This is a genomic window from Pseudomonas sp. H3(2019) (genome assembly GCF_007713465.1).
In the GTDB taxonomy this organism is placed as follows: Bacteria; Pseudomonadota; Gammaproteobacteria; order Pseudomonadales; family Pseudomonadaceae; genus Aquipseudomonas.
The window spans coordinates 1-57671 of sequence record NZ_VMSG01000022.1; the positions used below are offsets into that span (position 1 = coordinate 1).

Consider the following 57671-nt stretch of genomic DNA (forward strand, 5'->3'; position numbering starts at 1 on the left):
GAAGTATCCGATCAAAAATAAAAATGCCAGTCAGCTTAACTGACTGGCATTAGCCTAATCAGGCTGCTTTTTTTGTTTGGGGAAGAGGTATCGCTGATAAACCAGCTCCCCATGTCGGTGCTTGTTCAACGCCTTTTTATCGCAGTTCATGAAGTTCCAAAGAACGTGCCCATGCTCAACATGGATCACCACCAGCATCTGGTACTTTGTGTCGTAAGCGCCAATGAATGCGAGACGATAAGACCCGTCGCTGTAGGAAACTCGCCAAATTTCCAATGGACTTCGCACCGTATCCACAGCAAATCCGGTGAAACGTTCTCGAGCGTTTGGGCGTTTTTCTACAATGTGTGAAAGATACTGACGCCGAACCGTCACCGGAACATACGGCGTTTCGATCAACACAGCGTCAACCCCTTCCTGCAATCCAAAACTCAACGCTACCTGCTCCAGAGCGGTATCGAAATCGATAGCGCCAGGTAGTTCCTGCACTGAGCGAACCGCAAGGGCCACCGTAATATCTCGAATATCAGGTAAGCCAAGGTCCTTCCAGTTTTCCTGGTCTGGAGTTTCCTTCACTCCCTGCACATTCATTCGACCATCTCTCTAGGCATCAATCGATATTTCAGCCAGTTGAGTAGTCGATGGAAATCAGCCGGATCTCCATTTCCTTGGAGAGACGTCCGACATTCGTGAAGGGCGCTGCTGATCAAATATCATTTTTTTTCATGGGGCGAAAAAAAGCCCCGAATCATTCGGGGCTTTCTCATTTCGGCCTTGTATCAGGCCTCAACCACGCAGCCGATCATCAGAAAATATTGATCGGGTAATCCACAAACACACGGACTTCGTTGCCGCTGACGTTGTAGTCGCTGGATTTTTGCGACACACGCAGGACCGAACTGCGCACTTTCACACTCAGGTCTTTGGCCGGGCCGCTTTGGACCACGTACTTGAACTGGTTGAAAATTTCGCGCTCGGTGCCGCCGGTGCTGGTGGCAGTGGTGATGTTGTCGCCACGCACGTACGCCACGTTGTAGGTCAGGCCTGGAACGCCGAAAGCGCCGAAGTCGAGGCCGTAGCCCAGCTGCCAGCTGCGTTCGTCTTCAGCGTTGAAGTCGGACCAGTAGGAGTTGGCGAGGTAGATGGTGTTGCCACCGTCACCGACACGACTGTGATCGTTCTGGTAGCCACCGTACGGGTAGCCGAGGTTGCTGTCACCGGTGCTGCGCTGGTGCGCAAGGGTGAACGAGTGCGGGCCGGTGACGAAGGTCGCCGCCAGGCTCCAGATTTTGTTGTCCTGGCCTTCGGTGTCATGTTCCAGAGCGTAAGACTTGTCCAGCTTGGTCTGGTAGCCGTTGAAGTCCAGGGTCAGGGACTGATCGGTGGCCAGCGGGAACACGTAGTTCAGGTTCACGTACTGTTTCTTCAGGACGTCTTCGACATTGGACGCGTAGAACGCACCTTTGAACTGTTCGGTGAACTGGTAGCGACCGCCCAAGACGTTGATCGATTTCAGGCCACCGCTGTCACGACCTTCGGCGCTCTTGCGCGACTCGGCGGTGAAACGGCCAGCGTTCAGCTCCAGGCCTTTGATCTCCTTGGAGGTGATCAAGGTGCCGGTGTAGCTTTCAGGTAGCAGACGGGCGTTGTCGTAGTTCAGCACCGGCAGCTCCGGCATCTGGTCGCCGTAGGTCAACACGGTGTTGGACAGACGGAATTTTACCGCCGCGCCAGCCTTGGCCAGATCATCGGCTGCTTCGCCGCTGTCGCCTTGCTTGAAGAAGTCGATACCACCGGCGCCGCTACGACCCTTGCCGCCATCGAGGCGCAGAGCGTACAGACCAAAAGCATCAACGCCGACACCCACGGTCCCTTGAGTGAAACCCGAGGAGAAGGTGCCGATGGCAGCCTGGCCCCATTCGGCCTTGTCTGGGTTACCGTCCTTGTAATCGCGATTGATGTAGGCGTTGCGCAACAGCACTTTCAGGCTGCTGTCTTCAACAAAACCTTTGGACTCAGCTTGGTCATTTGCCATGGCTTGAGTCGCGCTAAAAATCCCCAGAGCGATCAGACCGATCCGCATGTTCAACATGTTATTTTCCTTATTACGGGTTGATACGCGCTGTGACCGGTGGCTGAAATGGCTGCTATGGCGCTCTTTTTTCATTCCAAAACAAAAGGCCCGCCCACGCAAAAGCGAGGCAGGCCCTTATTATTTTTTGGAGTCGTGGCGGTTGGCCACAGGCGTGGGGGCAAATCCTAGCCGCGCCCCTCAGCATGTGTCAATTTCGTTAATCATCTGTGATTAGGCGAAAATCGTCTAAGAACTTACTGGTCAGCGATCGCCAATTGCACGGTGTGGCTGTCTACAAACTGCTCAAAATGGGTGACTTTACCGTTCGCCAGAGTCCACAAATGCGCGACTCGAGCGTTCATCGGACGGCCCGTGGCCTTGTAGATTCCACTGTAGTTTCCGTAGGCAAACACCTTGTCATCCTGCGCGACATAGCTCTCGACCTTGAACTTAAAATTTTCCCATTCAGTGCCCAGACGTTTGAAGACATTCTCGACGATGGCGTCGAAACCGACGTAGGTTCCAGCGTAGGGAAACCCTGCAGCTTCGGTCCATTGCGCATCGGCAGCCAACGCGGCGGCGGTGTTGCGTGCGTTTTCCTGGGAGTTGGCACCTTCGTAGGTGCTTTTGATCAAGCTCAGGTTATCCATGGGTCGCTCCGCGTAGTCGATGAGATTAGTGAGCACAACCGTCCAGGCCACAGGCCTGAACCGGGGAAACGGTTTCGCTTACTTGGGTGGCTACCGATTGGCTCAACCAGGCAGCAAAAGCTTCAGGCTTACCAAGCCATGGGCTGATGTCGACCACGGTGAATTGACCGTCCTGCTCCAGCACCAATGTCGGGAAGCCCTGGCCGCCAACCTGCGCCAATAGTGCACGGCTTTTTTTGATGTGGTCCTGGGTTTCGTTCGCCAATGCGTCCTTGAACTCGCGCTTGAAGGACTCAACTTCCAGGCCAATCGACACGGCAAGTTCCAGCAACACTGCCTCATCGGCAATCCGCCGACCTTCCACATAGTGCGCGCTCTGCAAACGCCCCAGCAGTTCCAGCCCACGTCTGGCGAGTTGCTCAGCCGTCAGTACGGCAGCAATCGGTGGCGCGGAATCAAACACGGCGGTGTGATCGCGCAACAGGCCTTCGAAATACGCTTCACCAAACGGCTGCCCGGTGTACTCGGCGATGCGTCGGTCGTGAGGCATCACGTAATCACGCAGTTGAGGCGAAACCGTTTGCCGGTTGGCGCCAGTCATCATGCCGCCGCCATGGGCGATCACCGGCAAAACTACTTGCGCCGCTTGCACCAATGGCTTGGCACCGTAGCACCAGCCGCACAGTGGGTCGTAGATGTAATGAAGGGTCGCGGTAGACATGGAAAGCTCCAGCAAAGTCGTAGGAATTCGATGCCGGCAGACTATTCCTCTGTCGATGAACGAAAAACGCCGGATTAGCTTTTAGTCTGTTTCGCAGATCGGTCAAATGTTCAGTTTGGGCCACTGAAGGCTGGAGCAATCTGGACCCCGCTGTTTTCAAGGGCAAAAAAAAGCGCTGCCATCCGGACAGCGCTTTACCAATCCTTTGCTTTCTATCCTTCTATCACATCCCACAAGGCTTCAAGTTCTGCCTCACTGAATAAACCAGCGGGATAACGCTCGATCATCATCCTGCGCGGGTCAGGTTCTCTGACCTGTCGCGTTCCGTTGGATTTCAACCATTGCGCCAGCACCTGAAGCGATTCGCCATTCATTGCCAAGGGATGCGATGTCCGCTCGCTGACCATATTCATTTCCGGCGCTCTCTCCTGGTTTGTGAGCGGCTAACTTATCCAAGGTTTATGACAGAACAACGCGGTTCTACATTCCCGAGAATTGCTCTCAAACAGATACAAGAGCTATGCCAAAGTGACTGCCAGGTCGGCATGTGGACGTAAAAAAACCCGCAACCCATAGGAGCTGCGGGCTAGATAGGGGGGGGCACTCACATGAACCGGATATAACACGAAGCAATCCAGTGCCACCGATTGTTACAACTTCACTCAACCTTTGTGCGGTGCCGGCTGTTGTTGGGTAAGGCAATGAATATTGCCGCCACCCAGTAACAGTTCACGCCCCGGCACCATCACCACTTCGTGCTGCGGGAACAGGTTCTGGAGGATTTCCTTGGCTTGCGCGTCCAGCGGATCGTCAAAGCTCGGCGCAATGATGCCGCCGTTGACGATCAGGAAGTTCACGTAGGAACCGGCCAGGCGCACTGAAGGGTTACGTTCCTGGGTACCGTCCACCGGGTCGACACCGGCGCACTCTTCCTCGGTCGCATAAAGCGGCCCCGGAATCGGCATTTTGTGCACCGTAAATGGGCGGCCCTTGGCGTCTTTGCTGCTTTGCAGCACCTTCATTGCAGCCTGGCAACGCGGGTAGTTCGGATCCTGCGGATCGTCGGTCCAGGCCAGCAGCACTTCACCGGGACGCACGTAGCAGCAGAAGTTATCCACATGACCGTCGGTTTCGTCGTTGAACAAACCGTCCGGCAGCCAGATGATTTTATCCACAGCCAGCTGTGCGCTGAGTACCGCTTCGATGTCGGCACGGCTCAGGTGCGGATTGCGATTGCGGTTCAACAGGCACTCTTCGGTAGTGATCAGCGTGCCTTCGCCATCGACGTGGATCGAACCGCCTTCGAGCACGAAACCCTCGGTGCGGTAACGCGGGCTGCGCTCGATCTCGAGGATCTTGCCGGCCACTTGCGAGTCACGATTCCACGGCGAATACAGACCGCCATCAAAGCCGCCCCAGGCGTTGAAGTCCCAGTCGACACCACGGACTTCGCCGCTGTTATTGATGACGAAGGTCGGGCCGGTATCACGGACCCAAGCGTCGTCGCTGGACATCTCGACGAGGCGGATATTCGGCACGTCCAGGCGCGCCCGGGCGTTTTCGTACTGGGCCGCCGATACGGCAACGGTCACCGGTTCAAAACGCGCGATGGCCTTGGCCACCGCAACGTGAGCGGCTTGCGCCGGCTTGCCACCCAGGCGCCAGTTGTCCGGGCGCTCCGGCCAGACCATCCAGGTCTGGGTTTGGGTCGCCCACTCGGCAGGCATGTAAAAACCGTCAGCGCGGGGTGTGCTGTACAAAGTAGTCATAGCGATCAGGACTCCAGGGAACCGTCGAGGGTTTTGATTGCGCCGTACAGGTTCGGGCGACGATCACGGAACGAACCCCAAGCGCTGCGGATGTGCTCCAGCTCGTCGAGGTCGAAGCTCTGAACCAGTACGCCTTCTTCGGTTTCGTTGAGCTCCTGGACTTTCTCGCCGAATTGGTTGGCGATGAACGACGAGCCGTAGAAGGTGATGTCGTAGCCGTCCTGCTCTTCATTGCCGATGCGGTTGCTGGCAATCAGCGGCATCAGGTTGGCACCGGCATGGCCTTGTTGGACGCGCTGCCAGTGATCGCGGGACGAAATGGTCTTGTCGTGCGGTTCGCTGCCGATGGCGGTTGGGTAGAACAGGATTTCCGCGCCTTGCAACGCCATGCTGCGGGCGCATTCCGGGAACCACTGATCCCAGCATATGCCCACGCCGATTTTCGCGTAACGGGTGTTCCAGACTTTGAAGCCGGTATCGCCCGGGTTGAAGTAGTACTTTTCATGGTAGCCAGGACCGTCCGGGATGTGGCTTTTACGATAAATCCCGAGGTTGCTGCCATCGGCATCGATGATCGCGATGCTGTTGAAGCGTGCGCGGCCTGCCAGTTCGAAGAAGCTGATCGGCAGCACGACGTGCAGTTCTTTGGCGACTTTCTGGAAGTGCTTGATGGCCACGTTGTCTTCAACCGAAGTGGCCAGTTGCAGGTAGTCCGGATTCGGCTTCTGGCAGAAGTACGGGGTCTCGAACAATTCCTGGATCAGGATGATCTGTGCGCCTTTGGCTGCGGCCTCACGGACCAGCTTCTCAGCGGTCTCGATGTTGGCTTCAAGGTCCCAGGAACAAGCCATCTGGGTAGCGGCGACGGTAACGATACGGCTCATGAATCATCTCCCGGGCGGGTTCAGGGGGTCGATTGTGGCATTGACCAATGACAGAAATGGGAACGGCCAGGCGCGGTGATGCACGCCGTGACGTTAGGCGACTTTATAACCGATAAAAATCGGCCTTAAAAGCAAAAATCATTCACCACATCGAAAATACTTTATAAAAACCCGATAACAATCGAACTTAATGCAATCCCTGTGGGAGCGAGCTTGCTCGCGCCCACCGGAGGAGTGTGTTCAGAGGCCTTCGTCCAGCACCTTCGACAAGGTATCGACAAAGAAATCCACGCTGTGTCGCGTGGTCACCATCGGTGGTTTGATCTTGAGGATGTTCAGGTAATCGCCGGTCGGCTGCATGAAAATGCCCAATTCGCGCAGGCGGTCGCACAACACGGTGGTTTCTTCCGTGGCCGGTTCCAGGGTTTCGCGGTTGCGAATCAGCTCCACACCCAGATAGAAGCCAGAGCCATGCACCGCGCCCACCAACGGATGGCGGTCGATCAACGCCTCAAGCCGCTCCTTGAAATACCCGCCAACGATCCGGGCGTTTTCCCAGAGTTTCTCTTCCTTCATCACATCCAGCACCGCCATGCCGATGCGGCAACTGACCGGGCTGCCGCCAGCCGATGAGAAGAAATAGCCTTCGGCCTCCAGCGCTTCGGCGATTTCTCGTCGGGTGATGACCGCGCCCAATGGCTGGCCGTTACCCATGCCCTTGGCCATGGTGATGATGTCCGGCACCACGCCTTGCTCTTCGAAACCCCAGAAGAACTTGCCCATACGGCCGTAACCGACCTGCACTTCGTCGGCGATGCACACGCCCCCCTGGGCGCGAACCAGCGCATACACCTGTTTCAGGTAACCCGGTGGCAGTGAGATCCCACCGGCGTTGCCGTACACCGGCTCACAGATAAAGCCCGCCAATTGCCGCTTCTGCTCGGCAATCTTCGCGAGGTTGTGTTCGACGCTGCGCACGTAATCCGGTGTGCTGTCGAGGCCACGGAACTCGCCACGATAGGTATTCGGCGCCGTCACCGGGTGCACCCAGTCCGGACGACTGCTGAGGGCCTTGGGGTTATCGGCGATCGACGTCGACACTGCGTCGGCGGCCACCGACCAGCCGTGATAGGCCTCCAGCACGCTGAGCATGTCTCGACCGCCGCTGTAGGCCCACGCCAAACGAATCGCCAGGTCATTGGCCTCGGTGCCGCTGTTGACCAGAAACACCCGATCCATCGAGTCCGGTGCCAGCGCCAGCAAGCGCTCGGAGAACTCGGCGATGGCCGCATAGTGGAAACGCGAGTTGGTGTTGAGCAACGACCACTGACGGCTGGCTTCGGCCGCCATGCGTGGATGACCGTGACCGAGCACGGCAACGTTGTTGAGCATGTCCAGATAGGAGCGGCCCTGCATGTCAATCAGGTGATTGCGCCAGCCACGCTCGATGCGCGGCGGATCGACATAATAGTGTTTTTGCGAACGGGCAAAACTTGCGTCGCGACGCGCCAGCAAAGTGTGCGGATCGAGTTCGGCCTCAGCGTCGCAGGCCAGTCCCAACAATGCCGCGGGTGATGGACACAACGCCTGCCAGGCAGGTGCGCGGGACGGTGAGCAAAACAGCGGCGGATTCAGCTCGGCGCCACGGCTGAGCTGAACCCTCAACGCACCGCAGACTTCACCCAGCACTTGCCCTTTGAGCACGGCCGCACCGGTGTGCAGTGAGGGTTTGACACCCCACAGGCGCACGCTCAATTGTGCGCTGTCCAGTTGCACGCGGCCGTCGGCGCTCAGATGCACGACGCCGGCAAAGGGCGCTTCAACCGTTGTGCCCTGTGGCACCTGCAAGTCAACGTGCAGCGGGCAAGTGTCCGGCTCGACGGCGCTGTCCGGACGCGTCTGCGATAACCGGTATTGCCCGTAACGACTGGCCGCCAAACCATGGGCTGCCGCCGCTTCGACCAGTAGACGTTGATCGATGTCGTCCTGCTCCCAATTGCCCGCTTCGAAATGCGGGCTCAGGACACCGAGGTCGATCAAGGCAAACTCACGGCCCACCAGGCTTGGCAGCAATGGCGCAAAACCCTGACTGGCAATCGCCGGCAGCGACTGGCCGACCGCTGTCAGAATCGCCGCGTCCATCAGTTCAAACGGCACTGAAGTCGCGACGCGGAAGATCTCCCACTCATGGTTCAGATTGTCGCGGCTGTACTGATTCTGCGGATCGATGCTGACCTGTTGCTCACCGCTGAGCACCAGCACCGCCGCCCGCGCGACGATCAGCGGCCACAGCGCCAGCAACTCTTCGTGCTTCAGCGGATTGACCGCGTGGTAAGCCTGCACCGCCGGCAAAATACACAGTGGATCGCCGTCGGCATGGTGCAGCAGCGCGGCGCAGGTCACCGACAGATCGGTAATACGCCAGGTACGAATCAGATCGCCAAAATCGATGACGCCCTGCAACTGCCAGTGACGTTGCCGATCCCGTTGCCAAACCACGTTGTCATCGGTGATGTCCATGTGAATCGCCTGCACTGGCAACTTCGCCATCAGCGGCTGCAAACGCCGCTCGGCCTGTTGCGCAGCCTCGGCGATCAATGCTCGCTGTCGCTCATCGCTGATCACTGGCAGCAGATGATTGATCAGCGCATTGGCGTATCGGGCGTCCCACTGCAAGGTACGCTCAAGCCCGGGATGCTCGAACCCGGCCAGCGCCAGGTCCATTTCGCCACAGAGTTGGCCGAGGCCGGCAACCAGTTCATGACCAAGGTGTTTGAGGTGGGTCAGCGACTGACCGTCGATGTAGTCGAGCAAGCGCACATGCAGTGCTTGCCCGGCGAACTCCAGGGTCAGCAGGTCCTCGCCGTTTTTCGCCGGAATCACCCGGGGCACATGCAAACCCGGCTGCGAGCCCAGGTGTTTGAGTGCCGCGTGCTGGGCGTGCAGCTCCAGCGCCGCGTAGTCACCCCGACAGATTTTCAAGACGAAACGGCCCTGGTCGCTGTCGAGCCGGTAGTTGAGATCCTGCTGGCTGCCCAGCGACCGCAACGTCCCGCACAGGCCGTAGTGCTCGCGCAGCAGCTCCAGCGCTTGCTGCGCGGTGACTTGCGGGCTGGGCAGACTGGCGCGGTGAATCAACGTGGCGAGCAACATACAACGACCCCTGGAATTTTTATAAGGCGTCTATATCGCCACTGCTGACCGCGATACGCAACCCCTTATACCGGTCCATGAGCGATAACGGCGGGGGCTTTCAAGCCACGCCACACCGCGGTGAACTTTCCCACGCAGTGTGTCAACGGCAGGAATGTGAAGTGCTTTTCCGCTCCTTCAGGCTGCCTTGGGACAGGGAAGACATCCATATAGAGTCATTCGATTACATCACTGGCGAGCAGCTTGAGCCGGCAAAAAACCCATAAAAACCAAAATCCGACCAACCCCCCTCTTGTGCGCGTCCCCTCCTGCCGACAAGCTATGGTCCATCGCTTAATCGTTCGACGGAAAAGGCAACTCCTCATGCGCATTCTCATCACCGGCGGTGCCGGCTTTATTGGCTCGGCGCTGGTTCGCCACCTGATTCGCCACACTGAACATGAAGTGCTCAACCTGGACAAGCTGACCTACGCCGGCAACCTCGAGTCGTTGAGCAGCATTGCCACCAACACCCGTTATGAGTTCGTGCAGGCTGATATCGTTGATCAGGCCACCGTCAGCGCGGTATTGGCGCGGTTCCAGCCACACGCGATCATGCACCTGGCGGCCGAGTCCCATGTCGACCGCTCCATCGACGGCCCATCGGACTTCATCCAGACCAACATTGTCGGTACCTACAGCCTGCTGGAAGCCACTCGCGCTTACTGGAACAGCCTGGCAGAGCCTGAGAAAAGCAGCTTTCGCTTTCACCACATTTCGACCGACGAGGTGTATGGCGACCTGCATGGCGTCGACGACCTGTTCACCGAAACTACACCCTATGCGCCGAGCTCGCCCTACTCCGCCAGCAAGGCGGCGTCCGACCACCTGGTCCGCGCCTGGCAGCGTACCTACGGTTTGCCGGTGCTGCTGACCAACTGCTCGAACAATTACGGTCCGTTCCACTTCCCCGAGAAACTCATTCCACTGGTGATCCTCAACGCCCTCGCCGGGAAGCCTCTGCCGGTGTACGGCAATGGCCTGCAAGTGCGTGACTGGCTGTTCGTCGAGGATCATGCCCGTGGGCTGCTCACCGTGGTGACCAACGGTGTAGTCGGTGAGACCTACAACATCGGCGGCCACAACGAACAGAAGAACATCGACGTGGTCCGCAGTATTTGCGATTTGCTGGAAGAGTTGGCACCGCAAAAACCTGAAGGCGTCGCGCACTTCGCCGACCTGATCACGTTCGTCAAAGACCGTCCCGGCCACGACCAGCGCTATGCCATCGATGCCGGCAAAATCCAACGCGAGCTGGGTTGGGTGCCCGAAGAAACGTTTGCCAGTGGCCTGCGTAAAACCGTGCAGTGGTACCTGGATAATCTCGAATGGTGCCGACGGGTTCAAGACGGTAGTTATCAAGGTGAACGTCTGGGCAACAGCGACTTCAAAGACCTGATCGCCTGAACACGGCATCTCTCGCTCCGACCGCTACTGCGAGTAAGAATGTCGTCCATCAACACAAACTCACGATTGCTGGAGAAACCCCATGAATGTAGTCACCACCGACCTGCCCGGTGTTCTGATCATCGAGCCGAAGGTATTTGGTGACGAACGCGGTTTCTTTTACGAAAGCTTCAACGCCAAGGCTTTCGAGGCCGCGACTGGTCTGAAAACAACATTCGTACAGGACAACCATTCCCGCTCGCAAAAGGGCGTGTTGCGTGGCTTGCACTACCAACTGGAAAATACCCAGGGAAAACTGGTGCGTGTCATCGCCGGTGAAGTGCTCGACGTGGCAGTGGACATCCGCCGCAGCTCACCTCACTTTGGAAAATCGGTCGCCGTACGCCTGTCGGCTGAAAACAACCGCCAACTCTGGGTGCCGGAAGGTTTCGCCCACGGTTTTGTAGTGCTGAGTGACTACGCCGAGTTCCTCTACAAAACCACTGACTACTACACCCCATCGGCCGAGCGCTGCATTCGCTGGGATGATCCGGCGCTGGGCATCGACTGGCAACTTAGCGAAGCGCCGCAGCTGTCGGCCAAGGACCAGGCAGGCAAACTGCTCAGAGACGCCGACGTTTTCGCCTGAGCCAATCAGCGGCTGATGCCTCGTGTTGCGCGAGTGTCTTGCCGAACAAGCCTAGGCATAATGCGCCTGTACCTTCAGGCGCCCGATGCTTATGACTCCACCACTCCCCCGCAGACCCCGCTGGCGTAGCCTGGCGCTGCTCGCTCTGTGCCTGGCGCCGTTGTTGTGGCCACTGCAGCACCTGGCCGAGCGTTATTACCGCAGCGAGCTGGTTGGACAAAACCGCCAGACGCTGGACCTCTACGTCGCCAACCTGCTGGGGACGCTGCACCGTTATGAAGTCTTGCCGCAGATCCTCGGCGATCTGCCAGCCCTGCGTGCTGTTCTTGCTGCACCACAGCAGCCGTTGGCCACCGACAACGCCAATCGCCTGCTCAAGGACATCCGCGCCCAGACTGGCGCCGAAGTCATGTACCTGATGGACACTCACGGCAAGACCCTGGCGGCCTCCAACTGGGACAAGCACGACAGTTTTGTCGGGCGTAACTTTGCCTTCCGACCGTATTTCAGCGAAGCCATGCAAGGCCGCCTCGGGCGCTTTTTCGGCCTGGGCACGACATCGGCCAAACGCGGTTATTTCTTTGCCGGAGCCGTGCGCGATGGCGAGCAGATCATCGGCGTTCTGGTGGTCAAGGTCGACCTCGACCACACCGAAAGCCTCTGGGGCAAAACCCCGGAACAACTGCTGCTAACCGATCACAATGGGGTGGTCATCATCACCTCACGCCCGGAGTGGCGCTTCAGGGCAACCCGACCGCTGACTGATGAAGAACGCCAGGCGATCTCTGCCGTCCAGCCCTACCCGACCCGTGATCCGCAACCGCTGCACCTTAACCCGGACGCTTGGCTGATCCAGACCCAGCAGATCAAAGAGACCGGCTGGAGCGTCAGCATCCTCGCGCCCAGGACCTTGATCGACCGCCCGGTGCGCACGGTGGTGGCCATCGGCGGAGCGACGCTGCTGGTGTTGATGTTGCTGCTGGGGCTGATGATGCAACGCCGTCGCCACTACTTGCAGCGCATCGCGTTCGAGGCCAAGACCCGTCGCGAACTGGAAGCCCGCGTCGCCGAAAGAACCAGCGACCTCGAAGGGCTCAACCGCCGTCTCAAACAGGAAGTGCTGGAGCGCGAACAGGCGCAACAGGAACTGGTGCGCGCCCAGGACGATCTGGTCCAGGCCGGCAAACTTTCGGCGCTCGGCACCATGTCGGCAAGCATCAGCCATGAGCTCAATCAACCGCTGGCCGCCATTCGCAGCTACGCGGAAAACGCCGAAGTGCTCCTCGACCACCAGCGCACCGACGATGCCCGCGGCAACCTGAAACTGATCAGCGAACTGACCGGGCGCATGGCTTCGATCATCGCCCACCTGCGCGCCTTCGCCCGTCGCGACCGTCACGCCCCGGAAAGCGTTGCGCTACAGCCGGCGCTGGACGATGCACTGGCGTTGCTGGCCAAGCGGCGGCGAAGCATGGAAGTCGAACTGATCCGTGACCTGCCGGCAGCCACGCTGTGGGTCGAGGCCGGCGAAACCCGTCTGCGCCAGGTGCTCGGTAACCTGCTGGCCAACGCCCTCGACGCCCTGACCGAAAAAGGCCCGCCCCGGAAACTCTGGTTGAGTGCCGAATCCACCGCCGACGGCGTCAACCTGTACATTCGCGATAACGGCCCGGGGTTCTGCATGGAGGCCCTCGGTCGCGCCGGAGAACCATTCTACACCACCAAGACCCGCACTCAGGGCCTTGGGCTGGGATTGGCTATTTGCGACACGTTGATGCGTGCCTTCGGCGGTGAGCTGTCGTTCGCCAACCACAAGGAAGGCGGCGCCCTGATCACCCTGCGGCTGCGCGCGGGCGCACCCGGTGTAAGTCTGCAACCGTCCGAGGACCGCAGTGAATGAGCAATGTCGACAATCGGATTCAAGTGGTGCTGATCGACGACGATCCGCATCTGCGTCAGGCCCTGAGCCAGACGCTGGACCTCGCCGGCCTGAAAATCCTCCCATTGGCCGAAGCCAAGGGCCTTGCCTCACGCCTTGAGCGCGATTGGCCGGGCGTGGTGGTCAGTGACATTCGCATGCCGGGCATGGACGGTCTCGAACTGTTGAATGAACTGCACGCCCAGGACCCGGAGCTGCCGGTGTTGCTGATCACCGGCCACGGCGATGTACCGCTGGCGGTGCAGGCGATGCGTGCCGGCGCTTATGACTTCCTCGAAAAACCGTTCGCCAGTGACGCACTGCTCGACAGCGTGCGCCGCGCCCTGGCCCTGCGCCAACTGGTGCTGGATAACCGCAGCCTGCGGCTGGCCTTGAGCGATCGCAATGAGCTGAGCACGCGACTGGTCGGACAATCGGCGCCGATGCTACGCCTGCGCGAACAGATCGGCGCATTGGCACCGACCAAGGCCGACGTGCTGATCCTCGGTGAAACCGGTGCCGGCAAGGAAGTGGTGGCCCGCGCCCTGCACGACCTGTCGAACCGCCGCAATGGCCCGTTCGTAGCAATCAATGCCGGGGCACTGGCCGAATCGGTGGTCGAAAGCGAGCTGTTCGGCCACGAACCCGGTGCCTTTACCGGCGCGCAAAAGCGCCGGATCGGCAAATTCGAATTCGCCAACGGCGGCACGCTGTTCCTCGATGAAATCGAAAGCATGAGCCTGGATGTACAGGTAAAACTGCTGCGCCTGCTGCAAGAGCGGGTGGTCGAGCGTTTGGGGGGCAATCAGCTGATCCCGCTGGACATCCGGATCATCGCCGCAACCAAGGAAGACCTGCGCCAATCGGCGGATCAAGGGCGTTTTCGTGCGGACTTGTACTACCGCTTGAACGTCGCACCACTGCGCATTCCACCACTACGCGAACGGGGCGAAGACGCGCTGATGCTGTTCCAGCATTTCGCCAACGAAGCCAGTGAGCGTCATGGCTTGCCGCCCCACGAACTGCAACCCGGACAACGGGCCCTGCTGTTGCGCCATTCCTGGCCCGGCAATGTCCGTGAACTGCAAAACGCCGCAGAGCGTTTCGCCCTGGGTCTGGAACTGGCGCTGGATAACGGTGCTCCGGACGGCAATCTTGCGCCGCACAGCGCTGTGCTCAGCGGCAATCTGAGCGAGCAGGTGGAAAGCTTCGAAAAGAACCTGATCGCCGCCGAACTGGCGCGCTCTCACAGCTCATTGCGCAGTGTCGCCGAAGCGCTGGGTATTCCACGCAAAACCCTGCATGACAAACTGCGCAAACACGGCTTGAACTTCGCCGATGGTGCTGGCGCCAACAGCAATGCCGACGAGCTCGATTGAGCCATGCCGACTAACCTTCACATTAGCGTTCCAAATCCCGAGGCCCGTGCATGAACAGCGACAGTCGTCACCTGGAATCCGTCCTCCATCGCGACATCCCGCTCACGCGGGATATGGGCCTCAAGGTGCTCGACTGGCAATCACAACAACTGCGCTTGCAGTTACCGCTGGCGGCCAATTTCAATCACAAAAGCACCATGTTCGGCGGCAGCCTGTATTGCGGAGCGGTATTGGCCGGTTGGGGCTGGCTGCATTTGCGCCTGCGTGAAGAAGGCGTCGAGGGCGGGCACATTGTGATTCAGGAAGGTCGGATCAACTATCCGCTACCGGTCACCCGCGACGGTATCGCAATCTGCGCTGCGCCAAGTGCGGCGGTGTGGAAAAAGTTTTTGACCATGTACCAGCGCTATGGTCGGGCACGGTTGACGTTGCATACGCGGGTCGTCAACGTCGATAGCGATGAGGATGCGGTGACGTTTACCGGGCAATATGTGTTGCACCGTTAGATCGTTCTCACGCCCTCCACGCACCGATCGTTCCCACGCTCTGCGTGGGAACGATCATTGGCTCTCAGGAACGAGCGAGTTCCAGCAACTTTTCGCGCCACGCGGCTTTGGCCGGTAGCGCCAAAAAGAACGAATTCAATAATGACTCTCGCGCCGGATAACTGAACGGCTCTCCGCTCAATTCCAGCACCTCGCCACCCGCACCTTCGAGCACGCCTTGTGCGGCAGCGGTGTCCCACTGAGAGGTCGGTGCCAAGCGTGGGTAACAATCCGCCGCGCCTTCCGCCAGCAGGCAAAACTTCAGCGAACTGCCGATATTGGCCAGTTGCAGCTCACCCAGGCTGGCACTCAAGCCTGCGAGCAAGCGCTCCTGCTCAGGGCTTGAATGTCGACGACTGGCGACCACAGTGAACGCCTCGCCAGCGGGTGGTACGTCACGGACCTGAATCGGCAGCGGCGCAGCTCCCTTGTCAGCACGCCAGGCCCCAAGTCTGGCGCCACCGAAGTAGCAGCGGCCATTGGTCGGCATCGACACGACACCAAACACCACACGCCCCTGTTCGATCAGCGCGATGTTGACGGTGAATTCTTCGCTGCCGGAAATGAACTCCTTGGTGCCATCCAGCGGGTCGACCAGCCACCAGCGCTGCCAACCGGCGCGCACCGATTGCGCAATGTCGGCGTCTTCTTCCGAGAGCACCGGGATGCTCGGATCAAGCGCTGTCAGCCCGGCCAGAATCAGATGATGAGCGGCAAGATCGGCGGCGGTGACTGGCGAATCGTCGGCCTTGGCAGTCACCGCCGTACCGGTGCGCCAGAACGGCAGAATGACCTCGCCGGCCTTCAGCGCCAACTCGACCACGGGGGCCAGCAAAGGATGCACCTGGGGGAAATCACTCACGGTTGAAACACTCCACGCTGGGTCAATAGATCACGGGCCAGGTACAACGCCGCCAAGGCGCGGCCTTCGGTGAACTGCGGATTCTGCGCCAGCGCCGCGAGTTCTCGCAGATTGGCCCGATCCACACGCATCGGCTCCGGCTCGTCGCCTTCAAGGCTTTCTTCATACAAATCAGTTGCCAACACCACCTGAATCTTCTGGCTCATGTAACCGGGCGACAGCGACAGCTCGGTCAGATGCTCCAGTTGCCGTGCGCCAAAACCGGCCTCCTCCTTGAGCTCACGCTCGGCCGCTGCCAACACATCCTCGCCAGGCTCGATCAAGCCCTTGGGCAGCGACAGTTCATAGGCATCGGTTCCGCCGCAGTATTCTTCAACCAGCACCGCATGGTCGGAATCGAGCATCGCCACGATCATCACCGCGCCATACCCGGCGCCCTTGCCGACCAATCGCTCATAGGTGCGCTCGACGCCATTGGAAAAGCGCAGCTGCACCTCTTCAACGCAGAACAAGCGGCTGGTGGCGACGATCTCGCGGGCTAATACTTCGGGTTTCTGGCGCATGACGGCTCCTTGGCGTGAACGCGGTACTATAACGCGGCTTTCTTGATTGTTTATGTCGGATATCTTTTTACCGCTGGAGAAGTTTTCAATGCCATCACTGCCCTGGCGCGACATTGATACCGTTCTGCTGGACATGGACGGCACGCTGCTGGACCTGCACTACGACAACCATTTCTGGATGGAACACCTGCCCAAGCGTTATGCCGAGCTGCATGGCGTCAGTCGGGCCATGGCCGAGCTGGAATTGCAGCCGTTGTTCGAGCGTAACGCCGGTCAGTTGCAGTGGTATTGCCTGGACTTCTGGAGCGCCGAGCTGAAGCTGCCGGTACGCGAGTTGAAACTCGAGACTGCCCATCTGATCGCATTGCGGCCAGACGCCGATACCTTTCTGGCAGCGATCAAGCAGGCCGGAAAGCGCGTGATCCTGATCACCAACGCCCATCGCGACTCCTTGTCGCTGAAGCTGGAAAGAGTCGAACTGGCGCCCTACTTCGAGCGGTTGATCAGCTCCCACGATTACGGTTTCGCCAAGGAAAACCCGCAATTCTGGGACGCCTTGCGTGCAGATATCGACTTCGACCCACGCCGCAGCCTGTTTATCGACGACACGTTACCGATCCTGCGCAGCGCACGGGATTTTGGCGTGGCGCATCTGTTGGCCGTAAGCCAGCCGGACAGCCGTAAAGCCCCCAAAAACACGGCCGAGTTTGCGGCGGTGGGGAATTATCGCGAGTTGATCGAAGGGCTGACGGGGTAAATATGGACATCAAACAGCTGAAATTCCTCATCGCCCTCGACGAAACCCGGCACTTCGGCCAGGCCGCTACGCGCTGCCATATCACTCAACCGACGCTGTCGATGCGCTTGCGCAGCCTTGAAGAAGAACTCGACCTGCCGCTGGTCAATCGTGGCCAGCGCTTCGAAGGTTTCACAGCGCCGGGCGAACGGGTGCTGGCCTGGGCGCGCACCGTGCTGGCCGCCTGCGACGGTTTGCAGGCCGAGGCCGCAGCCTGTCGCGGCAACCTGGTCGGCACCTTGCGCCTGGGCGTGGTGCCGCTGTCGAGTTTTGATCCGCTGCCACTGATGCAGCAACTGCACGCCGAACACCCGAACCTGCGCTTTGAACTGTCGGCCTTGAGCTCCGAGCAGATCCTCGAACAACTGGCGAACAATCGCCTGGATCTCGGCGTCTCCTATCTTGAGCGCCTCGACAGCGAGCGCTTCGACTCGCTGGTCTTCAGCGAAACCCGCATGGGCTTGCTCTACGACCAGCGCTTCTTCAGCTTCGGCGAAAAACCCTTGAGCTGGAAAGCACTGATCGAGCTGCCCCTTGGCATGCTCACCAGCGGCATGCACTTTCGCCAGTCCATCGATCACAACTTCCACAGCCGTGGCCTCAGCCCGCAGCCGTTGTTGCAGACCGACGCGGTGCACCAATTGTTACAAGCCGTGCATGGCGGCCTGTGTTGCGCGGTGATGCCACTGGAAGGCGGACTCGAAACACTGACCGAGCATTTGCGCCTGCAACCGATTGAAAACGCGCAAACCCTTGGCCGACTGGGGCTGATCATGCGTCGCAGTGCACCGCGCTCGGCACTGGCTGAAGCGTGCTTCGCGCACTATCAGAGATCACTGACGAACTCTTGATCGACGCCATCTATCGGCAGATCAGTAATAGCGATTAGACGTGACACATTGACGCGCCTAGGCTTAAGGCTGGATAAACCGCCGGTATTGCCCCATGAAAGCCAAGCGTCCGGTCTGCGGGGCGCCCGCCCTCGAAATGCCCACGCCCGCCGCCAGTCAGAACTATCAGTATTGCAACCTCGACCACAGCGAATCAGCCAGCACCGCGCTCGCCGAGGAAGTGGCGTTGGCGATCGCCTACAACGGCATCAGCCAGGCGGTAATGCTGGTCACCCCGACCGATCTGGAAGACTTCATCGTCGGCTTCAGCCTGGGCAGCGGGATCATCAGTGACGTGTCCGACCTCTATGACCTGCAACTCAGCGGGTCCGGTTCAGCGCAGTACGCGCAGGTTAGCATTTCCAGCCGCGCGTTCTGGAACCTCAAGCAGCAACGTCGGCAACTGGCCGGTACCAGCGGTTGTGGACTCTGTGGCGTCGAAGCGGTGGAGCAAGCCTTGCCGCAACTCAACGTATTGCCCGGCGCACCATTACCGCCCGCACAATGGCTTGAAGGCCTGCGCCAACGCATCGGTGAATTCCAGCCATTGGGCCAATACAGCGGCGCAGTGCATGCCGCGGTGTTCATGAACGACCAGGGCGAGTTGCTGCTGGGCCGTGAAGACATCGGCCGGCACAACGCGCTCGACAAACTGATTGGCGCGCTGATCCGCCAGAACATCCCGACGGCGGGCGGACTGGTCATTGTCACCAGCCGTTGCAGCCTCGAACTGATCCAGAAAGTGTTGCGCGCCGGCATCCAGACCCTGGTCAGCCTGTCGTCACCCACCGGCCTGGCCGTGCAATGGGCGCGCCGGCACAACCTCAATCTCATCCACCTGCCGCAAAAAAGTGCGCCGCGGGTCTATAGCCCTGCGACGGAGAACCAAGCGTGAGTCAACATCGTCAAGCCGACCAGAAACCCGTCCCCCGCTACAAACCCTACAAAGGCCCAGCCGGTGGCTGGGGCGCGCTGATCAGCGTCGCCCAGGCCTGGTTGACCAGCGATAACGCGCTGAAAAACCTCCGCATAATGCTCAAGACCAACCAGAACGGCGGCTTCGACTGCCCCGGTTGCGCCTGGGGCGACTCTCCGGAAAAGGGCATGGTGATGTTCTGCGAGAACGGCGCCAAGGCGGTCAACTGGGAAGCCACCAAGCGCCGCGTCGATGCCGCGTTCTTTGCCAAACACAGCGTCAGCTCACTGCTGGAACAAAGCGACTACTGGCTCGAGTACCAAGGCCGGCTGACCGAGCCGATGAGCTACGACGCCGAGACCGACCGTTACACCCCCATCAGCTGGGAAGCGGCCTTCGCGCTGATCGGTAAACACCTGAAAAACCTGTCGAGTCCGGATCAGGCCGAGTTCTACACCTCGGGCCGCGCCAGCAACGAAGCGGCTTATCTCTATCAGCTGTTCGTCCGCGCGTTCGGCACCAACAACTTTCCCGACTGTTCGAACATGTGCCACGAGGCCAGCGGTGTTGCACTTGCACAAAGTGTCGGTGTCGGCAAAGGCACCGTGACCTTCGACGACTTCGAACACGCCGACGCGATTTTCGTCTGGGGCCAGAACCCCGGCACCAACCATCCACGGATGCTCGAACCCCTGCGCGAAGCGGTGAAACGCGGCGCTCAGGTGGTGTGCATCAACCCGCTCAAAGAACGTGGCCTGGAACGCTTCCAGCACCCGCAGCACCCGATCGAAATGCTCACCAACGGTGACAAACCGACCAACACCGCGTACTTCCGTCCAGCGTTGGGCGGCGACATGGCGCTGCTGCGCGGCATGGCCAAGTTCCTGCTGCAATGGGAACGTGAGGCGCAACAGGCCAGCGCGCCATCGGTGTTCGACCATGATTTCCTCAATGAGCACACCGCCGGCGTGCTCGACTACCTGGGTGAGATCGACGACACCTCATGGGAGCAGATCGTCGAGCAGTCCGGGCTGACTCTGGAAGAAATCGAGCAAGCCGCGCGCATGTACGCCAAAGGCAAGAACGTGATCATGTGCTGGGCGATGGGCATTACCCAGCACCGGCACTCGGTGCCGACCATCCAGGAAATCGCCAACCTGATGCTGCTGCGCGGCAACATCGGCCGGCCGGGCGCGGGCCTGTGCCCGGTGCGCGGGCACAGCAACGTGCAAGGCGACCGGACCATGGGCATCAACGAACGCCCACCGGCGTTCTTCCTCGATGCATTGGAACGCCGCTTCCAGTTCAAGGTGCCGCGAGCGAATGGTCACAACGTGGTCGAGGCCATCCACGCGATGCTCGACGGTCGCTCGAAAGTCTTCATCGGTCTGGGCGGTAACTTTGCCCAAGCCACGCCGGATAGCCCACGGACCTTCCAGGCCCTGAGCAATTGCGACCTCACCGTACAAATCAGCACCAAGCTCAACCGTAGCCATCTGGCGCACGGCAAAGAAGCGCTGATCCTGCCGTGCCTGGGCCGCACCGACATCGACCTGCAAACCGAAGGGCCGCAAGCGGTGACCGTGGAGGACTCGTTCAGCATGGTTCACGCCTCCAACGGCCAACTGCAGCCGTTGTCGAAACAGATGCGCTCGGAGCCGTCGATCATCGCCGGCATCGCTGCCGCAACCTTGGGCACCACGCCCGTCGACTGGAATTGGCTGGTGGCCGATTACCGCCGTATCCGCGAACTGATTGCCGATACTATTCCGGGCTTCAAGGACTTCAACCAGAAAATCGAGAACCCGGGCGGCTTTTATCTGGGCAACAGCGCACGTACCCGGCGCTGGCACACCCCGTCGGGCCGCGCCAATTTCCGCCCGAACATCCTGCCAGCCGATCTGGTGCACGAGCGCACCCGCGCCACCGGGCAACTACCAGACCTGATCATGCAATCGATGCGCTCCCACGATCAGTACAACACCACCATTTATGGTCTCGACGACCGCTATCGTGGGGTCAAGGGCCAGCGTGACGTGCTGTTCGTCAACGAAGCCGACATCATTCGCCTGGGCTTCAAACCGGGGCAGAAAGCCGACATCGTGTCGCTCTGGGATGATGGCCGTGAGCGCCGCGTCAAAGGCTTCACCTTGCTGGCATTCGATATTCCCTCCGGACAAGCCGCCGCTTACTATCCGGAAGTGAACCCGCTGGTCCCACTGGAAAGCACCGGGGATGGCAGCCACACGCCGACTTCGAAGTTCGTTGCGATCCGTTTGGAAGCGGCGAGCGAGACCGGGTTGATCATGGCCAGGTCGGCTTAAGACGGTGTCTGGTCTGGCCTCATCGCGAGCAGGCTCGCTCCCACATTTGATCTTCAGTGAACACAGACTTTGTGTTCGACAATGCCCCCCTGTGGGAGCGAGCCTGCTCGCGATGGCGTTCGACCACGCAATACCGGGACCGGCACTGTTAGAACACTTTCCAAACGCCCACAAAAAAGGCCGCTTTTGCATAAAAGCGGCCTGTCCGAAGTAGCTAAAGACCATCGAAAATCCATTAAGTTCCGTCTATAAAACAATAACTTAGCGAATTGTGCACAAGTCGTGTTACTCGTCGGATTTCTATTGTAACCATCGCGACACAGCCTCAGGATCGCGCCGTCATCCCTTTGAGGCTCCGCTAAATGAAGTTCTCCTCGATTCTCCTGTTGTCCCTTGGCCTGATCAGTGGCGCCGCATCTGCCGGTGGCACCGCCGAAGCGGGTGTGGGCGGCGCATTGGGCGGGGTACTTGGCTCGGTGGTTGGTCAATCGCTGGGCGGCAACACCGGTTCGACCATTGGTGCGGCCCTGGGCGGCGCCGGTGGTAGTGCGGTAGGTGCCAACAAACACAGCCGTGGCGAAGCCGCCATCGGTGGTGCGCTCGGCGCAGCCGGCGGTAACGTGGTCGGCCGCAGCATGGGCGGCACGTCGGGCAGCCTGATCGGCGCAGCAGCCGGCGGTGGTGCTGGTGGTGCACTGGGTAACTACATGGGCAACCAGAGCAACGACGAAGGTGGTCGCCGTGGCTATCGCGATCATGATCGTCGCTACTACGATGATGACCACCGCGGTCGTGGCCACGCTTACGGCCATCGCAAGCATCACCGCTACTATCGTGATCGCGACTGATCCCTGGCGTCACGAAAGAGATTCCACAAAAAATCGCAGCCCTCGGGCTGCGATTTTTCGTTTCCCTGGAATTGAACAGCCCGCCTAAGGCGAAAACCGCATTAGCGTTCTTCGCGAGCATCGGAACGCCGTCCGGCCCACTCGCGCACCTCGGCATACGGATAATCCTCCAGCGCCGCAAACCCCGGAATCGTTCGCGCCTTGAGCTTGGTAAACAGCGGCACACTGATCCCGCACAAGAACCGGGTCAGCCGTTCCGCACCGGGTACATGGCCGTTGTACGCCTCATGCCTGTGGATAAAGTCGCCGCACAGCGCCTCGAAATTTTTATCCACAAGCGCTGGCAGTTCAGGCGGATCCGGCAGACGGGCAACCTGCCCATGACACACCGAACAATGCCCGCACTGCTGCGGCGCATTTTCGTCGCCGAAGTACTGCGCCAATCGATAACCCAGGCAATGCTCGGTGGCGAACAGATCGAGCATCGCGTGGATGCGCGCGATTTCGGTGCGTTCATGGTGTGTGAAGTAACCATGCAATTGGGTGCTCAACGCCTGGGCATCGAAGTCCGTCATCAACAAGCTGTAGACCTCAGTCATCTGCTTGCTTTCAAGCTCGACCCAGCCCTTCTCCTGGAAGTAATCCAGCGCTTTGACCACCCGGTTGCGCTCGGCCTGATGCTGTTGATACAGCGCCTCGAAATTCACCGTGGCCCAGGTTCGTGCAAGGCTGGAGGTCTGGATGATCGCCGCGACAAAGTCCCGACGCTCGCCTTCAAAGCGTGCCAGCAAGGCTTCAGGCTCCAGCAGGAACTTGAAACGGTACTCGGCAAAGTAGGCGTAACGCGGTGCGATCAAACCTTTGAGTTCAAGTTGCACCAGCAAGGTCTTGAGCGGCAGTTGGCGGATATTGCTCTGGTCGGCCAACGGTCCCAGCAAAAACTCCCATTGCCCATCCGGTGCGGCCGCTTGCAGTTCGTCGAGCACACAGCGGATGCCGTCCAGCTCCGGCGTGTCGCCATACACGAAGTTTTCCAACACATTGAGGCTGTCGCGGTTGGCCAGCACCAGGCAGTCGGAAGGCTGCCCGTCACGCCCGGCGCGGCCGATTTCCTGACTGTAGTTTTCGATGGATTTCGGCAGGTCGAAATGCACCACGTTGCGGATGTCGCTTTTGTCGATGCCCATGCCGAACGCGATGGTGGCGACGATGCAATTGGACTGCCCGCCCATGAACCGACGTTGAATGGCTTCCCGCTGTTCATGGGGCAAACCGGCGTGATAGGCCTCGGCCTGAAGACCGTTTTGGCTCAGGTGCTGGGCAATCTGCTCGGCGGTTTTCTGCAAGGTCACGTAGACGATGCTCGGCTGCCCGGCACGCTGGCCCATCCACTCCACCAGACGCCGACGCTTGTCCTGGCCACGCACCGGTTCAACCAGCAAATTCAGGTTGGGCCGGTAGAAACCGGTGGTCACCACATCGTCCGCCGCGATGGCGAATTTCGCCTGCATATCGGCGATCACCTTGGGCGTGGCAGTGGCCGTCAGCAGCAAGGTTTGCGGGATGTTGAACTGGCGCTGGTAGTCCGGCAGCTTCAGGTAGTCCGGGCGAAAGTTGTGGCCCCATTCGGAAATACAGTGCGCCTCGTCCACCACCAGCAACGAGATCGGCACTTGCTGCAAAAAGTTGCGAAAGCGCTCGTTCTTCAAGCGTTCCACGGAAATCATCAGGATCTTCAACTCGCCAGACCTGGCTCGCGCCATCACCGCATTGGCGTCGTCACGGCTCTGGGCCGAATCGATACTTGCGGCCGCAATCCCGTGGCGCTGCAAGAACGCCAATTGGTCCTGCATCAGCGCCAGCAACGGCGACACCACCAGCGTCAGGTGCGGCAGCAACAAGGCCGGCAACTGATAGCACAAGGACTTGCCAGACCCGGTCGGGAAAATCGCCGCCGCCGAGCGCCCGGCCAACACCGCACTGACCGCCGCCTCCTGGCCGGGCCGGAACTGTGGATAACCAAAGACCTGTTCGAGGGTGTTGTGCATAAGCTGTCACTCCGTTGACTGCTGCCATGCCGAAAGCCTAGTCGGCGAATGCAGCGAGTCGAGAAAAGGTCGGGCGCAAAAGGAATACGGAATGATACAGGGAGGGGAATGTTGCGGGCGCACTGATCGTTCCCGCGCAGGGCGTAGAACGATCGTAAACGAAAGCGTCGGGCCTACATCTGGGCCCGACAGTCGACCCACTGCACGCCGTTGCGCTGATTCGCCGCAATCAACGCGGGGACCGCTTTCGGTGCCTTGTCGTGAATGTCATGGAACAGGATGATCCCGCGGCGCCACAGCAGCATCAGGGTCTGCACACGCTGGGTCGCGGCGTCTGCGTTGATCTGTTTGCTCCAGTCCTGGGAGTCGATGCCCCAAAGCATCACTTTCAGCCCCTGAGCCTTGAAGAACCCGGCGCTATCGCTGCGACGCTGGCCATACGGCGGGCGAAACAACGACTGATAGTCATCCGGAACCGTACCGCGCACCAGCGTCACCGAGCGGTTGATCGACGACTGCCACTCGCTCCAGGCGCTGTGGGATTTGTGCTCCCAGCCATGCAGGGCGACGCACTGGCCTTGGTACAACTCGCGCATTTTGTCTGGCGAAGACTTACGCAAGCGTGCCTGAAAGGGCTCGCCAAGCACAAAGAATACGCCGTGCAAATCGTTCGCCCGCAACACTTTGGCCACGGTATCGGTTTGCTTGTCGATGCCGCTCGGGCCATCGTCGAACGTCAGCAGAAACTGCCGGTCGGCCAGCTCATCGCCCGTCAGTTCGGCGCTGTCGAAGCGCTCGATCTCGCTGCTGATCGTCGGGAACAATGCAGCCAGGCGCAGTTGCTCGTTCAAATACTGCTCGTGAAACACCCGACTGCCCGCAGCCCATGCAACATAGGCCGGGCTGACCTCGCCGGTGAATCCGGCCGCCTGCTGACGCAAATCGTCGAGGCCACGCACCGGTGGACAAAACAGCTCGGCCTCGCAGTTCTGGCTGGCGCTGCGGTAGTTGCTCAATAGCCGGCCCCAGAAACGCTGGCGCACTTGCTCCACGGATTTGAACTCGACTTGCTTGACACCCAAACGCTGCTTGAGGGCGTTTTCGTCCAGTGCTTCGCTGGCCAGCAACGCCTTGCCGAACATCAGCATCTCGGCGCGCGAGGCCGTATCGAAACCCGCCTCAGTGGCCAGCGAACCCGGCCAGCCGCCGCGGTCAATGGTCGCGAACACCGCCGCACCCACCGCATGTGCGGTGTTTGCCCACAGGCAACCGAGCAGTAAAAAAGTAAAAGCCCGCAACCGCATACCCAGCTCCTTAAATGCACAACGCGCCGATAGCGGCGCGTTGTGGGGTCAACTCAACGCAAACCGATCAGCGGTTTTGCACGCGTTCGATCGCCTTGTCATACACCGGGTTGGCTTTTTGCTGCTTGGCCAACTGGTAATGACGCAATGCGTCGGGGAACTGATTCGCCGCTTCATAGATACGGGCGATGTTGTAGTAGGAACTGGCGCGAACAGTGGCAGCCGAATTGCCGCTGGCCAGTGCGATAGCCTTGCGGTTGGCCCAGATCGACTCGGCGGTGTTGCCGGCCTTCTGATACGCCAGACCCAGGTTGCTGTAGGCCTGACCGAAGCCGTTGTTCAAGTCGATAGCCTGACGATAGAAGTCGATCGCCTGTGGCAGGTCGCCAGCGTGGTAGGCCACTTCACCTTTCTGGTTCAGGTTTTTCGCATCCGACAGTGCCGAAGCACTGACCGCCACGGCAGTGACGGCCACGCTGTCATCGAGCAAAGGCGAGACTTCGTTCAACACGTTCCTGGCATCGACCTGCGAGCCCGTGAAGCTGTTGATGTCCTGGAAGTCGCCGCTGCCGGTCATGCGGAATACGGTCCACAGGTTGCCACTGCGGTTTTGCGGCACGTAATAAGTGCGCACCAGCGACTGCCCCATGTACACGAACACTTTGGCCTGGCTGTCGGAGAGTGCACGCGAGTTCGGATTGCCGCTGTTACTGAAGTCATGCACGGCGTAGACGTAGCTCTCGCCGTAGTGCTTTTTCTCCAGGGTGATGGTTTCCGGGCCATAGCTGGTGGTGTCATCGACATCCAGATGAGCGTCGGTGCCCTGCTTGCTGCCGAAGTAGATGTTGTTGCCGGGGAAGATCATGTGTGAGTCGAGGTCCCGCGGGGTTGCGCCCCAGGTCAGCACCACACGCAGGCCGTCGAGGTTGGTCATCACCGGGCTGACGGCATAGGTCATGCCCTTGCACGGGCACTTGACCACCAGGTTGGAATAACCCGGCTTCTTGATGATCAGCAGGTTGCTGGCGTCATCGGCAAAATCGGCGGTCAGGCTGACCTGGCCCTGAGCATTGGTACGCCCCACAACGTTCTGCGCGCCGTTGCGTTGCAACAGCACTTCAGCGTCGGCGATCTTCTGATCCTTGACCACCGCACTCAACACCTCAATCGGCAGTTGTTCAGCCTGCGCCGAGCCAAACGCGGCCCACAGCGAGAAAATCGAAGCCATACGAAGCAGTCGCATACCTAATTCCCTTTAAAGTGTTTAAACAGACGTCTAGAAACGTCCCACGGATTCTGGCGCGCACCATACAGAGATTTGCCGCGTTTCGCCTGACAATCGCGTAGGAAAATTGACCTCTAGGGGAATCGCTGAAAAAACTTCGGGTAGCACGTAGTCCTAAGCCTTGCGAACAAGTAAACCCCCTACACAACCTGTCCATTTGGGCTGTCTTGCGAGGTTTTGGGGTGGGGTTCTATAGTTTGCGGCGCGGCTGAACACCGTGTGTCGGCTAGCCGGAGCGACTTCCTAAAGGATCCCTCAATGAACCCGCCCGATCCATCAAACAACCGCTATCGCCCACTCAAAACCAGCTACAGCGAAACCCCGGTTCTGGTCATCGACACCGAGGCCCATCCCCACGCAATCCTGGACGCTGCCCGACAACGAATCCGCGCCTCCAGCGACCTGCTCGAAACCCTGTATTGCCTGTGCTTCAAACAAGCGGATGTGAAAGACATTCCGAATATCGTCAATGCGCTTTATCTGCTGACTCAGGATGGTAGCGAGTTGCTTGAGGTGGCTCGGCAGCGGATGACGAGGTGAAAACGTAGCCAACTGCTCGTTCCCACGCTCAGCGTGGGAACGATCAAAAAACGAGATGTCCTACGTCGGCGGACAGACCGATAGACACGGCCTTACCAATCTTCGTCCCCGTCCTACAACCTCGTGCTCCTTGTCGGCTATCGCCAGCCTGCGCAGCACATCTATAGTCGTGACCGTCGCTGCCAAATCAGCGGCTCGGGCTTGGTCACCCGAGTTAGATCTACGCATTCACTCGTTGTATGCTGCTGGCGCTTTTGTGTCAGTACGCTTTATGGCGGCTGTGTTTGGGACGTCTTCGGGCGTGCCGGGTAAGCGTGTGATCTCACCGGTTGACCAACCCGAACACAGTCCGTCTCCCATCGCTTGGTCACGATGGCGGCGCTTCCTTCTGATGCATTCGAGATTACACATTATGAATAATCCGTTCACAACTGATCGCTACCGCCCACTCCAATCCAACCTCACCGATTCCCCGGTTCTGATCATCGACACAGAGGCCAACCCGCAGGACATCCTCGAAGCAGCCCTGCAACGCATCCACGCCTCCAGCGACCTGCTCGAAACCTTGCACTGCCAATGCTTCAAACACGGCGATGTAAAAGACATTCCCCACATCACCCACGCCCTCTACCTGCTGACTCAGGACGGCCGCGACTTACTCCAGATCGCCCAGCAACGCATGCTGAACTGGAAAGCGCCTACCTGACACACCGCACGCGCAGGCACGCCACGTTCCTGTAGGAGCCTGGCTTGCCAGCGGTGAGCGCACCGTGTGTTTTCAGACATAAATGAAAGAAACAGCAGCCCGAGACTGCCGTCATGAGCCAATTAACCTTCAAACAAAAACAAGCGCACTACGAAAAGGTTCGCCGCTCAAACTACTTGGCCAGCCTACGCCTCGCCGGATTCGCCACCTCACCGGCGGACCTCAACAAACCACTTCCTACACGAGAAGAAGTGCTCACAAAGTACCGACAAGACGAGCCTCCAACTTCTGATTCCGCCCTTCCCCCCAAGCCTGACGGCCAATAAGATCCGCCTAAGCCCAACCGGATGCCCCGCAATGAACCTCGCCCCCAACTTCCCCGACGACAACGCCATGCAGTTACTCATGCAACTGCTGCACGAAGAACTCGACCTGCCCGAACGCAAAACCATCAGCCTCAACACCTCGATCAATTTCGACCTCGACTGCGATGGCTCAGACGCCCGGCATCTGATGGAAGCCCTGGAAGAACAGTTCACCATCGACTTCGTCGACTACGACGCCTATCGCTACTTCCAGCCCGAAGGCTTTGACGTGTTCCTCAAGCGCAGGGCCAAGGGTCGTGGCGAAAAAGTCCCGTTGACCATTGGCATGCTCTACCAAGCCATCAAGGCGCAACGCTGGGATACGCAGGAACTGGAAAACCAATAGCGCAGATGCCACACCTGAAAGCGTCCGCACAACTGCAATTATTCTGGCGCTAGCACCGCAGAAGTGAAGGAATATTAGCTTCATGGCTAGAAAAACGGCCTCACTGCTCCCGTCCATTGCACGGCTACTTACCGGCCTCGGCGAACGCCTCAAACTGGCTCGTTTGCGTAGAAAGCTGACCGCTAAACAAGTGGCTGAGCGTGCCGGCATGTCAGTCATGACATTGCGCTCTCTGGAGTCTGGTGGAGCGGGGGTGACGATTGGTGCCTATCTGTCAGTGATGCACGTATTGGGTTTGGAGCAAGACTTGAACACGATTGGCGCCGCGGATGAAGTGGGGCGTCATCTGCAGGACGCTCGATTGAGTCGTGCAGCGGGTCCTAGGGCTAAAAAGCTCGGACGTGAACATAGCGTGATCAAAACTAATACTCGGATACCGAGCTGCTTGCAGGAAGCAGGAGTCACTGAGAAATCGAACCTCAACGCGGGCGAATCCCTTCCCTTTCCGATCAACACCCACTCGTTGTCCGCATTGCTGATCAGGAAAAAGAAGCTTGGGCCCAAAAATAATGAATGAGGCGGCGTGCGCATAGTGCAGACGCTGGAAGAGTAATTCGCCAGCCGGCCCATCCCCTATGCCCTCCTCGCCGCTGGGTTCTACGGCACCAGCTTCTGGCTGCACGGCCAAACCATCCTGCCAGTTCTCGACCTGATCACCATGCTCTGGCTCGCTTACCTCGTCGGCTTCCGCATACTGGTGTTGATGCACCTCATGATCAAAGACGGTCTGAAAATCCCACCACTGCAAAACTGTATGACCCTCACGGACGTCAGCCTGATGAACCTCGACGGATTCTCGTCGTTCGCCTGGGGTGCGGCGGAGAGTTCGGTTTCTGTGGTGACTGCGATCAGCACGTTGTCCGGCGGGATTGCGGTGATTTTGGGATATGTGTTTTTCAAGGAGCGGTTGGAGAAGGGGCGAGTGGTGGGGCGTTTGTTTTGCATTTGAAGGGGTGACGTTTAAATCTCCGGATATTTCTTACATTTTGCTGGTCACCGTCCGGAAATAGCCTACGTTTATTAAGGATTGCTTCCGGTGCTCCCAAATTAATTTTCACCCAAGATCCGTGTACCTAGATTAGCCCCATACCGAAGATCTCAAGATATCGCCACGGAGTGATAGCCAAATGAAGGCACTTCGGTTTAGTCTCAAGGCGCAAGAGGATGACGACAGGGCCCAAGGAAGAAGAGAAAAACTAATGTCGTGTACAGCCAGAAACAACCAGATCTTCCACGACTGCATTGAATCCATCAACGCAACGCTCCTAATTCCCCCTAAGAAAATCAGACTTAACTCAGAAATGGGTGTAGCCGCTTTAGGCATAAATAATCTGGATTACATATGAGCGATCTAAAAATAAAATTCGCCGTAATACATGAGCTTGTAAAAGTCCAGCACAAATCGATTCAGCCGTCGATTATCAGAGCAGCACCGTTAGATCCGACAAACATCACGGTCAGCAAAATAGCTGGCGAAGTTACCAATGTATATGGCAGAAAGCAAAATAGCGCTCATTATGGCGTTTTTAGCAGTGGTAAGGATCGCGGCGGCTTCCCGGACAGCTTTGACAAATATGCCTCTATACTGTCTCCTACAGAATTAAACTTCATGACTATAAGCCGTGCCGTCATGGAAAACCTTTACGAAACAGCAAAAGATATCACTCCCGCATCAGGAGGCTACCTCCTATTTTCGGATTATGAAATTTCTAGCAATCGTTTCTTCATGATAGCCATGATTAAAGGAAGAGAAGGCTTTAGGCTTAGCGCCAATCTCGAGCCCGAAGAATTGCTTGAGCTCGACCTAACAAAACTTAATCAAGCGGCCCGAATCAACCTAAACAAATACAAAACATACAAGACCGCCACACCAGCAGACAAACAAGAAATAAATTACTTAAGCTTTGTAAGCCCAAGCAGTACTCAATCTGCAGCCGGATACTTTGTTACAGCTTTAGGCTGCTCAAAAGGTACTGCATCTGCTCTCGCCACCAAAACCCTAATAAAAGAAAGCTCCGTTTTTTTTGAAAAAACACCAGAGCTAGCCGCATCTAAAAGTAAATTTCGCCAAGACCTCATAGAGTATCTCAATAACAAAAAGCCGGGAGACTCAATTCGCCTTTCCGAGGTAGAGCAACTAGCAAGAAAATACATCCCATCTACAGAACAAGGCCAAGCCGATAAAATTGCAGAAAACTTCCTTGAGTATCTAAATGGAGACGAGCACTCTATACCAGTCGAGTTCCCCATTAATCACGCCACCGTACAGAAATTCACACACGTCAGTTATAAAGATGACAGTTTACAAATAAAATTTGAAAAGCTCTCCTTTGGAGACGACCCAAGCGCCGCGGTCTTCTTTGACAGAACAAATAAAAAACTTACATTCAGCAATATACCTAAGGCTTTATTGGAGTTATTAGAAACTGAGCTATCTCAAAAAAAATCTGAGAAAGCGGTAGCCGGAAAATGACTAGTTCACAGTCCTTCGGTGAAGTCGTAGCTCTGTACAGAGCAGCAGGAAAACCACTCATTGAAGGTGTGAGGTTCAAGGGAGAGATCACGAGTACTTCATGCGAGTATCTAAATTCATTAAGAAATGAAGATCATGAATTTGGACGCTTTGAAGAACTGACTCTCGATAATACCGAAATACTTCCTAGCGAAGAACTTCCTGCTCATTGGGATGTGGCAAAATTTACTTGGATACTGGCATCAAACTCTAACTGTAAATTTTATAGCGACCTTACTGAACTAACCAGTTCGACGGGCAAAGGTTATCTTCCAGAACACTATTACATTCTGGCGCTAGATCATGCTGACACAGATCCGATTACAACTGAAATTCAACAGATCACGACCATATGCACCCTGATAAAATCTCTGTCTGTAATCGCTGACTATCACGATGAAAAGAACGACTCCAATTGCTTCAATTTAATATTCACGCAATACGAGGGAGATACGAGCAGCAAAACAACAGCCATCAAAACTCGAATTTCCAGCCAAGGTCTTAGATCGATAAACATTTCGTTAGCAACAAGTCTAGCTCAAGAAGATGAGTCGTCCGACATACATCACCAGTCGAAAATTTACACATTTAAAAGTTCAATAGTTGAATTTTGCGACCTTACAAAACCTGAGGACCGTTTTGAAAAGCTGATAACCGAGTGGGATGTCTTTTTAAAGCTATACAACAATAATCTCAGCACCTACTTGAGTGGATTTTCATTCCACAAGGCAAAAAAAGAAGTAGCATCCGCTCAAATATCTATAGCCGAACAACTTTCAAAAATTACTAGCGAAACAACAACAAGAGTTCTAAGCATACCAATATCATTTGCCGCCATAATCGGACTACTTAATTTAAAGTCGCTACCTGAAGCTCTTTTAATTTTTGCTGGCCTGCTTATACTTTCATTTATAACAACTGCAGCCATTTCAAATCAAAACAAGCAGCTCTCAAGATTAATCGCTTCTAGAAAAATAACATTTACAGCATTCCAAGGCAAAGCCAGCTCTTACCCCGACGATCTAAACACCGATATAACGGAGGCTAAGACAGCCTTGGAGGCGAACGAGCGTTATCTAATCAAGACCCTACTTTGGTACCGAGCACTAGGGTGGTTACCGACACTTATAGCCATCATAACCATTGTGATCAACTTTGGACCTTCGCTTCGAGAGTATAAAACCTTCTCAGTACCGATCATTAAACTATTTTCAGCAGTGATCATTATTGCTTAAGGGCACACATAAAAAAGCCGCCCCTAGGGGCGGCTTTTTTCATTACATCAAACCAACTCTTACAACTTCGGCCCAGCAGCCTTGATCGCGTCGCTCACTTCAAACTTCTTGAAGTTCTCAACAAACAGACCGGCCAACGCCTTAGCAGCCTCATCGTAAGCAGCCTTGTCAGCCCAGGTGTTACGTGGGTTCAACAGGCCAGTCTCAACGCCCGGTACGGCCAGTGGCACGTCGAGGTTGATGGTGTCGAGGTGTTCGGTGGCTGCACCGATCAACGCGCCGCTCTGGATCGCTGCGATCACCGCGCGGGTGGTCGGGATGTTGAAGCGTTTGCCGACGCCGTAGCCGCCGCCGGTCCAGCCGGTGTTGACCAGGTAGACCTTGGAGCCGAAGCCGCGGATGCGCTTGATCAGCAGCTCTGCGTATTCGCCAGCCGGACGCGGGAAGAACGGTGCGCCGAAGCAGGTGGAGAAGGTCGACTTGATGCCGCTGCCCGAACCCATTTCAGTCGAGCCCACCAGTGCGGTGTAGCCGGACAGGAAGTGGTAGGCCGCTTGTTCTTCATTGAGGATCGACACTGGCGGCAGCACGCCGGTCAGGTCGCAGGTCAGGAAGATCACTGCGTTTGGCTCGCCACCGAGGTTCTTCTCGGAACGCTTGGCAACGTGCTCCAGCGGGTAGGCGGCGCGGCTGTTCTGGGTCAGGCTGACATCGGTGTAGTCGGCGTGTTTGGCGTCGTCGATCACAACGTTTTCCAGGACGGCGCCGTGCTTGATGGCTTTCCAGATGACTGGCTCGTTCTTCTCGGACAGGTCGATGCACTTGGCATAGCAACCGCCTTCGATGTTGAACACCACGCCCTCGCCCCAGCCGTGTTCGTCGTCACCGATCAGGTAACGGCTTTCGTCGGCGGACAGGGTGGTCTTGCCGGTGCCGGACAGACCGAAGAACAGGGTCACATCGCCCGCTTCGCCGATGTTGGCGGCGCAGTGCATTGGCAGCACGTCGGCAGCCGGCAGCAGGAAGTTCTGCACCGAGAACATGGCTTTCTTCATTTCACCGGCGTAGCGCATGCCGGCGAGCAGCACTTTCTTCTGCGCGAAGTTGATGATCACGCAGCCGTCGGAGTTGGTGCCGTCACGCTCTGGCACGCACTCGAAGTTGGCGACGTTCAGAACTTGCCACTCTTCACGACCAGCCGGGTTGTACTGGGCCGGGTTGATGAACAGGCAACGACCGAACAGGTTCTGCCAGGCAGTCTGGGTGGTCATTTTCACGGCCAGGTAGTGCTCTTCAGCCGAACCTACGTGCACGTGGGAAACGAAATGCTCTTGCGCATTGTTGAACGCCTCAACGCGGTCCCACAGGGCATCGAACTTGTCGGCCGGGAACTTGCGGTTGATCGGGCCCCAGGCGATAGCGGCCTGAGTGCTTGGCTCTTCAACGATGAAACGGTCGACTGGCGAACGACCAGTACGGTGACCGGTGCGAACCACCAGAGCGCCGGTATCGGCAAGCTCGCCCTCACCGCGACTCAGGGCTTCTTTAACCAGATCATCAACACTCAGATCGGTGTACACAGCATTATTGGCTTGCGTCATGAGGTTCCCCGTCGGCCAGTGGCCGAGTGCTCCAAACGTTTTGTAGTAGAAAGTCGCGCACTACTACCGCTAAAAAAGTGGGCCGGATTATGCCAGAAAAGCCCAAAAATAGTAGGGCCCTCCCGTCAGGACGGCGCTATTCCGGCGTTTACCAGTGAATTTACCTGCGCTGAAGCGTTTCAGTGACGGGTATCTGACGGCGTATCAACACCCGCTCCAGCGAACAATTGGGTGATATCGGCCGCATCGAACAGGTAGCGCTGGTTGCAGAACTGGCAGTCGATTTCGATGTGACCACCGTGCTCGACGACCAGTGCCTGAGCATCTTCCTGACCCAGGCTGGACAGCGCGTTTGCAGAACGCTCACGCGAGCAACTGCAATGGAAGCGTAGTTTCTGCACATCAAACAGGCGCACCTGCTCTTCGTGGTAGAGACGATGCAAGATGGTTTCGTTGTCCAGGCTCAGCAGTTCATCGGCGGTCAGGGTGCTGCCCAGCGCGGTGATGTGCTGCCAGCTGGCGGCGCGTTCTTCTTCGTCTTTCAGGCGGTCGGCCGGCAGTTGTTGCAGCAGCAGACCACGGGCGCGACGACCGTCGGCGTGCAGCCAGAAGCGCGTGCCGACTTGCTGCGACATGACGAAATAGTTGGTGAAGCAGTCTGCCAGGGTCGCGCCGTCGAGGTCGACGATGCCTTGGTAACGCTGGCCCTGGGTCGGGTCGACGGTGAGCGCCAGCACGCCGTCGGGCATCATGTCGGCCAGAGTCGCGTCAGCGGCGATCAGGTCTGCGTCGTAACGGGCCAGACCACGGATTTCACGCTCGCTGGAGCACTCGATCATCAACAGCGACACCGGGCCTTCGGAACGCGCCTGCAGGATCAGCAAGCCATCGAACTTCAAGGTGCCGACCAGCAGCGCCGCCGCCGCCATCAGTTCGCCAAGCAGTTGCGCGACCGGCTCCGGATAGGGGTGTTTGGCGAGGACTTCGGCATAGCTACGCTCCAACGCCACCAGCTCGCCACGGGTGTCGCTGTCATCGAAGATGAAGCGTTGGGTGAAGTCGGTATCCGGTAGATCAGTCATAGGTCTGGGTATCTGAAGTGAAGACTAAAGGATGACAAGGGCTGAAAGCCGCACCTTGCGCACCGTTCCGGTGCATTAATGTTGGCCATGGCAGGCATTTTATGAACAATCCGGGTTTGTTCCAAGCAAGGCAGAATCGCGGCATATTGACGCGGTGTAGTTTAGCCCCGTTAGCGGCCAATCCTTATTCGTTGCTGCTGCCATGAAACTTGAACAGGTCCCGGCGCTGTTTCTTGCTCGGTTTGCCGTCGGTGCTGACGCCCAGGGCGCCGGCCTTGCGCTGGGCTGCGGCGTTTTCGCGCTTGGCGATGCTGGCTTCGGTCTCAACGTACAACGTCTGGGCCTCGGGGGCGCCACGACGGACAATCGAGAGCGCCTGGACCACTACGGTGCGCTCATCGAAACCGGCGCGAATCTGAAACTCGTCACCAACTCTCGGTTCTTTGCCCGGCTTGCAGCGCTCACCCCGGCAATGCACCTTGCCACTTTCGATCGCGGCCTTGGCCAGCGCACGGGTTTTGTAAAAACGCGCCGCCCACAACCATTTATCGAGACGGACTTTGTCGTCCTCTTCGTTTTTTTGTGCCATGGGTTTTCCTCATTCTGAAATATTTCTGAACTGTACTACCGTTTCTGTCGTGCCATGAATTTCACCGGTTCAGCATACAATGCGCGACGCTACTGAGCCTCGCTCGGGAGCCAGAAATCCGGGCCGTAGATATCTGTCGCCTTTTACCTATTATTCTGCGTGAATACCGCGAATTCGGCCGTTTTGCGGTGCGAACGGTTCCTCACCGGTTGAGCACATTTGAAGACATTTGACCATTTGACCGTTGTGGGTCTGCGTGAATGGGTGGCGCTCCCTGATTTGGGAGTCGCGGGCCTGCGGGCGAAGATCGACACCGGCGCCAGCACCTCCAGCCTGCATGCCACCGAAATCGAGCCGTTTGAGCGCGACGGGGAAACGTGGGTGCGTTTCAACGCGCACCTGGGCACGGTGGTGCAGTTGCGTCACCGCCGCTGCGAAGCGCCGCTGGTGACGATGAAAACCATTAAAAGCTCCAACGGCCAGGCACAGGTGCGTTACGTGATCAGTACCACCCTGGCGCTCGGCGATCGGGTTTGGCGAGTGGAGTTCACCCTCGCCTGCCGCAAGTCCATGCGTTATCGCCTGTTGCTCGGTTCCAAAGCCCTGATCGACGGCCAGTTGGTGGTCAATCCAGGCATTAAATACGTTCAAGACAAGCCGGTGTTCCCGGTGTCCATTACCTCTTCCACAGGTGTTGCATGAAGATCGCTGTGCTGTCGCGGAACCCGCGTCTGTATTCCACTCGTCGTTTGGTTGAGGCCGGCACCGAACGCGGGCATGAGATGGTGGTGATCGACACCCTGCGCGCCTATATGAACATCGCCAGTCATAAGCCGCAAATCCACTACCGCGGCAAGCCGCTGGAAGGCTTTGATGCCGTGATTCCGCGGATCGGCGCTTCGGTAACTTTTTATGGCTGCGCGGTGTTGCGCCAGTTCGAAATGATGGGCGTGTTCCCGCTCAACGAGTCGGTGGCCATCGCCCGCTCGCGGGACAAATTGCGCTCGCTGCAATTGCTTTCACGTCGCGGTATTGGTTTGCCGGTCACCGGTTTTGCGCACTCACCGGACGACATTCCCGACCTGATCGATATGGTCAACGGCGCACCGCTGGTGATCAAAGTGCTGGAAGGCACCCAGGGCATCGGCGTGGTGATGTGTGAAACGGCGACGGCAGCAGAGTCGGTGATCGAGGCGTTCATGGGCCTCAAGCAGAACATCATGGTTCAGGAGTACATCAAGGAAGCCGGCGGCGCGGACATTCGCTGCTTTGTGGTCGGCGACAAGGTGATTGCCGCAATGAAGCGTCAGGCCAAGCCCGGCGAGTTCCGCTCCAACCTGCACCGTGGCGGCAGCGCCAGCCTGATCAAGATCACCCCGGAAGAGCGCATGACCGCGTTGCGTGCGGCCAAGGTCATGGGCCTGAGCGTGGCGGGCGTGGATATCCTGCGTTCCAACCACGGGCCGCTGGTGATGGAAGTGAACTCGTCGCCGGGCCTGGAAGGGATCGAAACCACCACCAGCAAGGACGTGGCAGGGATCATCATTGAGCACATCGAGAAGAACGGCGGGCCGAATATGACGCGAACCAAGGGCAAGGGTTAACAGACGATCGTTCCCACGCTCCGCGTGGGAACGATCGGAACTTGCCGCTGCTATTAAACCGCATCTCTAGGCAACATCAACCCAAGCGGCAACCGCACTCGCGCTTCCAACCCACCACCGGAACGGTTACGCAGTTCAACGTTGCCGCCATGCATCGAAGCAATCCGCTTGACGATAGCGAGCCCCAACCCTGTGCCCTTGCCGCCCCGCGCACGGTCGCCACGGGTGAAAGGGTTGAAGATTGCTTCCAGCTCTGACGGATCGATCCCGGCGCCACGGTCCATGACGCTCAGCACCACGTACGGCGCGCTGACATCTCCCGAGACATACGCCGCCACTTCAACGCCGCTGCCAGCATGATGCAAGGCGTTGCCGATCAGGTTGTTCAAGAGGCGTTTCATCGAGACACGGCGCAACGGAAACGGCTGAATCGGCTCCAGACGCAAGCGCACCCGCTCTTCGTTCTGGTTGTAAGGCGCCGCCACCTCGCGCACCAGATCACTCAGGTCGACCTCTTCGACCGACTCGTCCCGACCATCGCGAATGAACGCCAGGAACTGGTCGAGAATCGCGTCCATGTCTTCGATGTCACGCACCATGTCGTCGCTCAGTTCGCTGTGGTTGCCCATCAGCTCCAGCGACAGACGCAAGCGGGTCAGCGGCGTGCGCAGGTCGTGTGAAACCCCGGCGAGCATCAATTCACGCTCGCGGCCGGCCTGTTCAACGTCTTCCGCCATCTGGTTGAACGCTCGATAGACCTCGGTCATTTCACTCGGCGTGTCGCTGATCGGCAGGCGCACGCTGCGCCCCTGACCCAGTTGCCGGGCGGCATCGACCAGGCGTTTGAGCGGCTGGTTGAGCTGGCTGACGAAAATCCACGCCGAGGCGGTGGATAACAAGCCGATCGCGAGAAACCAGCCGAGAACGTTCCAGATTTTCTGGCCGCGCAGCGGATGCGGGTACAGCGGTACTTTCAGCCAGCCATCGCCCAGGCTGGGCGCCCGGACCCAGAGCGCCGGCGGTGCATGCATGCGTAATCGAACTTCAGTGTCGGCGCCCAATTCCGTTTGCATCTGCCGCTGGTAGATCTCGCTGTAAGGCCAATGTTGTTCGCCTTCGGGCACACCCGCACCCACTACCCGAATCAGGGGCACACGATCGGCAATCTTCGCCCGGTTTTCTTCGTCCGCCGCCCAGTAGGCACGCAAGGTCAGCGCAACACCGTGACTGTATTGGCGGTCCACCAGCACGTCCTCGTTCATCAACAGATAAACCAGGGTCAGCGCCTTGGAAAACAGCACGACGATCAGCACCAGCCAGAGCGTGCGAGAGAAGAAACTTTGGGGGAACCACACGGGGGTTTTCATAGACAACCGCTACACACTTTGCAGGAACGAGCGAGGCTCGCAGAATTGCGGATCGCGAATCAACCGGGCGACACGTTACCCGGCTGACCCGCTCCTACAAATCATCGATCACTTGGTCGCGGTGCCGTCCGGAACGAACACGTACCCCACGCCCCAGACCGTTTGAATGTAACGTGGTTTCGACGGATCAGGCTCGATCATCCGGCGCAGGCGGGAGATCTGCACGTCGATGGAGCGCTCCAGGGCATCCCATTCGCGGCCACGGGCCAGATTCATCAGCTTGTCGCGGGTCAGCGGTTGACGCGCATTCATCACCAACGCCTTGAGCACCGCGAATTCACCGGTGGTGAGCATGTGTACTTCGTCGCCGCGCTTGAGTTCGCGAGTCGCCAACGACAATTCGTAATCACCGAAGGTCACACTTTCGTCTTCGCTGCCCGGTGCGCCCGGCACGGGAGCCGACTGGCGACGCAGGACCGCTTTGACACGCGCCATCAGCTCGTCCGGGTTGAACGGCTTGGCCAGGTAATCATCGGCGCCCAGTTCCAGGCCCTTGATACGGCTTAGCTCATCGCCCTTGGCGGTGAGCATGATGATCGGAATCTGATTGTTTGCGCCACGCAGCCGGCGGCAGGCGGTCAGGCCGTCTTCGCCGGGCAACATCAGGTCGAGGACAACCAGGTTGAACACTTCACGTGCCAGCAGGCGATCCATCTGTTCGGTGTTCGGTACGGCGCGGGCACGATAGCCCTTGCTGACGAAAAAACGTTCCAGCAGGCTGCTGAGCCCCGGATCGTCGTCAACGATAAGAATTTTTTCGCCTTCAGCAGTTTGTGCAGTGCTGCTCATTGGATGCTCCTTTGATCTCGGCGCGCATTATGGCGTAGCTGCCGTTATACGCACCGTGTGCATTGTTAGCAGATTTTTCCTCTACCGCCAGCGACATGGCCTTTATGCCTACAGCCCGCGATGCCCCCATCGGGCAGAACGGCGGTTATAATGCGCGGCCTTTTGTGTCGGGCAACGTCTGATCGTTACTGCCGGTGGCGGCTTTTATTTTTCATCACCCGGCAGTAATTGTTCGATTCCACGGGTCAATGGGATGCCTTTTGATCCAGGTAGCGGCGCTGGCCAGGCCGCTCAACCAGACTCGCCGGGCCTTATTCCCTGCGCCCGCGAGCCTGCTTTCACAATTTGTCAGGTGGTTTTATGGACAGCATCAACAGCCGCATCGCCGAGGAACTCGGTGTACGCCCACAACAGGTCGAAGCGGCCGTCGCGCTACTCGATGAAGGCTCCACGGTGCCCTTCATCGCCCGCTACCGGAAAGAAGTGACCGGCAGCCTCGATGACACGCAATTGCGTCATCTGGAAGAGCGTCTGCGCTACCTGCGAGAACTCGACGAACGGCGCATCAGCATCCTTGCCAGCATCGAAGAGCAAGGCAAGCTGACCCCGCAACTCGAGCGCGATATCAAACTCGCCGACACCAAGACCCGCCTCGAAGACTTGTACCTGCCGTACAAGCAAAAACGCCGCACCAAGGGCCAGATCGCCCTGGAAGCCGGCCTCGGCGAACTGGCAGACGGCCTGTTCAACGACCCGAACCTGACGCCAGACACCGAAGCCGCACGCTTCGTCAACGCCGAAAAAGGCGTGGCGGATGTGAAAGCGGCCCTCGAAGGCGCCAAGTACATCCTCATGGAGCGCTTCGCCGAAGACGCCAACCTGCTGGAAAAACTGCGCAACTACCTGAAGCAGGAAGCCACCCTCAGTGCCCGCGTGATCGCCGGCAAGGAAGAGGAAGGCGCCAAGTTCCGCGATTACTTCGAACACGACGAACCGCTGAAAAGCATGCCGTCGCACCGCGCCCTGGCGATTTTCCGTGGCCGCAACGAAGGCATCCTCAGCTCCGCGCTGAAAGTCGGTGACGAACTGCCGGGCACCATGCACCCGTGCGAAGGCATGATCGGTCAGCAATTCGGCATCGCCAACCAGAACCGCCCGGCCGATAAATGGCTGGGTGAAGTGGTGCGCTGGACCTGGAAGGTCAAGCTCTACACCCACCTGGAAACCGACCTGCTCGGTGAGCTGCGCGACGGCGCCGAGACTGAAGCGATCAACGTCTTCGCCCACAACCTGCACGACTTGCTGCTGGCAGCCCCCGCCGGCCCGCGTGCCACACTGGGCCTGGACCCGGGCCTGCGTACCGGCTGCAAGGTGGCGGTGGTCGATTCCACCGGCAAGCTGCTGGATCACGCCACGGTTTACCCGCACGTGCCGCACAACAAGTGGGACCAGACCATCGCCGTGCTCGCGGCCCTGTGCGCCAAGCACTCGGTGGACCTGATCGCCATCGGCAACGGCACCGCCAGCCGGGAAACCGACAAGCTCGCCGCGGACCTGATCAAAAAATACCCGGCGATGAAAATGACCAAGGTCATGGTCTCCGAAGCCGGCGCTTCGGTGTACTCGGCCTCGGAGCTAGCGTCCAAGGAATTCCCGGACCTCGACGTGTCGATCCGTGGCGCGGTGTCGATTGCCCGTCGCTTGCAAGATCCGCTGGCCGAACTGGTGAAAATCGATCCGAAATCCATCGGTGTCGGCCAGTACCAGCACGACGTGTCACAGCTGAAACTGGCCCGTGGCCTGGACGCGGTGGTCGAAGACTGCGTGAACGCCGTTGGCGTCGACGTGAACACCGCCTCCGTCGCGCTGCTGGCCCGCATCTCCGGCCTCAACGCGACCCTGGCGCAGAACATCGTGACCCACCGCGATGAAAACGGTGCGTTCAAAACCCGTGCAGCGTTGAAGAAAGTCGCCCGCCTCGGCGAAAAAACCTTCGAACAGGCCGCCGGCTTCCTGCGCGTGATGAACGGTGACAACCCGCTCGACTCCTCCGCTGTTCACCCGGAAGCCTATCCACTGGTGCAACGCATCGCCGCTGAAACCGACCGCGACATTCGCTCGCTGATCGGCGACGCCGCTTTCCTCAAGCGTCTCGATCCGAAGAAGTACACCGACGAAACCTTCGGTCTGCCAACGGTCACCGACATCCTGCAAGAACTGGAAAAGCCGGGCCGCGACCCGCGTCCCGAGTTCAAGACCGCCGAGTTCCAGGAAGGCGTCGAAGACCTCAAGGACTTGCAGCTGGGGATGATCCTCGAAGGCGTGGTGACCAACGTGACCAACTTCGGCGCTTTTGTCGATATCGGCGTGCATCAGGACGGTTTGGTGCATATCTCCGCGCTTTCGGAGAAATTCATCAAGGATCCGCGTGAGGCGGTGAAAGCCGGTGACGTGGTCAAGGTCAAGGTCATGGAAGTCGACATCCCGCGCAAACGCGTTGGCCTGTCGATGCGCATGAGCGACACCCCGGGCGAGAAGATCGACGGTGCCCGTGGCGCGCGTCCAGGTTCGGCGCCGCGTCAGTCTTCGAGCCCCGCACCGCGCAAGGAAACCACGGCAGCGGCGCCGAGCAACAACGCCATGGCGTCGCTGTTCGCCAACGCCAAGCAGTTGAAGAAGCGCTGATGGAAATCCCTGCGGGGTTGACCGAAAGCGCTTTTTTCAAGCTGCTGGGTTGCCGTTTGCACAGCCTTGAGGTCGGGGTGGCGCAAGTCGCCCTGGCGCTTGAGCCGCAACTGCGCAATCGCGGCGGCAAGCTGCACGGCGGGGCGCTGTTCAGCCTGGTGGACATTGCCATGGGGCTGGCCTGTTCCAGTTCCCATGGTTTCGACCAGCAGAGCGCGACCATCGAGTGCAAGATCAACTACGTGCGCGCCGTTTCCGAAGGCGAAGTCCTGTGCACCGCCCGGGTGATTCACCCGGGTCGGCGTACGCTGGTGGTCGAAGCCGATGTGATGCAAAGCGACAAACTGGTCGCAAAAGCACAAGGCACGTTCGCTGTCCTGTAGCTCCCTGTCATCAAATTGAGTTAATTTCGGCGCTGCGAAAGCTGCGCCGACGTTTCTTCGCGCGCGATAGCCAGTTTCAGGGATGGAGTATTGGCCTTTGCGAGTGGGTCATTGCAGCTCGATAATGAGGCGAAAACGCCAGTTTTAACTTCACCCTTGTAGACCGTCCTGCCCACCCCCATATTGGGGCGACTGACGCGTGAAGGAATCCAACTTGAGCGAACTTCTCAACCGCCGCCTGGCTCTGCTCGGCGAGCGCGCTAACCTCTCTCTGCTCGAACAGTGTCTTCACGGCATCGAACGTGAATGCCTGCGCGTGACGGGCGAAGGTCGCCTGGCGCAAACGCCGCACCCTGAAAGCCTCGGTTCCGCGCTGACCAACGAACAGATCACCACCGACTATTCCGAGTCGCTGCTGGAGTTCATCACGCCTGCCCTGCCGGACCCTGCGGACACGCTGGCGAGCCTGGACAAGATTCACCGTTTTGCCTACAGCAAGCTCGGCGACGAGTACCTGTGGAGTCCGTCGATGCCGTGCCCGCTGCCGGCCGAGGAAGATATCCCGATCGCCTACTATGGCACCTCCAACATCGGTCAGCTCAAATACGTCTACCGCAAGGGCCTGGCCCTGCGCTACGGCAAGACCATGCAGTGCATCGCCGGGATTCACTACAACTTTTCCCTGCCGGAAAAGCTCTGGCCGCTGCTCAAAGAGGCTGAAGGCTTTGTCGGCACCGACCGCGACTATCAGTCGGCGGCCTATATCGCGCTGATCCGCAACTTCCGTCGCTACAGCTGGCTGCTGATGTACCTGTTCGGCTCTTCGCCAGCGCTGGACGCCGGTTTCCTGCGCGGTCGCTCCCATCAGCTGGAGCAATTTGACGCCGAAACCCTGTACCTGCCATACGCCACCAGCCTGCGCATGAGCGATCTGGGTTACCAGAGCAACGCGCAAGCCGGGCTGACGCCGTGCTACAACGACCTGAACAGTTACACCGACAGCCTGCGCAAAGCGGTGGCCACGCCTTACGCGCCGTACGTCGAAATCGGCACGCACCAGGACGGTGAGTGGGTTCAGCTCAACACCAACATCCTGCAGATCGAAAACGAGTACTACTCCAACATTCGCCCGAAACGCGTGACCTACACCGGCGAACGGCCGATCCAGGCGCTGATGGCCCGTGGCATTCAGTACATTGAAGTGCGCCTGTTAGACATCAACCCGTTCATGCCGATGGGCATTGACCTGCCGGAGGCGCGCTTCCTCGACGCGTTCCTGCTGTATTGCGCGCTGAACGACAGCCCGCTGCTGACCGCCACCACCTGCGGCAACGCCACCTCGAACTTCCTCAGCGTGGTCAAGGAAGGTCGCCGTCCGGGCCTGCAACTGCAACGCGATGGCCAGTCGGTGGACATGAAAGAGTGGGCCTTCGAGCTGCTGGAAAACATCGCCCCGCTGGCCGCGCTGCTCGATCAGAGCCACGGCGGTGACGCCCACAGCAAAGCCCTCGACGCGCAACTGGCGAAAATCCAGAACCCTTCCCTGACCCCTTCTGCGCAAGTGCTGGCAGCGATGACCGAGCACAAGGAAAGCTTCGCCCAGTTCTCCCTGCGCCAGAGCCAGGCGCACGCCGAGTTCTTCCGCAATGAGCCGCTGGCGGCCGAAGAGCAGTCGCGTTTTGAAGAACTGGCACGCTCGTCGCTGGCTCAGCAAACCGAGCTTGAGCAGAACGAAGTCGGCGATTTCGACGTGTTTGTCGGGTCGTACCAGGCGAGCATTCTGGCGATCAGTAATTAAGCGACGCCTTTAGAAAGATCGCAGCCTGCGGCAGCTCCTACGCGAATGCATTTCCCCGCAGGCTGCGATCTTTAAAGCCTTACTCCGCCGTCGAAGGCTTCTCCCACAAATTGATCCCGCCCTCCTGGGCAAACCGGTCAATCTCTGCCAGCTCCTCAACGCTGAAGCTCAAGTTCTTCAACGCCCCGACGTTCTCGATGATCTGCTCTGGTCGACTCGCGCCGATCAGCGCCGAGGTCACTCGTGGGTCACGCAGGGTCCAGGCCAGAGCCATTTGCGCCAGGCTTTGACCGCGGCGTTTGGCGATTTCGTTGAGGGCGCGCACCAGGGCAATGTTGGCATCGGACAGGTGTGAGGCTTGCAACGAGTCACCGCCCGGACGGTTGACCCGTGCATCTTTCGGTACGCCGTTAAGGTACTTGTCGGACAACAACCCCTGAGCCAGCGGAGTGAAAGCAATCACACCCGCGCCGAGTTCATCGGTGGCGTCCAGCAGATCCTTTTCCACCCAACGGTTGAGCAGGTTATAGGCCGGTTGGTGGATCAACAGCGGCACTTTCCACTCCTTCAGCAGCGCAGCCATTTCGCGGGTTTTCGCCCCGGAATACGACGAGATACCGATGTACAGCGCCTTGCCCTGCTGCACGGCGGTGGCCAGCGCACTGGCGGTTTCTTCCAGCGGAGTGTCCGGGTCGAAGCGGTGGGAATAGAAGATGTCCACATAGTCGACGCCCAGGCGTTGCAGGCTCTGGTCGAGACTGGCCAGCACGTATTTACGCGAGCCACCGCCCTGACCGTAAGGGCCCGGCCACATGTCCCAACCGGCCTTGCTGGAGATGATCAGCTCGTCGCGGTACGGCTTGAAGTCTTCGCGCAGCAAACGGCCGAAGTTGATCTCGGCACTGCCGTACGGCGGGCCGTAATTGTTGGCCAGATCAAAGTGGTTGATGCCCAGGTCGAAGGCGGTACGCAGCAAGGATCGCTGGGTATCGATCGGCGTGCTGTCGCCGAAGTTGTGCCACAGGCCAAGGGACAGCGCCGGCAACACCAGCCCGCTGCGACCGACGCGGCGGTAAGGAATGGAGTCGTAACGATCAGCAGCCGCGGTGTAAGTCATCGAACCCTCTCTTGTTGTGAGCGACGAGGTCGTCAGAGTTGCCCAGCATACGCTCAGGCAACGCATTCAAAACGGGGTGTTCGACTAAATGTTGAAACGTTTCATACAGTTCTTGATTTGGTCCTTACGCCGACAGTTCGCGCAGGGCCGCTGCTGCCAGGAACCCGGATCTTGAGTTGTACCGTTGATCGCGTCTGACCGTCTGATCAATGCGCTCCAGCAACTGCTCTGGCAACGTTGCATTGAAACGCACGGACTTGCCGAAATACGGCGTCACATCAAACTCGACCACCGCCCAAACACCTCCCGCGTAATCCGGGTTTTCGAAGTGCTCGTCGATCTCGCGCACCTGCGGCAACGGATCGCCATCAGCGACCAGTCCTTCGTAATGCAACGCCAGCGCTTCTTTAACGTTTTCGAGCGCCTGCGCCACCGTTCCACCTGCTGAGAAACAACCCGCAACGTCGGGGATGATCACTCCGTAATCTGAGTCGGCATCCTTGTGCAGTACGACTGGGAATTTCATGGGGATAGGCCCTTCCAATCCGCCCCCATCGGGGCGTTGATCGATATTCTCCAGGCTCATTTCAAGCCCGCCTGTTTCAAAATGCGTTGATTGTTCCCTTTGGAAGATCCGCGTCAGGGTGCTTGATCGTGACCCTCCCCGGTTTGCACGAATGTTTGTATTGATAGTGGCTACCTTTGACTGCTACCAAATACCAACCGTCGTCTTCGATCATCCTGATCATTTCCCGACTACGCATCACCTTCGCCCTTTGTCGTCAGCATCGGCTGCGACTTTATCCGGCAAACGGACACTCCAATACACACCATACACACTCGGTTAAATATTAGCCCATCGCAAACACGTATTTTTTTAACCAGACGACTGGCTAACCCGCCCCCGCAAACACCTGCGCCACCCAATCCACAAACACTCGAATCGTGGCGACATGTGTCGGTTATGCAGGAAGGGCACCGACACTGGGGGTGCCCGACGGCAGGCTGGGTCAACGGGCACATCCTCCTGCGTGCCGACGGTGGGTTGGTTTAAGCGCCATTTTGCTGAACGACGCCTATGCTCGGTATGACAAGCACCGGCTCGGGAGCACACCATCATGCACACCACGATCATCATCACCTTCGGCCTGGTCTTGCTGGCGCTGATGCTGTTCATCGGTGAGAAGCTCGGCTTCAGCCGCCAGACCCTGACCTACAGTTTCGTCGTCCTGTGGCTGGCGCTGACGGTGATCAACGGCGCTATCGGCATGATCACCGCCGGGCAACCGCTAACCTCCGAATTGATGGTGGGCTTCATGGTGTTCAGCGTACCGGTGGCCGCTCTGGTGCTGTTCATGACCTTGAACATCGCCTGAGCGCCACACCGGTCTCGGTCAGCGCACCAGATGCAGAAACTGCATGTGCCGCTCGTACTGATCGAGGATATCGTTGATGATTTGCTCCTTGGTGTAGCCCACCAGATCGTAATCCTGACTGCCTTCGCTCAGGTGCACTTCAGCCCGGTAGTAGCGACGGTTGTTGAGCTCTTTGGAGCCCATCCCGCCACGGGCGAAAGACGGCGTGAAGTAACCGCGCATTTGCGCCTGGTAGATGAACGGATGCTGATCGCCATGACCGATTTCCAGGCTGACGCTGTCGTTGGCCGGATCCGGTTGGGTGACCACGCTCAAGCCCTTTTCAGCGAACACCGCCGTCACTTCTTCAATCGCCGGACGCACCGTCGTGTCGAGGAAACGGTACACCTCATCGCGCGACGGAAAGTGCACGGCCTGACTCAGACGCTGACGCCAGCCACCCTTACCGCGTCGTGACGACGCCGAGACTGGAGCCAAGGAATGCAACTGGGCGATCTGCTTCTGCGATTCCAGGTAGAACGCCTTGTGCAGCCCCCACATCATCAGCAAAAGAATCAGCGAGAACGGCAACGAGGTCAGTACCACCGCTGACTTCAACGAGTCGATGCTGCCGGCAAACAACAATGCACTGGTGACTAGCGCGGTCATCGCGCCCCAGAACACCCGCAACCATTTCGGCCCGTCTTCATCGGCGTTACCGCCCTTGGCCGACAGCGTCGAGAGCACTACAGTGCCGGAGTCGGCCGAGGTGACGAAGAACACGAAGCTGATGAACACCGTAACGGCGATCACCGTTTTGCTCCATGGGTAGGTTTCCAGCAGCAGGTAGAGGGTCATCGACGGGTTCTCGATGGCCGACAAGCCAAGGGCACTCATGCCGTGGTTGAGTACCTGGTCGATGGCGCTGTTGCCGAAGATCGACATCCACGCCAGGGTGAAGCCGAGCGGAATCAACAGCACGCCGAAGACGAATTCGCGGATGGTCCGGCCACGGGAAATACGTGCGATGAACAGGCCCACGAATGGCGACCACGCGATCCACCAGGCCCAGTAGAACACCGTCCAGCCGCCCAGCCAGTCACTGGGTTTGTCATAGGCGTAAAGGTCGAAACTCTTCATCGGCAAGGCGCCGAGGTAATCGCCAAGGTTCTGGATCAAGGTGTTGAGCAAGTGCTGGGTAGGGCCGGCGAACAACACGAACAGCAACAACGCGCAGGCCAGCAGCATGTTGATGTCGGACATCACCCGCACGCCTTTATCGACGCCGGCGACGGCGACGATGATCGCCGCGCCCATCATCAGCGTGATCAGGCCGACCTGAATCCACTGGGTGTGGGCCATGCCGAACAAGTAGTCGAGACCGGAGTTGAGGTGCAACACGCCGAAGCCCATGTCAGCGCCCAGACCGAACACCGTGGCGATGATGCCGAAGCCATCCACCGCGTAACCGATCGGTCCGTTGATGCGTTTGCCGATCAGCGGATAAAGCGCCGAGCGCAGGGCCAGCGGCAGGTTATGCCGATAGGCGAAGTAGGCCAGCGCCATGCCGACAAAAGCGAACACGCCCCAGCCGTGCAGGCCCCAATGCAGAAACAGAATCTGCATCGCCTGACGCGCTGCATCCGCCGTGCCGGCCTCGCCCTGGGGCGGTTGCAACATGTGCGTCAACGGTTCGGATACGCAGAAGAAAAACAGCGTGATGCTGATCCCGGCGGCAAACAGCATGCCGGCCCAGGACAGGTAACTGAATTCGGGCTCGTCGTGGTCGGCACCGAGCTTGATCTTGCCGTAGCCAGACAAGGCGGTGACCACCACGAAGACCAGATACAGAGTCATCGCCAGCATGTAGTACCAGCCGACCGTGTTGGCCGCCCAGTTTTGCGCCGCCAGCAACCAGGCGCCGGACTGTTGCGGAAAGGCGATGACCACCAGGCCGAACAGTAAAATGAAGGTCGCCGCGAAGTAGAACACCGGCGGATTCATGCGGATCTCACCGCTTGGAGGGGTGAACGATGCACTCATGAAGCGTGCACCTCGAGGGGGTAAAACGTGGCTGTCAATAACGGACTCAGCAAAGGCTAGCCTCCTGTTGTGAGCGGGCAGCGAACCACCGGTTTAACTTGAATGAACGTTCAAGTTAAACATGGATGAGCTGTGAGGACTAATCGCAAGGCTCGGCGGTACCCGGTGAAGAGAGGGCTTTCTCGTTCCCACGCTCTGCGTGGGAATGCATCCTGTGACGCTCTGCGTCACTTCCCGAGCGGAACGCGGAGCGTCCCTGGCGGCATTCCCACGCGGAGCGTGGGAACGATCAAATCAGTCGACGAATGATTCAGGAGTTTATTTCTGCGTCCCGTCATCATGCTGCAAGTTGGCCTGGGTCAGGTTGCAGCCGGCCGGTACGCTGCGAGTCAGCCAGACGTTGCCGCCGATGGTCGAGCCCTTGCCGATGGTGATCCGTCCCAGAATGGTCGCGCCGGCATAGATCACCACATCGTCTTCAACGATCGGATGGCGCGGATGGCCTTTCTGCAACTGGCCGTCTTCATCGGCCGGGAAGCGTTTGGCACCGAGGGTCACGGCTTGGTAAATGCGTACCCGCTCGCCGATGATCGCGGTTTCGCCGATCACCACGCCCGTGCCGTGGTCGATGAAGAAGCTACGGCCGATCTGCGCGCCCGGGTGAATGTCGATGCCGGTGGCCGAGTGCGCAATTTCCGCACTGATCCGCGCCAGCAATGGCAGCCCGGCGCGGTACAGATGGTGGGCCAGACGATGGTGAATCACCGCCAGAATCCCCGGATAGCACAGCAGCACTTCATCGACACTGCGTGCTGCCGGGTCACCGTGATACGCCGCCAGTACATCGGAATCCAGCAGTCTGCGCAGACCTGGCAAGGCCAGGGCGAAATCCTGGATCAGGCTGATCGCCCGCGCCTCGACTTCGGTATCGACCCGGGCACTTTGTCGCGCGACATAGCGCAGCTCCAACCGCGCCTGAGCCAGCAGCGCGTTCAGCGCCACATCCAGCGTATGCCCGACGTAAAAGTCTTCGCTCTCTTCACGCAGATCCACCGGGCCCAGGCGCATCGGGAACAGCGCACCGCACAATGCTTCGAGAATCTCCGCCATCGCCGCACGCGATGGCAGCTCACGCCCGCCCTGCTCGCCGCTGATGCGACCGTTCTGCGCACGCCACTGGTCGCGGGCGGTGCGCAGTTGGCTGACGATGGTCTGTAATTGCCAATGGCTGGAACGCTGGCTCACGGTAAAACTCCTCACGTGCGGCGGCCGGACAGTAAGGCCGCCTAAACGGCGTTCACTTTACGGTATGCGCTCAAAGCGGAATTAAGAACGAATAGTGCTGTGTTAAGCACTTTTTGGCATAAGCGATATTGTCGGTTGCCCGAGCAAATCGGCCTGCCTATAGTCCAGTCATCTCCCACAACCCGTGCGGTCCCATGATCAAACAACAGCTGGCTCGTTTTAATCGTCTGGACCTTCTCGCCAATGCTACCGCCCTGGAAAAACTCGAACGCCTGTCGGCCTGGCTGGGTCGCGATGTCTACGTCAAACGTGACGATCTGACACCGTTGGCCATGGGCGGTAACAAGCTGCGCAAACTCGAATACCTCGCTGCCGACGCTCTTGCGCAAGGTGCCGACACGTTGATCACCGCCGGTGCCATCCAGTCCAACCATGTGCGCCAGACGGCAGCGCTTGCCGCCAAACTGGGCCTGGGCTGCGTCGCCTTGCTGGAGAATCCGATCGGCACTGATGACAGTAATTACCTAGGCAACGGCAATCGCCTGTTGCTGGACTTGTTCGATGCCAAGGTCGAGCTGGTAGAGAACCTCGATAACGCCGACCAACAGTTGCAGGCACTGGCCGAGCGTCTGCGCAGTAACGGCAAGAAACCCTATCTTGTGCCAATTGGCGGCTCCAACGCCTTGGGCGCGCTGGGCTATGTCCGTGCCGGACTGGAACTGGCCGGGCAAATCGAGGACAGCGGCCTGGAGTTCGCCGCGGTGGTGTTGGCTTCGGGCAGCGCCGGGACTCACAGCGGTCTGGCCTTGGCGCTGAGCGAAGTATTACCGAACTTGCCGGTCATCGGTGTCACCGTTTCGCGCAGCGACGAAGACCAGCGGCCGAAGGTCCAGGGCCTGGCCGAGCGCACCGCCGAACTGCTGGGCGTGAGCTTGCCGGCGAGTTTCAAGATTGAATTGTGGGACGAGTATTTCGCTCCGCGTTACGGCGAGCCGAACGCCGGCACCCTGGCTGCCGTCAAGTTGCTGGCCAGCCAGGAAGGTCTGTTGCTCGACCCGGTCTACACTGGCAAGGCCATGGCCGGTTTGCTCGACGGTATCGGCCGGCAGCGCTTCAATGACGGCCCGATCATCTTCCTGCACACGGGTGGGGCGCCGGCGTTGTTTGCTTATGGCGCCGCGTTTAACTGAATGAACGCGGGCAATGGGGGAGCTGGCTTGCCTGCTCCCACATTTGATCGACTTCGCTAATGAAATGCTATTCCACAATGGAATAGCAATGTGTTTTTATATTATTTTCAAGTCTTAAAAAGCGGCTTTATAGTCGCGCCGTAGGCGAAGACGCGCTTCGCGCTTTAAGGCAGGATACGACTACCGCGTCACCTGCTTCGCTCAACATAAAAAACACAGGGGCTCTTCATGACTATTTCTGTATTGCGTCGCACATTGCTGGTTGGCACTTTGGGGCTGGCTCTCGGCGCTGGTTGGTTGGGCCAGGCAGTTGCCGGCGAGCAGTTGGACAACATCAAAAAGGCCGGCGAGATCAAGGTTGGCCTGGAAGGCACCTACCCGCCGTTCAGCTTTGTCGGTGAAGACGGCAAGCTCACCGGTTTCGAGGTTGAGTTCTCCGAAGCCCTGGCCAAGAAGCTGGGCGTCAAGGTCAAGCTCAGCGCTACCCCGTGGGACGGCATCCTCGCCGCCTTGGAGTCCAAGCGCCTGGACGCCGTGATCAACCAGGTAACCATCTCGGAAGAGCGCAAGAAGAAGTACGACTTCTCCAAGCCTTACACCGTTTCCGGTATTCAAGCGCTGACCCTGAAAAAGAACGTCGACACCATCAAGACCGCCAGCGACCTGGCGGGCAAGAAAGTCGGCGTAGGCCTGGGCACCAACTACGAGCAATGGCTCAAGGACAACCAGCCTAAAGCCATCATCAAGACCTATAACGATGACCCAACCAAGTTCCAGGACCTGCGCATCGGCCGCACCGACGCCATCCTGATCGACCGCCTGGCGGCCCTGGAATATGCCAAAAAAGCCACCGACACTGCCGCCGCTGGCGATGCTTTCTCCCGTCAGGAAGCCGGTATTGCCCTGCGCAAAGGCGAGCCTGAGTTGCTGGCTGCTGTGAACAAGGCCATCGACGAACTGCGTGCCGACGGCACCTTGAAGAAGCTGTCCGAGAAGTACTTCAACGCTGACGTCACTCAATAATGGAAGCAGGTTTCCAACTCGCGCTGGACTCCGCGCCCTTTCTGCTCAAGGGCGCGTACTACACGGTGATTCTTAGCCTCGGCGGGATGTTTTTCGGCTTGCTGCTGGGCTTCGGCCTGGCTTTGATGCGCCTGTCGCGCTTCAAGTGGCTGAGCTTGCTCGCCCGGGCCTATGTGTCGTTCTTTCGCGGCACGCCCTTGCTGGTGCAGCTGTTCCTGATCTACTACGGCTTACCGCAAGTGGGCATCGAGCTGGATCCGATCCCGGCGGCCCTGATCGGCTTTTCGCTGAATATGGCCGCCTACGCCTGTGAAATCCTGCGCGCCGCCATCGCCTCCATCGAGCGCGGCCAGTGGGAAGCTGCATCCAGTATCGGCATGACCCGCGCGCAGACCCTGCGCCGGGCCATCCTGCCGCAAGCTATGCGCACGGCGTTGCCGCCGTTGGGCAACAGCTTTATTTCGCTGGTCAAGGACACGGCGATGGCCGCCACCATCCAGGTGCCCGAGCTATTCCGCCAGGCCCAATTGGTGTCTGCGCGCACCTTCGAAATTTTCACCATGTATCTGACCGTTGCCCTGATCTACTGGGTACTGGCAAGCATCCTGGCGCATTTTCAAAATCGCCTGGAAGACCGGGTCAACCGGCATGACCTGGAGTCTTGAAGCATGATCGTGGTTGAAAAACTGACCAAACAATTCAAGGGTCAGGTGGTACTTAACGGGATCGACCTCGAGGTCAAGGAAGGCGAAGTCGTCGCCATCATTGGCCCTAGCGGCTCGGGCAAGACCACCTTCCTGCGTTGCCTGAACTTTCTTGAAGAACCCACCAGCGGCCGGATCAAGGTCGGCGACATCGAGATCGATGGCAGTCGCCCGCTGAACCAGCAGCAGAGCCTGGTACGCCGGCTGCGCCAGCATGTCGGTTTCGTGTTTCAGAACTTCAATCTGTTCCCCCATCGCACAGCCTTGGAAAACGTCATCGAAGGCCCTTTGGTGGTGAAGAAAATGCCAAAGGATCAAGCGTTGGCGCTGGGTCGAAAACTGCTGGCCAGGGTCGGCCTGGCAGGCAAGGAAGATGCCTATCCGCGCAGGCTGTCCGGTGGGCAGCAACAGCGCGTGGCAATCGCCCGGGCACTGGCCATGGAGCCGGAAGTGATTCTCTTCGACGAGCCAACCTCGGCGCTTGATCCGGAACTGGTCGGCGAAGTGCTGGCGACCATTCGCAGTCTGGCCGAAGAAAAACGCACCATGGTCATCGTTACCCACGAAATGGGTTTTGCTCGTGATGTGGCGAACCGGGTGGTGTTTTTCGACAAGGGCGTCATCGTCGAACAAGGTGAAGCAAAGGCATTGTTTGCCAATCCGAAAGAAGAACGAACCCGGCAATTCCTCAATAAGTTCCTCAACTCCTGAAGTTAATTATCACCTTCAGAAACGTATTAACCACTGTCAACTTCCACGGACGGAAGTGATATTTATCACACGACTTGACTTGCCTCTCCCGCCTTCCGCCGACGTCCATAATTAATTAATCACCCCAGTCAAAAGCGGTATATAGATACCTCCTGCAACATCCTCCCGTCACGTAACCTCCAAGACACTCAGATTGATCCGATGCCAGAAAACGCTGGAAACACTGGTTCACAAATCGAGCACACCCAGGAAAAAGCCGAACAGCATGTCCATCGATTGCTAATCACAGGTAGGAAATATCTGAATAGCCTGGCATTCCCACGTTCTTAACTTGCGTCTATTGACACCCCGTCGGCCACTCCCTTATCTAGGCGCTAACAGGTATTTCACAGTACTTGAATATAGTTAATCGCCTACTACCCTAACGCCTTCGACACTTCCGAAATGGACTTCGCTGCGATGTTTCAAGGAGAACACACATGACTTGTATGTCGAACAAAGTTGAACTGGCGGCTCCCGGCCTGACGCAGTCGCCCGGCTCCGCCATCAACATCACTTCCGCTGCTTACCTGCTGATCGAAATACCGCCTTATGCCGGCATGGACGAAGGTGATCTGATCGAACTGTTCTGGGACAACTGCTATGTGGCCTCAAGGGTGCTCAACCGAGCAGATGTCGGTCAGCCACTCAACCTGCGGGTTCCCGAGAGTTTTATCCGCAATGGCAGCTCGCGTATCCACTACCGGCTCATGCAAGTCGGGCACGGCCCGGCGCTGTCCGCGACGAAACAGGTCCAGGTCAAACTCGACTGCCCGGGTGGTCAGCCCCACACCCTGTGCGCCGATGAAAACCAGCGCCTTGAGCCATTGGGCATTCCCGAGATGATTCGCCGTCACGGGGTCAATCCGAACCAGATCAAACGTGGCGTGCCACTGATCATCGAACCCTATCTGAACATGGCGGCTGATGATGAAATCACCTTGCGCTGGGGCGATGTGCGCATGGACCTGCCCAAGATCAAACCCGGCGAAGTCGGTCACCCGATCAACGTCTGGGTGCCGTCGGCAGTGATTCTCGAAGCCGGCGAAGACCATCGGCTGGAAGTCACCTACTGCATCCTTGATCGGGCAGGCAATAACTCACGCTGGGCTCCAGTGCGCACCCTGAAAGTCGGCTGCGCCAATACGTGCCTCAAAGTGCTACCAAAGGACGTTCTTTGCACTGCCGAAGATCGTCGTCGTTGAGACAAAAGATCGCAGGCTGCGCCAGCTCCGCCAATCGGTGTTGATCTGCAAGAGCTGGCGCAGCCTGCGATCTTGACGATGTCGACACCCTTCTATGCATATTCCTAAAAGTTAGTTTATTAATTTTTTATACGCGTTTAGGGTATATAAACCGGACCACCGGACATTCTTGATTTTGATTTCGCCGCACGCTGCGGCTTATCCATGAGATGCGAGGTAGGTATGGTCAGGAACATAATCACCCCGGTGCAAATCGCCAGGGCATTGCGTGCAGCCAAGGAGCGGCGCTGATGTCTAATCTGGCAGATGCAAACGTTCAGAGTCATCTGGACGTTTCCCCGCTGTTGTTGCCCGCGCACGTTTTGCGCAACGACGCACAAGCCCTCGAAGCAGCCCGTGAACTCGCTCAGGTCGCCCGCTTGCAAGCCGCGCGACGCGATCAACAGCGCAAGTTGCCCTGGGCGGAAATCGAACAATTCACCCGCAGTGGCCTGGGCAGTATTGCCATTGGCAAGGCGTTCGGCGGCCCGGAGGTTTCATTCGTCACCATCGCCGAAGTCTTCGCGATCATTTCCGCGGCCGACCCGGCACTCGGGCAAATCCCGCAGAACCACTTCGGCATTCTCAACCTGCTCCAGCACACGGCCAACGAGCGGCAGAAAAAGCAGCTGTTTCAGAGCGTGCTCGACGGCTGGCGGATCGGCAACGCGGGCCCGGAACGCGGTACCAAAAACACCCTGGAACTCAAGGCCCGCATCACCGCCGACGGCGATGGCTACATCATCAATGGCCAGAAGTTTTACTCCACGGGTGCACTGTTCGCGCACTGGGTCGCGGTCAAGGCACTGAACGACGATGGCAAGCAAGTTATCGCCTTCGTCCGTCGCGGCACTCCGGGGCTGCGCATCGTCGACGACTGGTCGGGCTTCGGCCAGCGCACCACGGCCAGCGGCACCGTGCTGCTGAACAATGTGCGGGTCGATGCTGATCTGGTGGTGGATAACTGGCGGATCAACGACAGCCCGAACATCCAGGGCGCCGTGTCACAGCTGATTCAAGCCGCCATCGACGCCGGCATTGCGCGTGGCGCCATCGATGACGCCATCAGCTTCGTTCGCGAACGCGCACGGCCGTGGATCGACGCCAACGTCGAACGCGCCAGCGACGACCTCTACGTGATTGCCGACATCGGCAAACTGAAAATCGAACTGCACGCCGCCGAAGCGCTGCTGCGCAAAGCCGGGAACGTGCTCGATCAAGTCAGCGCTGCACCGGTCACTGCCGAGTCCGCTGCACGCGCCTCGATTGCGGTCGCCGAAGCCAAGGTGCTGAGCACCGAGATCTCGCTGCTGGCCAGCGAAAAACTCTTCGAGCTGGCCGGCAGCCGCGCCACCCTCGCCGAGTTCAACCTAGACCGCCACTGGCGTAACGCACGCGTGCACACCCTTCACGACCCGGTGCGCTGGAAATACCACGCCGTGGGCACTTATCACCTGAACGGCACAAAACCAGCCCGGCATTCCTGGATCTGAACGACCAGAACACTTTTGACCAGATCTCTGGAGAAACACATGACTCTTTCTCACCCCGTCGCGGTCATCACCAGCGATGAGCAAGCCCTTGTCGTCGCCAGCGACCTGGCCGAAGACTTCAAACGCGACAGCGCCCTGCGCGACCGCGAACGACGCCTGCCCTACCCCGAACTGGAAGTCTTTTCGCGCTCCGGCCTATGGGGCATCAGCGTGCCCAGGGAATTCGGCGGTGCGGGGGTTTCCAACGTCACCCTGGCCAAGGTCATCGCGCTGATCGCCCAGGCCGACGGTTCGCTGGGGCAGATCCCGCAGAACCATTTTTATGCCCTCGAAGTGCTGCGCGTAAACGGTACATCCGAGCAGAAAAAACGCCTGTACGCCGAAGTTCTCGCCGGTCAGCGCTTCGGTAATGCGCTGGCCGAACTCGGGACCAAAACCGCTCTCCACCGGGTCACCAGCCTGACTCCCGACGGCGACGGCTTTCGCATCAACGGCCGCAAGTTCTATTCCACCGGGGCGATCTATGCGCAACGGATTCCGACCACGGTGGTCGATGAAAACGGCGTCCAGCAACTGGCCTTCGTCCCCCATGACAGCCACGGCCTGACGGTGATCGATGACTGGAGCGGTTTCGGTCAGCGCACCACCGGCAGCGGTTCGGTGGTGTTCGAAGACGTCTACGTCTCGGCAGACGACGTGATCCCCTTTCAAAGCGCCTTCGACCGTCCAACCCCGGTCGGCCCGCTGGCGCAGATTCTTCATGCGGCCATCGACACCGGCAT

51 protein-coding genes and 3 pseudogenes (1 of these 54 running past the window's edge) are annotated in these 57671 nt (G+C 58.6%); 31 read left to right on the forward strand and 23 right to left on the reverse strand.

Annotated elements, in window-relative coordinates; all coding sequences use genetic code 11:
• Positions 1-54: 54 nt before the first annotated feature.
• The 8 genes from FPT12_RS20520 to FPT12_RS20555 all read right to left on the reverse strand — a co-directional run bounded on the left by FPT12_RS20520 (position 55) and on the right by FPT12_RS20555 (position 9251).
• A complete protein-coding gene (locus FPT12_RS20520; protein WP_178098826.1) occupies positions 55-591 on the reverse strand; it encodes a PBECR2 nuclease fold domain-containing protein in 537 nt (178 codons plus the stop codon).
• A gap of 214 nt (positions 592-805) precedes the next feature.
• Positions 806-2092 (reverse strand): OprD family porin, encoded by a 1287-nt coding sequence (locus tag FPT12_RS20525; protein WP_145019269.1) that lies wholly within the window; start codon positions 2090-2092, stop codon positions 806-808.
• 236 nt (positions 2093-2328) lie between these two features.
• Complete coding sequence (locus FPT12_RS20530) at positions 2329-2724, reverse strand: nuclear transport factor 2 family protein (protein ID WP_145019272.1); 396 nt, start codon at positions 2722-2724, stop codon at positions 2329-2331.
• Positions 2725-2749: 25 nt separating this feature from the next.
• A complete protein-coding gene (locus FPT12_RS20535; RefSeq protein WP_145019275.1) occupies positions 2750-3445 on the reverse strand; it encodes a DsbA family protein in 696 nt (231 codons plus the stop codon).
• Between the two features lie 212 nt (positions 3446-3657).
• Positions 3658-3858 carry a hypothetical protein gene (locus FPT12_RS20540; protein ID WP_054595130.1) on the reverse strand — a complete coding sequence of 67 codons (201 nt, stop codon included), beginning with the start codon at positions 3856-3858 and terminating at the stop codon, positions 3658-3660.
• 249 nt (positions 3859-4107) lie between these two features.
• On the reverse strand, positions 4108-5214 hold the full coding sequence (gene aguA, locus FPT12_RS20545) for an agmatine deiminase (protein WP_145019277.1): 1107 nt from the start codon (positions 5212-5214) through the stop codon (positions 4108-4110).
• 5 nt (positions 5215-5219) lie between these two features.
• Complete coding sequence (aguB, locus tag FPT12_RS20550; RefSeq protein ID WP_145019280.1) at positions 5220-6098, reverse strand: N-carbamoylputrescine amidase; 879 nt, start codon at positions 6096-6098, stop codon at positions 5220-5222.
• Positions 6099-6338: 240 nt separating this feature from the next.
• On the reverse strand, positions 6339-9251 hold the full coding sequence (locus FPT12_RS20555; protein ID WP_145019283.1) for an aminotransferase: 2913 nt from the start codon (positions 9249-9251) through the stop codon (positions 6339-6341).
• A 363-nt stretch (positions 9252-9614) separates the two neighbouring features.
• Here FPT12_RS20555 and rfbB point away from each other — a divergent pair, with 363 nt between their 5' ends.
• From rfbB to FPT12_RS20580, 5 genes are all read left to right on the forward strand, one after another.
• Positions 9615-10697: a dTDP-glucose 4,6-dehydratase gene (rfbB, locus tag FPT12_RS20560; RefSeq protein WP_145019286.1), complete on the forward strand. Its 1083-nt coding sequence runs from the start codon at positions 9615-9617 to the stop codon at positions 10695-10697.
• Positions 10698-10779: 82 nt separating this feature from the next.
• Positions 10780-11325 carry a dTDP-4-dehydrorhamnose 3,5-epimerase gene (gene rfbC, locus FPT12_RS20565; RefSeq protein WP_145019289.1) on the forward strand — a complete coding sequence of 182 codons (546 nt, stop codon included), beginning with the start codon at positions 10780-10782 and terminating at the stop codon, positions 11323-11325.
• 91 nt (positions 11326-11416) lie between these two features.
• Positions 11417-13225: an ATP-binding protein gene (locus FPT12_RS20570; RefSeq protein WP_145019291.1), complete on the forward strand. Its 1809-nt coding sequence runs from the start codon at positions 11417-11419 to the stop codon at positions 13223-13225.
• Positions 13222-14622, forward strand: coding sequence for a sigma-54 dependent transcriptional regulator (locus FPT12_RS20575; RefSeq protein WP_145019293.1), 1401 nt, complete (start codon positions 13222-13224; stop codon positions 14620-14622). Before FPT12_RS20570 ends, FPT12_RS20575 begins: the two co-directional genes overlap by 4 nt.
• Before the next feature lie 50 nt (positions 14623-14672).
• Positions 14673-15128 carry a YiiD C-terminal domain-containing protein gene (locus FPT12_RS20580; RefSeq protein WP_145019296.1) on the forward strand — a complete coding sequence of 152 codons (456 nt, stop codon included), beginning with the start codon at positions 14673-14675 and terminating at the stop codon, positions 15126-15128.
• Between the two features lie 64 nt (positions 15129-15192).
• Here FPT12_RS20580 and cysQ read toward each other — a convergent pair whose 3' ends face one another.
• Together cysQ and nudE are read right to left on the reverse strand one after the other, a co-directional pair.
• Positions 15193-16029 (reverse strand): 3'(2'),5'-bisphosphate nucleotidase CysQ, encoded by an 837-nt coding sequence (gene cysQ / locus FPT12_RS20585; protein WP_145019299.1) that lies wholly within the window; start codon positions 16027-16029, stop codon positions 15193-15195.
• The gene (nudE, locus tag FPT12_RS20590) at positions 16026-16592 is read right to left on the reverse strand and encodes an ADP compounds hydrolase NudE (protein WP_145019302.1); all 567 of its coding nucleotides are present in this window, start codon (positions 16590-16592) and stop codon (positions 16026-16028) included. Before nudE ends, cysQ begins: the two co-directional genes overlap by 4 nt.
• A gap of 88 nt (positions 16593-16680) precedes the next feature.
• Between nudE and yrfG the strand changes: the two genes are divergently transcribed.
• From yrfG to FPT12_RS20615, 5 genes are all read left to right on the forward strand, one after another.
• Positions 16681-17349 carry a GMP/IMP nucleotidase gene (yrfG, locus tag FPT12_RS20595; RefSeq protein ID WP_145019305.1) on the forward strand — a complete coding sequence of 223 codons (669 nt, stop codon included), beginning with the start codon at positions 16681-16683 and terminating at the stop codon, positions 17347-17349.
• Between the two features lie 2 nt (positions 17350-17351).
• A complete protein-coding gene (locus tag FPT12_RS20600) occupies positions 17352-18239 on the forward strand; it encodes a LysR family transcriptional regulator (protein WP_145019308.1) in 888 nt (295 codons plus the stop codon).
• 94 nt (positions 18240-18333) lie between these two features.
• The gene (fdhD, locus tag FPT12_RS20605) at positions 18334-19173 is read left to right on the forward strand and encodes a formate dehydrogenase accessory sulfurtransferase FdhD (protein WP_145019311.1); all 840 of its coding nucleotides are present in this window, start codon (positions 18334-18336) and stop codon (positions 19171-19173) included.
• Positions 19170-21518 (forward strand): FdhF/YdeP family oxidoreductase, encoded by a 2349-nt coding sequence (locus tag FPT12_RS20610; RefSeq protein ID WP_145019314.1) that lies wholly within the window; start codon positions 19170-19172, stop codon positions 21516-21518. The genes fdhD and FPT12_RS20610 overlap by 4 nt, the downstream gene beginning before the upstream one ends.
• Positions 21519-21880: 362 nt before the next feature.
• Complete coding sequence (locus FPT12_RS20615; RefSeq protein ID WP_145019317.1) at positions 21881-22366, forward strand: glycine zipper domain-containing protein; 486 nt, start codon at positions 21881-21883, stop codon at positions 22364-22366.
• A 101-nt stretch (positions 22367-22467) separates the two neighbouring features.
• Here the strand turns inward: FPT12_RS20615 and FPT12_RS20620 are convergent, their stop codons facing one another.
• The 3 genes from FPT12_RS20620 to FPT12_RS20630 all read right to left on the reverse strand — a co-directional run bounded on the left by FPT12_RS20620 (position 22468) and on the right by FPT12_RS20630 (position 26961).
• Positions 22468-24414 (reverse strand): ATP-dependent DNA helicase RecQ, encoded by a 1947-nt coding sequence (locus FPT12_RS20620; protein ID WP_145019320.1) that lies wholly within the window; start codon positions 24412-24414, stop codon positions 22468-22470.
• Between the two features lie 173 nt (positions 24415-24587).
• Positions 24588-25718 (reverse strand): polysaccharide deacetylase family protein, encoded by a 1131-nt coding sequence (locus FPT12_RS20625; RefSeq protein ID WP_145019323.1) that lies wholly within the window; start codon positions 25716-25718, stop codon positions 24588-24590.
• Between the two features lie 67 nt (positions 25719-25785).
• Positions 25786-26961: a tetratricopeptide repeat protein gene (locus FPT12_RS20630; protein WP_145019326.1), complete on the reverse strand. Its 1176-nt coding sequence runs from the start codon at positions 26959-26961 to the stop codon at positions 25786-25788.
• A gap of 300 nt (positions 26962-27261) precedes the next feature.
• Between FPT12_RS20630 and FPT12_RS20635 the strand changes: the two genes are divergently transcribed.
• From FPT12_RS20635 to FPT12_RS20670, 8 genes and pseudogenes are all read left to right on the forward strand, one after another.
• Positions 27262-27543 carry a hypothetical protein gene (locus FPT12_RS20635; protein ID WP_145019329.1) on the forward strand — a complete coding sequence of 94 codons (282 nt, stop codon included), beginning with the start codon at positions 27262-27264 and terminating at the stop codon, positions 27541-27543.
• A 412-nt stretch (positions 27544-27955) separates the two neighbouring features.
• Positions 27956-28249, forward strand: a complete 294-nt coding sequence (locus FPT12_RS20640; protein ID WP_145019332.1) for a hypothetical protein — start codon at positions 27956-27958, stop codon at positions 28247-28249.
• Positions 28250-28362: 113 nt separating this feature from the next.
• Positions 28363-28518: pseudogene (locus tag FPT12_RS20645) on the forward strand (YhfG family protein); the annotation flags it as partial.
• Positions 28519-28606: 88 nt separating this feature from the next.
• Positions 28607-28960, forward strand: a complete 354-nt coding sequence (locus FPT12_RS20650) for a DUF1493 family protein (protein WP_145019338.1) — start codon at positions 28607-28609, stop codon at positions 28958-28960.
• Positions 28961-29042: 82 nt separating this feature from the next.
• Positions 29043-29537 carry a helix-turn-helix domain-containing protein gene (locus FPT12_RS20655; protein ID WP_145019341.1) on the forward strand — a complete coding sequence of 165 codons (495 nt, stop codon included), beginning with the start codon at positions 29043-29045 and terminating at the stop codon, positions 29535-29537.
• 39 nt (positions 29538-29576) lie between these two features.
• Positions 29577-29969: pseudogene (locus tag FPT12_RS20660) on the forward strand (EamA family transporter); the annotation flags it as partial.
• 393 nt (positions 29970-30362) lie between these two features.
• Positions 30363-31493, forward strand: a complete 1131-nt coding sequence (locus FPT12_RS20665) for a nucleoid-associated protein (RefSeq protein WP_145019347.1) — start codon at positions 30363-30365, stop codon at positions 31491-31493.
• Entirely contained in the window at positions 31490-32767 is a 1278-nt protein-coding gene (locus FPT12_RS20670; protein WP_145019350.1) for a hypothetical protein, read from the forward strand. Before FPT12_RS20665 ends, FPT12_RS20670 begins: the two co-directional genes overlap by 4 nt.
• A gap of 59 nt (positions 32768-32826) precedes the next feature.
• Here FPT12_RS20670 and FPT12_RS20675 read toward each other — a convergent pair whose 3' ends face one another.
• The 3 genes from FPT12_RS20675 to FPT12_RS20690 form a co-directional block, all read right to left on the reverse strand.
• Positions 32827-34368, reverse strand: coding sequence for a phosphoenolpyruvate carboxykinase (locus FPT12_RS20675; protein WP_145019353.1), 1542 nt, complete (start codon positions 34366-34368; stop codon positions 32827-32829).
• Between the two features lie 179 nt (positions 34369-34547).
• Positions 34548-35450: an Hsp33 family molecular chaperone HslO gene (hslO, locus tag FPT12_RS20685; RefSeq protein WP_054595100.1), complete on the reverse strand. Its 903-nt coding sequence runs from the start codon at positions 35448-35450 to the stop codon at positions 34548-34550.
• Between the two features lie 184 nt (positions 35451-35634).
• Positions 35635-36039 (reverse strand): RNA-binding S4 domain-containing protein, encoded by a 405-nt coding sequence (locus FPT12_RS20690; protein WP_145019359.1) that lies wholly within the window; start codon positions 36037-36039, stop codon positions 35635-35637.
• A 219-nt stretch (positions 36040-36258) separates the two neighbouring features.
• Between FPT12_RS20690 and FPT12_RS20695 the strand changes: the two genes are divergently transcribed.
• Both FPT12_RS20695 and rimK read left to right on the forward strand, forming a co-directional pair.
• Positions 36259-36741, forward strand: a complete 483-nt coding sequence (locus tag FPT12_RS20695; protein ID WP_145019362.1) for an ATP-dependent zinc protease — start codon at positions 36259-36261, stop codon at positions 36739-36741.
• The gene (rimK, locus tag FPT12_RS20700; RefSeq protein ID WP_145019365.1) at positions 36738-37643 is read left to right on the forward strand and encodes a 30S ribosomal protein S6--L-glutamate ligase; all 906 of its coding nucleotides are present in this window, start codon (positions 36738-36740) and stop codon (positions 37641-37643) included. Before FPT12_RS20695 ends, rimK begins: the two co-directional genes overlap by 4 nt.
• A gap of 53 nt (positions 37644-37696) precedes the next feature.
• On the opposite strand, the gene FPT12_RS20705 is transcribed toward rimK, so the two are convergent.
• Entirely contained in the window at positions 37697-39010 is a 1314-nt protein-coding gene (locus FPT12_RS20705; RefSeq protein ID WP_145019368.1) for an ATP-binding protein, read from the reverse strand.
• Between the two features lie 108 nt (positions 39011-39118).
• Entirely contained in the window at positions 39119-39859 is a 741-nt protein-coding gene (gene ompR / locus FPT12_RS20710; protein ID WP_054595095.1) for a two-component system response regulator OmpR, read from the reverse strand.
• A gap of 360 nt (positions 39860-40219) precedes the next feature.
• Between ompR and FPT12_RS20715 the strand changes: the two genes are divergently transcribed.
• The 3 genes from FPT12_RS20715 (at position 40220) to gshA (ending at position 44725) form a co-directional block, all read left to right on the forward strand.
• Positions 40220-42544, forward strand: coding sequence for a Tex family protein (locus FPT12_RS20715; protein WP_145019371.1), 2325 nt, complete (start codon positions 40220-40222; stop codon positions 42542-42544).
• On the forward strand, positions 42544-42927 hold the full coding sequence (locus tag FPT12_RS20720) for a PaaI family thioesterase (RefSeq protein ID WP_145019373.1): 384 nt from the start codon (positions 42544-42546) through the stop codon (positions 42925-42927). The genes FPT12_RS20715 and FPT12_RS20720 overlap by 1 nt, the downstream gene beginning before the upstream one ends.
• A 214-nt stretch (positions 42928-43141) precedes the next feature.
• A complete protein-coding gene (gene gshA / locus FPT12_RS20725) occupies positions 43142-44725 on the forward strand; it encodes a glutamate--cysteine ligase (protein ID WP_145019376.1) in 1584 nt (527 codons plus the stop codon).
• A gap of 79 nt (positions 44726-44804) precedes the next feature.
• Here gshA and mgrA read toward each other — a convergent pair whose 3' ends face one another.
• The 3 genes and pseudogenes from mgrA to FPT12_RS20740 all read right to left on the reverse strand — a co-directional run bounded on the left by mgrA (position 44805) and on the right by FPT12_RS20740 (position 46606).
• A complete protein-coding gene (mgrA, locus tag FPT12_RS20730; protein ID WP_145019379.1) occupies positions 44805-45842 on the reverse strand; it encodes an L-glyceraldehyde 3-phosphate reductase in 1038 nt (345 codons plus the stop codon).
• 124 nt (positions 45843-45966) lie between these two features.
• Positions 45967-46368 carry a type II toxin-antitoxin system HicB family antitoxin gene (locus FPT12_RS20735; protein ID WP_145019516.1) on the reverse strand — a complete coding sequence of 134 codons (402 nt, stop codon included), beginning with the start codon at positions 46366-46368 and terminating at the stop codon, positions 45967-45969.
• A gap of 56 nt (positions 46369-46424) precedes the next feature.
• Positions 46425-46606 (reverse strand): annotated as a pseudogene (locus tag FPT12_RS20740) (type II toxin-antitoxin system HicA family toxin).
• A 354-nt stretch (positions 46607-46960) separates the two neighbouring features.
• Between FPT12_RS20740 and FPT12_RS20745 the strand changes: the two are divergent.
• Complete coding sequence (locus FPT12_RS20745; protein ID WP_103318279.1) at positions 46961-47218, forward strand: hypothetical protein; 258 nt, start codon at positions 46961-46963, stop codon at positions 47216-47218.
• 18 nt (positions 47219-47236) lie between these two features.
• On the opposite strand, the gene betT is transcribed toward FPT12_RS20745, so the two are convergent.
• Positions 47237-49201: a choline transporter BetT gene (betT, locus tag FPT12_RS20750; RefSeq protein WP_178098830.1), complete on the reverse strand. Its 1965-nt coding sequence runs from the start codon at positions 49199-49201 to the stop codon at positions 47237-47239.
• Between the two features lie 357 nt (positions 49202-49558).
• Positions 49559-50485, reverse strand: coding sequence for a serine O-acetyltransferase EpsC (gene epsC, locus FPT12_RS20755; RefSeq protein WP_145019386.1), 927 nt, complete (start codon positions 50483-50485; stop codon positions 49559-49561).
• 194 nt (positions 50486-50679) lie between these two features.
• Between epsC and FPT12_RS20760 the strand changes: the two genes are divergently transcribed.
• The 7 genes from FPT12_RS20760 to FPT12_RS20790 form a co-directional block, all read left to right on the forward strand.
• The gene (locus FPT12_RS20760) at positions 50680-51675 is read left to right on the forward strand and encodes a D-cysteine desulfhydrase (protein WP_145019389.1); all 996 of its coding nucleotides are present in this window, start codon (positions 50680-50682) and stop codon (positions 51673-51675) included.
• A gap of 228 nt (positions 51676-51903) precedes the next feature.
• Entirely contained in the window at positions 51904-52698 is a 795-nt protein-coding gene (gene tcyJ, locus FPT12_RS20765; protein WP_145019392.1) for a cystine ABC transporter substrate-binding protein, read from the forward strand.
• Positions 52698-53363, forward strand: a complete 666-nt coding sequence (gene tcyL, locus FPT12_RS20770; RefSeq protein WP_145019395.1) for a cystine ABC transporter permease — start codon at positions 52698-52700, stop codon at positions 53361-53363. The genes tcyJ and tcyL overlap by 1 nt, the downstream gene beginning before the upstream one ends.
• A 3-nt stretch (positions 53364-53366) precedes the next feature.
• Positions 53367-54113, forward strand: coding sequence for an L-cystine ABC transporter ATP-binding protein TcyN (gene tcyN / locus FPT12_RS20775; protein WP_145019398.1), 747 nt, complete (start codon positions 53367-53369; stop codon positions 54111-54113).
• Between the two features lie 479 nt (positions 54114-54592).
• Positions 54593-55357: a hypothetical protein gene (locus FPT12_RS20780; RefSeq protein ID WP_145019401.1), complete on the forward strand. Its 765-nt coding sequence runs from the start codon at positions 54593-54595 to the stop codon at positions 55355-55357.
• Between the two features lie 290 nt (positions 55358-55647).
• Positions 55648-56889 (forward strand): SfnB family sulfur acquisition oxidoreductase, encoded by a 1242-nt coding sequence (locus tag FPT12_RS20785; protein ID WP_145019404.1) that lies wholly within the window; start codon positions 55648-55650, stop codon positions 56887-56889.
• 39 nt (positions 56890-56928) lie between these two features.
• Positions 56929-57671 carry the 5' portion of an SfnB family sulfur acquisition oxidoreductase gene (locus FPT12_RS20790; protein WP_145019407.1) on the forward strand. The gene runs 451 nt beyond the window's last position, so only the first 743 of its 1194 coding nucleotides appear in the window; it begins with the start codon at positions 56929-56931; its stop codon lies off the right edge, out of view.

Bases quoted from the DNA above. Each gene is read 5' to 3' on its own strand.
- FPT12_RS20520 (WP_178098826.1), bottom strand. From the start codon at position 591: ATGAATGTGCAGGGAGTGAAGGAAACTCCAGACCAGGAAAACTGGAAG.
- FPT12_RS20525 (WP_145019269.1), bottom strand. From the start codon at position 2,092: ATGTTGAACATGCGGATCGGTCTGATCGCTCTGGGGATTTTTAGCGCG.
- FPT12_RS20530 (WP_145019272.1), bottom strand. From the start codon at position 2,724: ATGGATAACCTGAGCTTGATCAAAAGCACCTACGAAGGTGCCAACTCC.
- FPT12_RS20535 (WP_145019275.1), bottom strand. From the start codon at position 3,445: ATGTCTACCGCGACCCTTCATTACATCTACGACCCACTGTGCGGCTGG.
- FPT12_RS20540 (WP_054595130.1), bottom strand. From the start codon at position 3,858: ATGAATATGGTCAGCGAGCGGACATCGCATCCCTTGGCAATGAATGGC.
- aguA (WP_145019277.1), bottom strand. From the start codon at position 5,214: ATGACTACTTTGTACAGCACACCCCGCGCTGACGGTTTTTACATGCCT.
- aguB (WP_145019280.1), bottom strand. From the start codon at position 6,098: ATGAGCCGTATCGTTACCGTCGCCGCTACCCAGATGGCTTGTTCCTGG.
- FPT12_RS20555 (WP_145019283.1), bottom strand. From the start codon at position 9,251: ATGTTGCTCGCCACGTTGATTCACCGCGCCAGTCTGCCCAGCCCGCAA.
- rfbB (WP_145019286.1), top strand. From the start codon at position 9,615: ATGCGCATTCTCATCACCGGCGGTGCCGGCTTTATTGGCTCGGCGCTG.
- rfbC (WP_145019289.1), top strand. From the start codon at position 10,780: ATGAATGTAGTCACCACCGACCTGCCCGGTGTTCTGATCATCGAGCCG.
- FPT12_RS20570 (WP_145019291.1), top strand. From the start codon at position 11,417: ATGACTCCACCACTCCCCCGCAGACCCCGCTGGCGTAGCCTGGCGCTG.
- FPT12_RS20575 (WP_145019293.1), top strand. From the start codon at position 13,222: ATGAGCAATGTCGACAATCGGATTCAAGTGGTGCTGATCGACGACGAT.
- FPT12_RS20580 (WP_145019296.1), top strand. From the start codon at position 14,673: ATGAACAGCGACAGTCGTCACCTGGAATCCGTCCTCCATCGCGACATC.
- nudE (WP_145019302.1), bottom strand. From the start codon at position 16,592: ATGCGCCAGAAACCCGAAGTATTAGCCCGCGAGATCGTCGCCACCAGC.
- yrfG (WP_145019305.1), top strand. From the start codon at position 16,681: ATGCCATCACTGCCCTGGCGCGACATTGATACCGTTCTGCTGGACATG.
- FPT12_RS20600 (WP_145019308.1), top strand. From the start codon at position 17,352: ATGGACATCAAACAGCTGAAATTCCTCATCGCCCTCGACGAAACCCGG.
- fdhD (WP_145019311.1), top strand. From the start codon at position 18,334: ATGAAAGCCAAGCGTCCGGTCTGCGGGGCGCCCGCCCTCGAAATGCCC.
- FPT12_RS20615 (WP_145019317.1), top strand. From the start codon at position 21,881: ATGAAGTTCTCCTCGATTCTCCTGTTGTCCCTTGGCCTGATCAGTGGC.
- FPT12_RS20620 (WP_145019320.1), bottom strand. From the start codon at position 24,414: ATGCACAACACCCTCGAACAGGTCTTTGGTTATCCACAGTTCCGGCCC.
- FPT12_RS20625 (WP_145019323.1), bottom strand. From the start codon at position 25,718: ATGCGGTTGCGGGCTTTTACTTTTTTACTGCTCGGTTGCCTGTGGGCA.
- FPT12_RS20630 (WP_145019326.1), bottom strand. From the start codon at position 26,961: ATGCGACTGCTTCGTATGGCTTCGATTTTCTCGCTGTGGGCCGCGTTT.
- FPT12_RS20635 (WP_145019329.1), top strand. From the start codon at position 27,262: ATGAACCCGCCCGATCCATCAAACAACCGCTATCGCCCACTCAAAACC.
- FPT12_RS20640 (WP_145019332.1), top strand. From the start codon at position 27,956: ATGAATAATCCGTTCACAACTGATCGCTACCGCCCACTCCAATCCAAC.
- FPT12_RS20650 (WP_145019338.1), top strand. From the start codon at position 28,607: ATGAACCTCGCCCCCAACTTCCCCGACGACAACGCCATGCAGTTACTC.
- FPT12_RS20655 (WP_145019341.1), top strand. From the start codon at position 29,043: ATGGCTAGAAAAACGGCCTCACTGCTCCCGTCCATTGCACGGCTACTT.
- FPT12_RS20665 (WP_145019347.1), top strand. From the start codon at position 30,363: ATGAGCGATCTAAAAATAAAATTCGCCGTAATACATGAGCTTGTAAAA.
- FPT12_RS20670 (WP_145019350.1), top strand. From the start codon at position 31,490: ATGACTAGTTCACAGTCCTTCGGTGAAGTCGTAGCTCTGTACAGAGCA.
- FPT12_RS20675 (WP_145019353.1), bottom strand. From the start codon at position 34,368: ATGACGCAAGCCAATAATGCTGTGTACACCGATCTGAGTGTTGATGAT.
- hslO (WP_054595100.1), bottom strand. From the start codon at position 35,450: ATGACTGATCTACCGGATACCGACTTCACCCAACGCTTCATCTTCGAT.
- FPT12_RS20690 (WP_145019359.1), bottom strand. From the start codon at position 36,039: ATGGCACAAAAAAACGAAGAGGACGACAAAGTCCGTCTCGATAAATGG.
- rimK (WP_145019365.1), top strand. From the start codon at position 36,738: ATGAAGATCGCTGTGCTGTCGCGGAACCCGCGTCTGTATTCCACTCGT.
- FPT12_RS20705 (WP_145019368.1), bottom strand. From the start codon at position 39,010: ATGAAAACCCCCGTGTGGTTCCCCCAAAGTTTCTTCTCTCGCACGCTC.
- ompR (WP_054595095.1), bottom strand. From the start codon at position 39,859: ATGAGCAGCACTGCACAAACTGCTGAAGGCGAAAAAATTCTTATCGTT.
- FPT12_RS20715 (WP_145019371.1), top strand. From the start codon at position 40,220: ATGGACAGCATCAACAGCCGCATCGCCGAGGAACTCGGTGTACGCCCA.
- FPT12_RS20720 (WP_145019373.1), top strand. From the start codon at position 42,544: ATGGAAATCCCTGCGGGGTTGACCGAAAGCGCTTTTTTCAAGCTGCTG.
- mgrA (WP_145019379.1), bottom strand. From the start codon at position 45,842: ATGACTTACACCGCGGCTGCTGATCGTTACGACTCCATTCCTTACCGC.
- FPT12_RS20735 (WP_145019516.1), bottom strand. From the start codon at position 46,368: ATGAAATTCCCAGTCGTACTGCACAAGGATGCCGACTCAGATTACGGA.
- FPT12_RS20745 (WP_103318279.1), top strand. From the start codon at position 46,961: ATGCACACCACGATCATCATCACCTTCGGCCTGGTCTTGCTGGCGCTG.
- betT (WP_178098830.1), bottom strand. From the start codon at position 49,201: ATGAATCCGCCGGTGTTCTACTTCGCGGCGACCTTCATTTTACTGTTC.
- FPT12_RS20760 (WP_145019389.1), top strand. From the start codon at position 50,680: ATGATCAAACAACAGCTGGCTCGTTTTAATCGTCTGGACCTTCTCGCC.
- tcyJ (WP_145019392.1), top strand. From the start codon at position 51,904: ATGACTATTTCTGTATTGCGTCGCACATTGCTGGTTGGCACTTTGGGG.
- tcyL (WP_145019395.1), top strand. From the start codon at position 52,698: ATGGAAGCAGGTTTCCAACTCGCGCTGGACTCCGCGCCCTTTCTGCTC.
- tcyN (WP_145019398.1), top strand. From the start codon at position 53,367: ATGATCGTGGTTGAAAAACTGACCAAACAATTCAAGGGTCAGGTGGTA.
- FPT12_RS20780 (WP_145019401.1), top strand. From the start codon at position 54,593: ATGACTTGTATGTCGAACAAAGTTGAACTGGCGGCTCCCGGCCTGACG.
- FPT12_RS20785 (WP_145019404.1), top strand. From the start codon at position 55,648: ATGTCTAATCTGGCAGATGCAAACGTTCAGAGTCATCTGGACGTTTCC.